Origin of the sequence: Bacillus sp. FSL K6-0138 (assembly GCF_037982765.1) — a bacterium.
Lineage (GTDB): Bacteria > Bacillota > Bacilli > Bacillales > Bacillaceae > Bacillus > Bacillus glycinifermentans.
Genome location: NZ_CP150286.1, coordinates 3,459,013 through 3,516,321, shown reverse-complemented (window position 1 = coordinate 3,516,321; position 57,309 = coordinate 3,459,013). Strand labels below are relative to the sequence as shown.

Genomic DNA, 57,309 nt, shown 5'->3' with positions numbered 1-57,309 from the left:
AAACGGGAGATATATGAAGCGTACGCAGGTGACGGCCCTTATGACCGTTTCCGCCACGTCAATACGTTCGGAGGAAGCCCGGCCGCTTGTGCATTGGCGATCAAAAACCTTTCCATCATGGAGGAAGAGCGCTTAATCGAGCGGTCGCGCGTGCTTGGCGAAAGGCTGCTCAGCGAGCTGAAGGAGATGGAAGACCGTCCGAAAGTCGGGAACGTCCGCGGTAAGGGGCTTCTTGTAGGGGTCGAACTCGTAAAGGATAAACAGACGAAAGAACCGGCCGATTTGGCGGACGTGAACAAAGTGATCGGGGAGTGCAGACAGAAAGGATTGATCGTCAGTAAAAATGCGGATACGGCGGCCGGATACAACAACGTCATCCAGCTTGCGCCCCCTCTCAGTCTGACGGAAGAAGACCTTTCCTTCATCATCGGCGTGCTGAAGGAAAGTCTGTGCCGTTTAGCTTAAAAGACGCGGGCGGCCGTCAGTCGGCCGCCGGCTTATAAAGGCACTTTACGCGTCTATGACGAGGGCGATTTTTCCGAACTGCTCTCCTTTCGTCATCCGGTTAAAGGCATTGCGTGCATCTGACAAAGGATACGTCTTATCGATGATCGGCCGAAGCGAATGGCGCTCCATAAACCGAAGCATCCCGCGGAACTCCTCAAGGCTGCCCATTGAAGTGCCGATGATGCTGAATTGCGGGAAAAAAAGCGAACGCAGCGGAAGTTCAATGCTGTCTCCGGAGCTTGCTCCAAAATTGACGATCCGTCCATTCGGCTTCAGAATGTCAAAGTATTTCGGAAATGTCGCCGGTCCGATGCTATCAAGGACAAAATCGACTTTTTCCCCTTTGAGGCTTTCGTTCCAATCGCTGCTGCTGTCAATCGCGCGATCTGCGCCGTGATTCAGCGCTTCCTTTCTTTTTTCTTCGCTGCGCGACGTGACTGTGACCTGTGCGCCTGCCGCCTTGGCCATGAGCAGAGCGTATGTGGCCACACCGCTTCCGATGCCGGGGATGAAGAGGTGCTCGCCTTTTTTCAGCCGGCCTTTTGTGAAAAGAGCCCTGTAGGCGGTCAGCGCTGACAAAGGCAAGACTCCGGCTTCTTCCCAGGTAAGATAGGCCGGTTTTGGAAGGACGTTTTTTGCAGAGACAATTACATATTCTGCAAAGGTTCCGTCAGAAGGCCCGCCGAGAATGTCGGGAACTTGCGGGACGGAATCCGTGAATTCCCAAGTGATGCTCGGATTGATGATAACCTCAGCGCCTGCTGCGAGACCTGATACACCCTCGCCGGTTTCTTCGACTATGCCCGCCCCGTCAGATCCGGGAATGAAAGGCGCATCGCCTTCCTTTCGCGAGCGGAAGAGAAAAATGTCGCGGTGATTGAGTCCTGCCGCTTTCACCTTGATTTTTACTTCCCCGTATCCGGGGGATTGAACGGCTGCGTCTGTCATTTTCAATCCCGCAAGACCGTCCGTACCGCTATGGATGATCGCTTTCACGAAAATACCCCTTTCTTTTCTCAAATGATGGTAACATTATGGCTTGGCAAAGGATGAATGTAAAATGTTCTGCCTGGGGAACGATTAAACATAACAAGGGGATTGCAATAGAGGGGAATTTCCTTTAGTGTAATACAGGATGCAAACGAAGAAGGAGATGGAACATGAGTTTTCACGATCAGCAAATTTTACCGGCGATTCGCAATATGAAGCAGTTTGACATTTTCCTGGACAGCCCGTTTTTATACGGCGTTCTTCTTGATATTCACCTTGGACGGCTGGGAGGCGTGATCAGCGCGGCGAGGGCCAGGGGCAAAAATATGTTTGTTCACGTTGATTTAATCCAAGGGATTAAGCATGACGAATACGGAGCTGAATTTATTTGCCAGGAGATGAAGCCGGCCGGCATTTTATCAACGAGATCAAGCGTGATCGCCAAGGCGAAACAAAAGAAGGTGTATGCGATTCAGCGGATGTTTTTAATCGATACGAGCGCCATGGACAAAAGTATTGAACTGGTCAAAAAACACCGGCCTGATTTTATTGAAGTCCTCCCGGGGGTCGTGCCTGAATTGATCAGGGAAGTAAAAGAAAAAACAGGAATCCCGATATTCGCGGGCGGCTTCATCCGCTCCGAGAATGACGTGAAAAACGCCTTGGAGGCTGGGGCGTCCGCTGTAACAACGTCCGATACAGAGCTGTGGAAAAAGTATTGGATCTGAGCGAAAATAATGAAAAAATATTGACAACGCTTTCATTATACGATACGATCGTACCAAGTTGATACATTGTGACGGAGACCCGGAGACCACAGCAGTTCTTTACCTTATGTAAAGAAGTTTTGCTGTGTTTTTTTATGGTCTTTTAGACACAGTGAAAACTTATATTTATAAAGACTGATTTTCTTAGGAGGGGTAGCCTTGACAGCATTTTGGGGGGAAGTTATCGGAACGATGCTGCTCATCGTCTTTGGCGCAGGAGTTTGCGCCGGCGTAAATTTAAAAAAATCACTTTCTCATCAATCGGGATGGATCGTCATCGCATTTGGCTGGGGGCTTGGCGTGGCCATGGCCGCATATGCCGTCGGCAATATCAGCGGAGCCCATTTAAATCCGGCCCTAACATTGGGACTGGCGTTTGTCGGCGATTTCCCTTGGGAGCAAGTGCCTGCCTATATTTGCGGACAAATGCTTGGCGCTTTTTTAGGAGCCGTTCTCATTTTTCTTCATTATTTGCCGCATTGGAAAGAAACAGATGACCAGGGAGCGAAGCTTGGGGTGTTTTCGACAGGGCCGGCCATTCCAAATACATTTGCCAACCTGTTCAGTGAAACATTCGGTACATTTATTCTCGTACTCAGTATTTTGACTATTGGCGCAAATAAATTCACCGAAGGGCTGAACCCGCTGATCGTCGGTTTTTTGATCGTGGCAATCGGCCTGTCGCTCGGAGGAACGACAGGGTATGCGATTAACCCGGCGCGTGATTTGGGTCCGAGAATCGCCCATTTTGTCCTTCCTATACCGGGAAAAGGAGGCTCCAACTGGCGCTACGCATGGGTGCCAGTCTTCGGACCGATTCTCGGAGGATCGTTCGCCGGCGTTTTTTACAATGCCGTGTTTAAAGGGCACATGACAAACACATTTTGGATTGTAAGCGCTGCAGTAGCTGTGGTATTGTTAGGTTTCTATATATATTCGAAAAAGCAAACGGCAGAGAAATCATTTAATTTGTAACTTAAGGAGCAATAAGGGGGAGCTAAAATGGAAAAGTATATTTTATCTCTTGATCAAGGTACGACAAGTACAAGAGCGATAATTTTCAACAAAGAAGGAAAGATTGTGCATACCGCGCAAAAGGAATTCAATCAATATTTCCCGAATCCCGGCTGGGTTGAACACAATGCAAACGAAATCTGGGGGTCCGTTTTGGCCGTCATTGCTTCAGCGCTTTCTGAATCAGGAATTCAAGCCGGACAAATCGCCGGCATCGGCATCACAAACCAGCGGGAGACAACGGTTGTCTGGGATAAGCATACAGGTCAGCCCGTTTACAATGCGATCGTCTGGCAATCGCGGCAATCAGCAGACATTTGCGAGGAATTAAGAAACAAAGGATATGAAGACAAGATCAGGGAAAAAACGGGTCTGTTGATCGACCCTTATTTTTCAGGCACAAAGGTCAAATGGATTTTGGATCATGTAGAAGGAGCGCGGGAAAAAGCAGAAAACGGCGACCTGCTCTTTGGAACGATCGATTCATGGCTGATCTGGAAGATGTCGGGCGGCAAAGCTCATGTGACCGATTATTCAAATGCTTCAAGAACGCTGATGTTCAACATTTACGATTTGAAGTGGGATGATGAACTGCTAGACATTCTCGGCGTTCCGAAATCGATGCTTCCCGAAGTCAAGCCGTCTTCCCATGTGTACGCCGAAACCGTCGATTACCATTTCTTCGGGAAGAACATTCCGATTGCAGGGGCGGCAGGCGATCAGCAGTCCGCGCTGTTCGGGCAGGCCTGCTTTGAAGAAGGCATGGTCAAAAACACATACGGAACCGGCTGCTTTATGCTCATGAACACCGGCGAAAAAGCGATTAAGTCAGAGCACGGCCTGCTGACGACGATCGCCTGGGGCATTGACGGAAAGGTTGAATACGCCCTTGAAGGAAGCGTATTTGTCGCAGGCTCCGCCATCCAGTGGCTTCGCGATGGGCTGAGAATGTTTAAAGATGCGAAAGAAAGTGAAACATATGCTGTAAAAGCACAATCTGCTGATGGTGTATATGTAGTTCCGGCATTCGTCGGCTTAGGTACGCCGTACTGGGACAGCGACGTTCGCGGCGCAGTCTTCGGTTTAACCCGCGGCACGACGAAAGAGCACTTTATCAGAGCGACGCTCGAATCCCTCGCATATCAGACGAAAGATGTGCTCGATGCCATGGTGGAAGACTCGGGAATTTCGGTCAAAACGCTGCGGGTAGACGGCGGCGCCGTGAAAAACAACTTCCTGATGGAATTCCAGGGAGACATTCTTGATGTACCGGTCGAACGTCCGGAAATCAATGAAACGACAGCCCTCGGATCAGCTTATCTGGCGGGGCTTGCCGTCGGCTTCTGGGATGACCGTTCAGAGATTGAAGACCAGTGGAAGCTGGATAAACGATTTGAACCGAAAATGGAGGAAGAAGAGCGCGAAAGCCTTTACAGCGGCTGGAAAAAAGCAGTTAAAGCAGCTAGGGCTTTCAAATAAGCAGCGAGTATGTTACAATGAATGCAAGTTAATAGAAACGGTTGGAGAAGAGGAGAGACCACAGGCACCAAAGCAGTTGTATTGCTTTGGATGTTTGTGGTCTCTTTTTCTATTATTTGCCGTGACAACAAGGGAGGACTTTTAATGGATACAGTATTTTCAAGCCGCAAGCGGGATGACATCCTACAGCATATGACAAAAGAGAAGTATGATGTGTTTATTATCGGCGGAGGGATTACGGGTGCCGGCACGGCGCTTGACGCCGCATCGCGCGGGATGAAGACCGCTCTTTGCGAAATGCAGGATTTTGCCGCGGGAACATCAAGCCGTTCAACAAAGCTTGTTCACGGAGGGCTCCGCTATTTAAAGCAGTTTGAAGTGAAAATGGTCGCCGAAGTCGGGAAGGAACGGGCGATCGTCTACGAAAACGGTCCGCATGTGACAACGCCTGAATGGATGCTTTTGCCGATGCACAAAGGAGGCACTTTCGGCAAATTCACGACTTCAATCGGCCTCAGGGTGTACGACTTTTTGGCAGGAGTCAAAAAAGCCGAGCGGAGAAGCATGCTGACTGCAAGAGAAACGCTTGAAAAAGAGCCGCTCGTGAAAAAAGACGGCTTAAAAGGCGGAGGCTATTATGTCGAATACCGGACAGACGATGCCAGACTGACGATCGAAGTGCTGAAAGAAGCGGTTAAATTCGGGGCGGAAGCTGTCAACTATGCAAAGGTAAAAGAATTTATCTACGAAAACGGAAAGGTTGCCGGCGTCGTGATCGAAGACGTCTTTACGAAGAAAACGTACCGCGTCTATGCAAAAAAAATCGTTAATGCGACAGGCCCGTGGGTCGACAGCCTGAGAGAAAAAGACCGCTCAAAAGAAGGCAAGCACCTTCAGCATACAAAAGGCGTTCATCTTGTATTCGATCAGTCGGTCTTTCCGCTGAAGCAGGCCGTCTACTTCGATACGCCGGACGGCCGCATGGTGTTTGCCATTCCGAGGGACGGCAAGGCATACGTCGGAACAACCGACACCGTCTATAACAAAAACCTTGAACATCCGAGAATGACGACCGAAGACAGGGACTACGTCATAGACGCGATCAACTATATGTTCCCTGACCTGAACATTACCGCCAAAGACGTGGAGTCAAGCTGGGCCGGGCTCAGACCTTTGATTCACGAAGAAGGAAAAGATCCGTCTGAGATTTCCCGGAAAGATGAAATATGGACATCTGACTCAGGCTTGATCACGATTGCAGGAGGAAAGCTGACAGGCTACAGAAAAATGGCTGAACATATCGTTGACCTTGTCAGAACCCGGTTAAAAGAAGAAGGAGACAAAGACTTCGGACCTTGCAAAACAAAAACGATGCCGATTTCCGGAGGGCATATCGGCGGTTCCCAAAACCTTGAAGCCTTTATCGAGGAGAAGGCGAAAGAAGGAGCTGCACCGGGCTTAACAGAGCAAACGGCAAGACACCTTGCAGCAAGATATGGATCGAATGCGGACCGGCTGTTTGAACGGGTTCAAAAGCTGAAAGATGAAGCTGTCAAGCGCGGCATTCCCGTTCACGTACTGGCGGAAATCGATTACGCGATCGATGAAGAAATGGCCGCGGTTCCGGCGGATTTCTTCGTTCGCAGAACGGGCGCACTGTTTTTTGACATCAATTGGGTCCGCACCTATAAAGAAGGACTTACGGATTATATGAGCGATAAGCTGAACTGGGACGAAGACACGAAAGAAAAGCATCTGAAAACGCTGGATGAGCTTCTTCATGACGCGGTCGTTCCGCTGGAAAGCAAATAACCCTGTCAAGTACAAATGACACGGTCCGGCATGTTGAAAAAACGGGCCGGAATATCCGAAATGGCGCTGCCTTTATAAAGGCAGCACCATTTTTTATGTTGCGCCAACTTATTTTGGACAAAGACGCCGTTTATCGATAATATAAAAGCAGAACAGCTGCTACATAAGCTAGAAAATTGGGAGGTCTGACATGAGCTGGAAAACAAGCTATGAACGCTGGAAAAACACTGAAAATTTAGATCCTGAATTAAAATCCCTCCTTCTCAAAGCGGAAGGAAATGAGAAAGAACTAGAGGATTGCTTTTATAAAAAGCTTGAATTTGGAACGGCGGGAATGCGCGGAGAAATCGGACCCGGTCCAAACCGGATGAACGTCTACACGGTCCGCAAAGCATCGGCCGGCCTTGCATCGTATATAGCCGCAAACGGGGAAGAAGCAAAGAAGCGGGGAGTCGTCATCGCTTACGATTCGCGCCACAAGTCGCCTGAATTTGCGCTGGAAGCGGCAAAAACGCTCGCCGCAAACGGAGTGCAAACGTATCTGTTTGACGAGCTTCGCCCGACGCCTGAGCTTTCATTCGCTGTAAGACATCTTCACGCGTATGCTGGCATCGTGATTACAGCGAGCCACAATCCGCCGGAATACAACGGTTACAAAGTATACGGAGACGATGGTGCACAGCTTCCTCCCGCCGCAGCGGACAAGCTTATCGAGCAAGTCAATGCGATTGAAAACGAATTAGAGATTCCAGAGGGTAATGAGAAAGCTTTAAAAGAAAAAGGCCTTATCAGCATCATCGGAGAAGACATCGACAAGGCATATCTTGACAAGCTGACATCGATTTCCGTCAACCCGGACCTTGCGAAGGAAACGGATGTAAAGGTCATTTTTACGCCGCTTCACGGAACGGCCAACAAATCTGTCAGACGGGGACTTAAAGCCCTCGGCTATGAACACGTGACAGTCGTGCCCGAGCAGGAACTTCCAGATCCCGATTTTTCTACGGTTTCTTCACCGAATCCGGAAGAGCACGCCGCTTTTGAATATGCGATCAAACTGGGGGAAAAAGAGGGTGCCGATATACTGATCGGAACAGACCCTGATGCGGACAGGCTCGGTGTCGCCGTAAAGGATCACGAAGGCCGATATGTCGTCCTGACAGGCAACCAGACCGGAGCGCTCCTGCTTCATTATTTGCTTTCTCAAAAACAGCATAAAGGAATCCTGCCTGAAAACGGAGTCGTCTTGAAAACGATCGTGACAAGCGAAATGGGCCGCGACATCGCTTCTTCGTTCGGACTTGATACGGTCGACACGCTCACAGGCTTTAAATTCATCGGAGAAAAAATCAAGCAGTATCAAGCAACCGGCGAATATACCTTCCAATTTGGCTATGAAGAAAGCTACGGCTATTTGATCGGCGACTTTGCAAGGGATAAGGATGCTGTTCAGGCCGCCCTTCTTGCCGTCGAAGTATGCGCCTTCTATAAAAAGCAAGGCAAATCCCTTTACGACGGATTGCTTGAGCTGTTTAAAACGTTTGGCTATTACCGCGAAGGATTGAAATCCCTCACCTTAAAAGGGAAGGAAGGGGCCGAGCAAATTGCGGCGATTCTGAGCACGTTCAGACAGCAGCCGCCGCTTTCAATTGCCGGAAAAGACGTTGTATCTGCAGAAGACTATCTTGTCGGCAAACGGACGCTGTTTAAAGAAAACAAGGAAGAGGCGATCGATCTTCCAAAATCGAATGTGATGAAATATTTCCTCGAAGACGGCTCATGGTTCTGCCTCCGTCCGTCAGGAACCGAACCTAAAGTGAAATTTTACTTCGCCGTCAAGGGAGAAACAAGCAAAGACAGCGAAGCGCGTTTGAATACCCTGACTGACGAAGTCATGAAACAGATCGACTCGATCGTTAAAGCAAATGCATAAAAGTTGAAAGGCCGCCGCACACGCAGGCGGCTTTTTTTGTTTGAGTTGATTTGCGAATCCTTCTGATGTAATATATATTTAACGTAATGTAATGTATATATTGCATAATTCGTTTTCGGAAAGGAGACGGTTGTCATGAAATTTTTGAAAAGCGGAGATGAATACGTTGAAAAGAAAATGAACCAATTTTTTAACGAATCCGGTATGCTGGTCGCCTCTTTATTGCTTTTAGATGTGATCGTCAGAGGCATCATATTGGATAGAGAACCGTCAGAATACGTTGTGAGCGGAATCGGCTTTGGACTGTACGCTTGCTGGATCATTTTCCGGTATCTGTTTTCCGGCCTGGAATACCCGGACATTGCCAGCAAACAGGCTTATCGCAAAAAAAGAAAAGAAATGCTGGCGGTCAGCATGACGTCAGGTTTCATTTTTCTGTGTTTAACGATTGCGTTCACGGGAATACCCGGCCATGCGAAAGAATGGCTTGATCTTGTGATGATGGTCTTTCTGTTTGTTTTATTCTATTTTCTGGTCAATGTCATCTCTTTACGTATGTCTTTCAAGAAAAATAAAGATCTTTTGGATGACTGACGAAAGCTCTAGTTAAAACAGATACATCGCGGGAAGCAGGTGAGCAAATGGTAAACCGGGTCAAATTGGCCCGGATCGAAAAGTCATTCACACAAGCCCAGTTGGCAGAACGGGTTGATGTGACGCGGCAAACGATCGGGCTGATTGAAAAAGGAAAATACAATCCGACGCTTCAGCTATGCATCGCAATCGCAAAAGCGCTGGATAAAACGTTGGATGATTTATTTTGGGAGGAGGATAAAAGATGAGGAAGTGGTTTGCATCAGCGGATGAATACGTTGAAATTAAAAAACTTCAGTGAAGCAGGCATATTGACCGCTGCCCTGCTTATGGCAGACATCGTCATCAGGGGCGCCGTTCTGCACAGGTATTTGGCAATAAATTGTAAGGTCCTGCTGCTTTAAGCATTTATATATGCTTTTCCGTTGTTTGTTGTCAGGGATGGAGTATTTGAGGAAAGCCTGTCGCAAAAAAAGAAAACAAGTTCGGCAGCAAGGTCTGGGCCGTGATCGTTCTGCTTGCCGGCGTCATGTTCACCGGTCTGCCGAATAGCGCCGGGGAATGGGAAAAATGATTCTGTTCGGCCTGCTTGTCGTATTATTCTGTTGCTAATGTCCTTCAAAAGAAACAAAAACATCTTTGACGATAAACCTTTCAGCCAAAAGTCTTAGAAAAAATCAGGCGAATCAATCAGACTATTCCCTTCTAATGAAAGAAGCCGTTTTTAAAAAAGCGCGTGTATAATGAAGAATAACGAAGGGGCATGAAAGGCGGATGAACGGTTGAAAGAAGACACCCGTTTCGAAAAGTTGAAAACATTGAAAGAAATAGCAGAGACATTGAATGAAGGAAATGACCTGAAAGAAACGCTTGATGCCGTTTTGAAAAAACTGCTTCGTTTAACGGGCCTTCAAACGGCATGGATTTTCCTGATTGATGCGAAGGGCGGATTCGAGCTGACGGCCTCTGCTTTTTTGCCTGAAGCCCTGATGTACGATGAGAAGCGTTTAATGTGTGAAGGGGACTGCTACTGTCTTTACCAATACAGACAGGGAAGACTGGATAGAGCGACAAATATGATCCATTGCAAGCGGATCGATACGGCGATTGACATGAAAACGGGAGACCCCGAAGGCATTACCCAGCATGCGACGGTGCCCCTCACAGATCAAAACAAGCGCTTCGGGCTGCTGAATGTTGCGGCTCCGGGGAAGATTCATTTTGATAAAGAGGAGCTCGCTCTCCTGGAAGCTGTCGCCCTTCAGATCGGCACGGCGGTCAAGCGGATGAAGCTTGCCGAAAATGAACAAAGAAACGCGCTTCTGACAGAGCGGAACAGGCTTGCGCAGGACCTGCACGATTCGGTTAACCAAATGCTCTTTTCGGTAAGCCTTACGGCAAAAGCGGCCGGGGAGATGACGGACGATTCCGAGCTTCGCGAAATGCTTGAATTTATTCAAAGCCTCTCACATGAAGCGCTTCATGAGATGAGGGCGCTAATCTGGCAGCTTAGGCCGCAGGGGCTTGAAGAGGGGGTGGCGGCGGCCATTGAAAAATACGCCGAAGTCATCGGGCTCAATGTGAAGCTGACGCAAAGCGGGGTGCTCCGTCTTTCACAATCAGAGGAAGAATTGATTTGGCGCTTGAGCCAGGAAGCCCTCGCCAATTGTAAAAAACACGCCGAAGCCGAGCTGACGGAGGTGAGAATCAGCCGTTCTTCGTCATCCATCATGCTCGAAATCGAGGATGACGGAAAAGGGTTTAAATATGACCCGGATTCAAACATCCCGACGCTCGGCTTAAAGGGGATGAAAGAGCGGACAGAGCAGGCGGGCGGTTCGTTTTCGATCAGCTCGGAAATGAATAAAGGAACGAAAATCACGATTATTCTGCCCTGCAACGGGAAGGGGGAAGCCGAATGGAGAAAGTGAAAATCGTCATTGCCGATGACCATCATATCGTCAGAAAAGGTTTGCTGTTCTTTTTCAAAACGAAAAACGACCTGGCTGTCATCGGGGAAGCGTCGACAGGCAGAGAAGTATTGGACATCTTGGAAGAAAAGCGGGCGGACATCGTTTTAATGGATCTTTCCATGCCTGATATGGACGGCATCGAAGCGACAAAACGGATAAAAACGCTCTATCCTACCGTCAAAGTCATCGCTTTGACAAGCTATGCCGATCAGTCGCACGTCATTCCCGCCATCCAGGCAGGCGCTGAAGCATATCAGCTCAAAGACACGGAGCCTGATGAACTTGTCGAAACGATCCGGTCCGTTCACGCCGGACGCCATACACTGGATCCGAAAATCATGTCCCACGTATTCCGTCACATGGCACAGGCCGACGAAAAAGAAAAAATACACCAATTAACAAATAGAGAAAAAGACGTTTTATTTGAAATTGCCAAAGGTAAGAGCAACAAAGAAATTGGCGCAGCGCTTTTCATAACCGAAAAAACGGTGAAAACACACGTATCCAATCTGTTGTCAAAGCTTGGCCTGTCAGATCGTACGCAGGCAGCGCTGTTTGTCGTGAAACATAACATAGATCCAAAAACCGGGAGATGAAAATATGAACATAACCGTACTCAGCGGAACCGCAAGAAAAAAAGGAAGAACGAAAATCGCCGCTTCGTATATCGCCGATGCGTATCAGGCCCTTCTCATCGATTTAAGCGAATTCAGCCTGCCGATCCTTCAATGGAGAAGATGACCAGTTTCAGCTCGAAAATGTCCAAACGTTAAGAACGTCTGTTAAAGAAGCAGACGCTGTCGTTTTATTATCCCCTGAATATCACAGCGGCATGAGCGGAGCTTTGAAAAATGCGCTAGACTTTTTAAGCAGCGAACAATTCGCAAGCAAGCCGGTTGCGATTTTTGCGTGCGCCGGAGGCGGAAAAGGCGGGATTAACGCGTTGGCCAATATGCGCATCGTGGCGCGGGGTGTCTACGCAAACGTGATTCCCAATCAGCTTGTGCTCGATCCGGTTCATATAGACGATGAAAACAACACGGTCACAGAAGACGCAAAAGCGAAAATTAAAGATGTGATGGAAGAACTTCTAAAGTTCGCGAAATTTCAAAAAGCCTGACGCACAGGTGCGCCGGGCTTTTTTAGGTGAAAACAAGCACGCCGCTGTCTTCGCCGTGTCCGGAAAATGAGGCGTGGTCAATATACTGGAGCAGGTCATACAGCCTTTTCTCGACAATCGCATCGTCTCTTTCAAAATTGTAGGCATGCAGAAAATGTTCAATCCGCTTTGACAGTAAATCATCTTCCGTGCGGACCATGAGAATGAGAAGATTATCCCATTGTGACCGGTGTGTATAGTACAAAGCTTTATCATAATCAGCGTAATTCAATTCGCCACTCTCCCTTCTTTCTTTAGGAGTCTTGATTATTTTATGTACGGGGGATGTTTTTTTCTCTGGGCAAAAGTTGGTCTGCCTGATGCGGCAGCCTAGAAATATGAGGATTGCATAACGCAAAAATTCGAAAACTGTCTGCATGGCGCATCGTTTTCTGGTCATGATAAAACATGAGTACAATGACAATCGGAGAGGTAAACATGAAAAAACTTTTATGCGCGGTTTTTTTCAGCATCATCTTCATCGCGTCTTTCACGGCAAAAGGCTATAATGCCGCAGAAGAGCACGATTCTGTTGAAAGATGGGAACGAATCGCCTGGAGCGCGCTGGAGGAAAAGTATAAAGGCGCTTCTCTGAAGGATTATGAATATATAGGGCGGACAGAAATCAATGATGAAGAGACAAAAGACGTATTCCGGGTAACCGTCAATCGGAAAGGCAAATCGTTCCCCGCTCATGCCGAGGTATATTTCCATCCGGTCACCAACGCGATCATCAGCGTTCAGATTTTTCCTTTATAAAAAAAACGAAGGGCGGATGCCCTTCGATTAACTCAACAATTTACGTATATTGTCCTGATTAAAGATAACATCCTGGAGCGTATATTGATCCAACACGGCCAAATATGCGGAAAGCGCTTTGTTTAAGACGTGTTTCAACCCGCAGTTCGGCGACAGAATGCAGTTGTTTGTTTCTTTGTCAAAACACTCCACAAGATTAAAATCGTCTTCCGTTTTCCGGATGACTTCTCCGATATTGATCTGTTCAGGAGCCTTTCCGAGCCGGATCCCGCCGTTGCGGCCGCGGATCGTTTCAACATAGCCAAGCTTGCCGAGATCGTAAATCACCTTCATCAGGTGGTTTTTTGATATGGAGTAGGTATCGGCGATGTCTTTTATATTGACAAGCTTGTTTGAGTTTCTGGTTGCAAGAAAAATCAGCACCCTTAAAGAGTAATCGGTATAATTTGTTAATTTCATCGCATTTACCTCAATCAAACAAGTTTCCATTATCTTATCACATTTTCATTCGTTTATGATTGGTCTTAGTCAATTTGTTACAAAATTATAAAACATTCTTCTTAAATATTGCTTTAATCCTAATTGATGCCTAAGATAAAGATGTATCAAAAATACATCTTTAATTAAGAATAAGCAAATGATTTTCCTTAAAGATGACCGCATTGCACCTTTAAAGATGTATTTGAAATACATTTTTAAAGTGATCTGGAGAGGAGCAAACGATATGCTATCTGAGAAAACCATGCAAATTGTGAAATCGACCGCACCTGTATTAAAGGAAAGAGGAACTGAAATCACCGTTTGTTTTTACGAGAGAATGTTCAACGCGCATCCCGAATTGAAAAATATCTTTAACATGTCCCGCCAGAAAACGGGAGGACAGCCGAAAGCTTTGGCATTTACGGTGCTGCAGGCTGCCGAGAACATCGACCGGCTTGAGGCGCTGCTTCCGGTAGTCGAACAAATCGGCCACAAGCATAAAAGCCTGCAAGTAAAACCTGAGCATTACCCAATCGTCGGCAAGCACTTGCTGGAAGCGATTGGAATCGTCCTCGGGGAAGCTGCGACTCCGGAGATTCTCCAAGCCTGGGCAGAGGCTTATGAAGAAATCGCACGGGTGTTTATCGAAATCGAAAAACAAATGTACGAGAAAGCCAAAAAGGCAGGAAGCTGGGAGGGTTTCAAACCGTTCGTCGTCGTTGAGAAACGCCGGGAATCTGAAACGATCACTTCTTTTTATGTGAAACCGGCCGACGGATCGGACTTGCCTCCGTTCACTCCAGGCCAGTATGTATCAGTCCGCATCAAAATTCCCGGAGAGCAGTACTTCTTGACCCGGCAGTACAGCTTGTCAGATGTGTGGAATAAAGATTATTACCGGATATCGGTCAAATTGGAAGCCGAAGAAGGCAAGCCGAAAGGAAGAGTGTCAAGCTATTTGCATGAAGAAATGGAGGTTGGCGGCTCTCTTGAATTGAGTGCTCCGGCAGGAGACTTCGCCCTTTCCGAAGAATCGGACAAGCCGGTTTATTTCATCAGCGCCGGGTCGGGAATTACGCCGGTTATGAGCATGGCAAAAACGCTTGCCGCAAAAGACAGCGGACGCCGGATCACATTCGTTCACGCCGCAAAATCAGAAACGCACCACGCGTTCAAAGAAGAAGCCGAAAAACTCGTCAGCGGAAATCAGGATAACAGGCTGCTGTTTGTTTACAGCCGCGGAACTGAAGCCGCATCAGACCGCGTGATCAACGGCCGGCTTGATGAGGACCTTTTAAAATCGATCGTGAAAGATCAGGACGGCGAATTTTATGTATGCGGACCGCCTTCTTTCATGAAAAGCGTCATCAGCGGATTGCAAAAACTTGGAGTTCCGACGGAAAACATCCGCTACGAAAGCTTTGCTTCATCGCTTGATATGCAAATCGCTAATTAAAACAAAGGCAGCTGTCACTTTGACGGCTGCCTTAAAACATATTCCCGCACATTTCATCTTTTGACGCCCCCCCTCATACAATAAAGATAAGTCCAACCGGGGGGGATTCATTATTGAGCGTGCGGGAGCAGAAAGAACTGGAGCGGGCGATTGAAGAAATTACGGAGATCGCGAAAGGATTCGGCCTTGATTTTTATCCGATGAGATATGAAATATGCCCGGCTGAAATCATCTATACATTCGGCGCCTACGGGATGCCGACGAGATACAGCCATTGGAGCTTCGGCAAGCAGTTTCACAAAATGAAGCTTCATTACGATTTTGGTTTGAGCAAAATATATGAGCTTGTCATCAATTCAGATCCCTGTTATGCTTTTTTGCTTGACAGCAATTCGCTTGTCCAAAATAAACTGATTGTCGCTCACGTACTTGCCCACTGTGATTTCTTTAAAAACAACTGCAGGTTTCAAAATACAAAGCGCGATATGGTCGAAAGCATGGCTGCAACGGCGGAGCGGATCAAGCATTATGAGACGATCCACGGCGCAAAGGAAGTCGAAGCTTTTCTCGACGCGGTTTTAGCGATTGAAGAGCATATTGACCCGTCATTGGTGCGCCCGAAGCTTTCGTGGAGCATCGATGATGAAGACGACGAGGAAGAAGAAAGATCCTCATCGCCGTATGATGATCTGTGGGAATTGGACCGGAAAGAGCCGAAGCAGAACAAGAAAAAAGCGAAAAAGAAATTTCCGCCGAAATCCGAAAAAGACATTTTGCTGTTTATTGAAGAACATTCACGGGAACTTGAGCCATGGCAGCGGGATATTTTGACGATGATGAGGGAGGAAATGCTGTACTTCTGGCCGCAGCTCGAAACAAAAATTATGAACGAAGGATGGGCGTCCTACTGGCACCAGCGGATCATGCGCGAGCTTGACCTAACCTCAAGCGAGGCGCTTGAGTTTGCCAAGCTGAATGCCGACGTCGTCCAGCCGTCCAAAACCGGCATTAATCCATACTATCTCGGGCTGAAAATATTCGAAGACATTGAAGAACGGTACAACAACCCGACGGAAGAAATGAAGAAGATGGGGGTTCAGCCGGACTCGGGAAGAGAGAAAATCTTTGAAGTCAGAGAAATCGAATCAGATATTTCGTTTATCCGCAATTATTTGACGAAGGATCTCGTCAGGCGGGAAGACCTTTATCTGTTTCAAAAACAGGGAAGGGATTATAAAATCGTCGACAAGGACTGGAAGTCGGTGCGCGACCAGCTTGTCAGCATGCGGGTAAACGGAGGCTTTCCTTATCTGACCGTTGAAGACGGGGATTATATGAAAAATTACGAGCTGTATATTAAGCATTGGTATGAGGGGATCGAGCTGGATTTAAAATACCTTGAAAAAGTCCTTCCTTATCTCCATCAGCTCTGGGGAAGAAGCGTCCACGTCGAAACCGTGCTCGAGGATAAGCCCGTCATGTTTTCATATGACGGAAAGGCGGTTCACCGCAGATATTTGTAGGCGAAAAAAGAGGGGAAGCCCCCTCTTTTTTTATTTTCTGTTTTTTAGGATCTTGAAGATGTTTTTTGCTTGGTCTGTATTATCCAAGAGGCCTGTAAACTGCTCTTTTCCCGGGCCGAACGCATAGACCGGCACTTCCTCGCCCGTGTGGTCGCCCGTTGTCCAGCCTGTATGCGAACGGCTGTCAAAAATGGTTTTAATCGCTTTTTCAACGGCGTCCGCTTTTTTTGTCCCGGCCGCTTTTTCAACGCTGTTGATTTCATCCTTCGTTAAGGCGAAGCCAATCCGGTTTTTTAGTACGCTTGAAACCGATTTGCCGCTTGCGATTTCATTCGCCATGAAGGCAGGGGTCTTTTTGGCTGCCAAAATCGGCTGAGGGAACCAGTTTTTCTGTCCGTCCGTTCCGACCGTCATTCCGCCAGTGGAATGATCAGCAGTTGCGATGACGAGCGTATGCTTGTCCTTTTTGGCAAAATCGACGGCAGCTTTAAACGCTTTTTCAAAATCTCTCATTTCGCTCATTGCGCCGACAATATCGTTGTCATGGCCCGCCCAGTCAATTTGGCTTCCCTCAACCATGAGGAAAAATCCTTTTTTATTTTGATTGAGCCTTTCGATGGCGGACTTGGTCATGTCTTGAAGAGACGGTGTTTCCGCGCTTCGGTCTATCGCCTTGTCAAGCCCGCCGTCCGCGAACAGACCGAGAACCTGCTCGTTTTTGTCCTTGAGCAGCTGTTTTTTATTTGTCACATAGCTGTATCCGTCTTTTTGAAAGGCCTTTGTCAAATCGCGGTCTTTCCGTACGAAATTCGTTTTGCCCCCGCCGAGGAGAACGTCAATCCTGTGCTTTCCTTTGATTTTGCCGTTGAAATAGTCATCTGCGATCTGGTCCATGTTTTTCCGCGATTCGTTGTGCGCCCCGTAAGCGGCCGGGGTGGGGTGGGTAATCTCTGATGTTGCAACAAGCCCTGTTGACATTCCTTTCGCTTTTGCTTCTTCGAGGACGGTTTTGACCGGCTTTTTATGTTTATCGACGGCGATCGCGTTATTATACGTTTTCACGCCTGAAGACATGGCCGTGGCGGCTGCCGCCGAATCGGTGATGTTGTATTCCGGGTCATCGGGATACGTCATTTGCAATCCGGTGAGGTATTTGTCAAATTCAGTCGGTGTGCCCTGTTCTTTGTTTTTAAATGAACGGTAGGCGGAAGTGTAGGAAACGCCCATCCCGTCGCCGATCAAGAAGATCACGTTTTTAATGTCAGGCTCCTTTTTTTTCGTCTGCTTTGCATATGCTTCGTCTGTTCCATTAAGTCCCGTGCCGATAACAGTTCCGATTGCCAAAGCCGAAATCCCGGCAAACGCAAAAATTTTGGACTTTAATCCCATTTGATATTTCCCCCTTATCGCATCAGCTTCATGTTTTATCGTAAAGGAACGATGTTTGCCGGGTTTTAACGGAACATAAAGATGATGTAAAAAAATTGTAAAATGGCAGATGCCGAGATTGGCAAACATTCACAAAACAGATCGAAATCCCTCGGAAAAAATAGTTGCAAACGATTGCTTTTATGTTAATATCAAGAAAAAGTGGGTGTTCTTGGTGATCTCGGCGAAAAAAGAATTGCGATATTATCTGCAACAAGACAAGAAGGCTTTAGGCATCTCAAACCGAAAACGGCCCAAACGGTTTGGCGATTACATATGGAAATATCAAATATGCCTGCGAAAGCATGAATACTACACGAATACGGGCTCAAGAATATGGAAGCATGTTTACAGGTACCTTCATAAGAAAAAAGGATTAAAACTCGGCTTCGACATCCCCGTGAACGTGTTTGGGCCCGGATTAAGAATCAACCATTTTGGCTTAATCGTAGTGAACAGCAATGCCAAAATCGGCGCAAATTGCGACATTCACCAAGGAGTCAACATCGGACAGAACCATGGCCAATATGATGTTCCCACAATAGGCGATCATGTATGGATCGGTCCGGGTGCGAAGCTGTTCGGCAAGATACAGATCGCAAACGGCGTCACGATCGGAGCCAACGCCATCGTCAATAAGTCGTTTACTGAAGAAAATATTACAATAGCCGGTGTGCCTGCTAAAAAGATTAAAGAGGGCAGTACTGTGAAAGATGAGCCTAACTGCCCGCAAAAAGGAGAACCTGTCCATCTGTAAACGCCGGTTCTTTCTTTTTGCCTCACAACTCCATGACTGAATTCTTCATAAATGCAATGATTTAACCATTTTGGCTTTGTCGTATTCCGGTTACGTTTGAAACACAAATGAAATATTTAATACCCTTAAAAACTTTTTTTAAAAACGAATATTTAAGCAATTTGATGCAGGAAGTCAAGACTATTTCTATTGGAATGTCCTCCTTATAATAGAAACAGAGGAAGGCTGAAGCGTCAGCCGTTTCGATGATTCTATCAGAAACTATTATTTTAAAATAATTCGTGAAAATCTGCTTATGGGAGGACAACATGAAGAAACAGGTTTTAACAGCAACAACGGCGATTGTTTTGGGAAGTTCATTGTTTGCAGGTGCGGCATCCGCACAGACGGTAAAGGTGAAAAAAGGCGATACATTATGGGGATATTCAAAAAAGTATGGAACAACAGTCAGCAAGATCAAAAAGGAAAATAAACTGACGTCAGATACCATTTACATAGGCCAAACGCTGTCCATCAATGGAAGCAGCAAACAATCAAAAGTATCCAGCTCTTCTTCAGCGACGCACAAAGTCGTCAGAGGAGACAGCCTTTGGAAAATTTCAAGGACCTATAACATGACCGTTAGTGAATTAAAAAAGCTGAACGGCTTAAAAACAGATCTCATCCGGATCGGACAAGTCCTGAAAGTAAAAGGGACAAGCAGCGTAAAATCGACATCCGGCAGCACAGCAAGCAAGAAGACAACATCCAGCAATAAAACAGTACAAAGCTCATCTAAGCTTAATACATCAAAGCTTGTCTCAGATGCACGCGCTCTGATCGGAACTCCTTATAAATGGGGCGGCACGACTCCTTCAGGCTTTGACTGCAGCGGATTTATCTGGTACCTGTTGAACAAGCAAACAAATGTGGCGAGAACGAGCACAGCCGGATACTGGAGCTCTATGACAAAAGTATCAAGCCCTGCGGTCGGCGATTTTGTCTTCTTTACGACCTATCAGGCAGGACCGTCACATATGGGTGTTTACATCGGAAGCAACAAATTCATTCATGCAAGCTCAGACGGCGTGATGATCAGCGATATGACATCAAGCTATTGGAAGCCGCGCTACCTTGGCGCAAAACGCTTCTAATCGCCCCTTTAGAAAACCCGTTCCCAGCTGAACGGGTTTTTTTGCGTCTCAAAACCGAAACTGTGACAAGAACGCCAGAAAGCTCTGTACTTTCTCATTGTCAATCAGGCTGACCGCATATCCTCCTGCAACCGGAAGCTGCATAAAGTCGCACGGAACCTCTATTAATCTTCCTTCCATCAGTTCGCGACGCACGGTCGATAACGGCAAAAATGAAATCCCGAGTCCTTCCGAAATCAATCGTTTCGTAATATGCGTCTGGGAAACGAGCATCGTTCTGACAAACGGAAATTTGAGCCTCAGCTGGCGGACCAAATCATCCCAATATTCGGGGTGGTTGTGGGTAAGCAGCAAATATTGTTCAAGCAGTTCCTCGACATCAAGCGGAGGAGCGCTTTCAGGTTCGCGCCCGTCGTGAGGGGCGACGAGAATAACAGGATCGCTGTACATCGAATAACAGGTCAGGTTTGACGATTGCACTTTTAAACAGCTTAATCCGACATCTGCTTCACCGGCTAATATTAAAGGCGCGATTTCCGCCGACTCGGCGATTTTGATTTTCATTTCCGAGTCTGGGTGCAATGACGTATATTTCTTCAGGATGAATGGCAGGATGGTATCGGCGATGAGCGGCGAGACTGCCAGGTTCAATGTTTGCAAGTATCCTTGCCTGATTCTGTGAAGCTCGGCCATGCTGGATTCGTAATCTTCCAAAAGCCGCAGGGCAAAAGGGAGATATGCTCTGCCTTCTTTCGTTAAGTGAATGCTTCTTCCTTTTCTGACGAATAATTGGCAGCCGAGCTCTTCTTCAAGCAGTTTGATTTGAACAGTGACAGTCGGCTGGGATATGAATAGCGTTTCTGCTGTCTTTCTGAAATTTTCGTATTTTGCAGCTGTAACGAAGGTGTGAAGCCATTTGAAATCCATATCGTTCCTCCTGATTAATTTTATTAATCAAAGACATCAATATAATTCAATATTTTTTAAATATTATATCAACTATAATGAAAATGACAAAGGAAAAAGGAGGAATCTCAGTTGGTATATCATGGATTAAAAGGGATTGCATGTGTTGAAACATCGATCAGTCATATTGACGGTGAAAAAGGAAAACTCATCTACAGGGGATACAACGCAGAACAACTGGCACTCACCTCAACTTTTGAAGAAGTCGCATATTTGATCCTTCACGGAACGCTCCCACAAGAAGAACACCTCAGACAATTCAACGAAATGCTTGCTTCTTACCGCCCATTGCCGGAATCGGCCGAACGATTGATAAGGAGCCTGCCGGCGCAAATGGACGATATGGCGGTCCTGCGTACGGTCATCTCTTCATTCGGAGAAAAAACGTATACATTCCGCCCGACAATGGAAGAGGCCGTTCGGCTGATCGCCGCCGCTCCATCTATCATCGCTTGCAGAAAACGTTTAATGGACGGACACGAGCCCGTACAGCCGCTTAGCGAACTGGGCTTCGTAGAAAACTATTTTTATATGCTGAAAGGGACACGCCCGACAGAAGCGCAAAAAAAGGCGCTTGAAACGTATATGATTCTCGCGATGGAACACGGCATGAACGCGTCAACTTTTTCGGCAAGGGTGACGGTATCGACGGAATCCGATCTTGTTTCAGCCGTGACGTCCGCGCTCGGCACGATGAAAGGGCCTCTGCACGGCGGAGCTCCGTCAGCCGTCACGGAAATGCTCGAGGACATTCGGGAAAAGGAAAATGCCGAAAGCTATTTAAGAGAAAAGCTTGAAAAAGGCGAAAGGCTGATGGGATTTGGGCATCGCGTGTATAAGACGCACGATCCGCGGGCGAAGGCCTTGAGGGTGAAGGCTGAGGAAATTGCCGGAGGCGACCGGGATATCGATCTGGCGCTTCATGTCGAAAACACCGCCATCCGCCTGCTGGAAGAATATAAACCGGGCCGGAAGCTTTATACGAACGTAGAGTTTTATGCGGCAGCCGTCATGAAAGCGATCGATTTTGACGCATCATTGTTCACACCTACATTTTCGGCAGCTAGAATGGTCGGATGGTGTGCGCACGTGTTAGAACAGTCTGAAAATAATACGATTTTCAGGCCGTCCGCTAAATATATCGGAGAAATGGCCGTTCCGTTGACACAATAAAAACGAAACAAGCTGACGCTGATGTTCAAGCGGCGTCAGCCCGTTTCGTTTTTTGCTCTTTTGTTTTACGTCAAGAAGCCTCATGACGCGCCAAGCATTTTCAGCGGTGCCTGAATCCCATGGGTGTTCCCTCAGACTGCTTGTATGACCCCACATACCAACTCTCCGCAAATTTTTCGCCTTCTGCAGCCCAGTAGCGGCCGCCGTCAAGCGATTCTGAAGCTGACGGTGACCGGACATTCAAATATAAAGAAATGAGACAAATTTGCTGTTTTCTAAGTCATGGGCGGTTTTAGAGCCGAATCAGGACGGTGCGAAAGAAAGGCAATGGGAAGTTCCATTGTGATTATTCTGTGAACATTTTGATTTGCCATTGCCGTTTTAAACATGCTGATCACGATTCCAGTTTGCAAGCTTCCGCGGCGATTCGCTCGAACGACTGGATAAACGGCTTGATTTCCGCTTCGTCAAGGACGACGAGCAGCCTCGTGAGCGCGTCGCGGAACTGTCTGCTTGCTTTCTCAAGGGCGGCAGCTCCTTTCTCGGTAAGCTTCAGAATCGTAACACGCCTGTCGCGCGGATCGTTCAAGCGTTCGACGAACCCGTTGTGAACAAGCCGGTCAATGCTGACCGTGATGGCGCTTGGCTTTACTTCCATTCGGTCAGCCAGAAGAGAGGACGTCATTCTTTCCTCATCGGCGATTTGTTTTAAAATGAAACATTGCTGCCCCGTCAAACCGTCTTCCAGCTTTGCAGTAAACCAGGTAAACAGCTTTTTATTCGTCGCGGCCAATGCCTTATGAAACCTCTCGGTGTAGTCGGTCCATTCTTTCGATGTATGGGAGATTGTCATTGTTGATTCACCTTCTCATTTTATTCCTCTTGTTAAAATTACTGTTTATTAACATTTAAATAAGTTAAATAAATGATAAACGAGAACGTCTGACACTGTCAAGGACAGCCCGTTTTATATGCAGTCTTCGCTGCGAGATTGGTGAATGTTTTGTGAAAACTAGCAAATGTATCGATATATAGGATTTGGATCTGTAAAACACTATTTCAAAAATTTAGATTGGTAGATTATTTTACGTATTTTTTCCTATAATACCAACTATGTGATAGAGTATAAAAAATATTTTTAAAATTTTGTTTTCTTTTTTCGTTTTTCCTATATAATAAGAACAGAAAGTGCGTAGTATTTTCGGATAATATTAACTGAAAATTCAGAATAAATTGATTTTTAGGGGGTGGTGCTTTAGCAATTCATGAGCTAAAACCGCAAACTCAGGTAAATTCATAATTCCATGGGAGTGAAGTCATAATGAAAGACGGACTATTCAGAAAAAAAAGGATTGACAGCTTAATTGCTGCGACAAAAGGGGAAAAATCTCTAAGGAGGGATCTCGGCTCCTTTGACTTAACGATGCTTGGAATCGGGGCGATTATCGGTACGGGCATTTTCGTATTGACGGGTACGGGCGCTTTGACCGCGGGACCGGGGCTTGTGCTTTCATTCGTTATCGCTGCATTCGCGTGTTTGTTTGCCGCTTTGGCGTATGCCGAATTCGCTTCAACCGTACCGGTCTCAGGATCGGTTTATACCTACACGTATGCGACGCTTGGGGAATTGATGGCGTTTATCATCGGCTGGGATTTAATTCTTGAGTATTCATTGGCTGTTAGTACGGTGTCTGCCGGGTGGTCCGGTTATTTTCAATCGTTTTTGAACGGGCTCGGCATTCAGCTTCCAGTTGAATTGACAGCCGCTCCGGGCGCAATAAAAGGAACTGCAACCTATTTTAACCTGCCTGCATTTTTAATTGTCATCTTAATTACTTTTTTACTGTATCTTGGAATCCGTGAATCCAAACGGGTGAACAATATTATGGTCGTGATAAAAATCCTCGTCGTATTCGTATTTATCGCGGCTGCTGTCATGTATGTAAAGCCGGCCAACTGGCAGCCGTTTATGCCGTTTGGTTTTACGGGCGTATTCAACGCTGCGGCGCTTGTTTTCTTTGCCTTCATCGGATTTGATGCCGTGGCTTCCGCCGCTGAAGAAACGAAAAATCCGTCGCGCAATCTGCCGCGCGGGATCGTGTATTCGCTGCTTGTTTGTACCTTCTTATATGTCGTCGTATCCGCAATCATGACAGGCGTCGTTCCGTTCATGCAGTTTAAAGGCATCGACCATCCGGTTTCGCTTGTCCTGCAAGTCACAGGCCAGAACTGGGCGGCGGGCATTATTGACGTAGGGGCCATCCTCGGGATGACAACCGTCATGCTGGTCATGCTTTATGGACAAACCCGCGTCATGTTTGCGATGTCCCGCGACGGTTTGGTTCCCCCGGCGCTGTCCAAAGTCCATCCGAAGCATAAGACGCCGTATATCAACACATGGTTCTTCGGTATTCTTTCCGCTTTAATGGGAGGATTCGTTCCTTTGGATGAGCTTGCAAAACTCGTCAATATCGGAACGCTGTCTGCGTTCATCCTGATTTCCATTGCCGTCATCGTGATGAGGAAGACACAGCCTGACCTGCCGAGGGCATTCAGATGTCCGGCAGTACCGCTTGTTCCGATTTTAGCCGTGCTGTTCTGCGGTTTTCTCATTCTGAACCTTGGCGGAGAAACGATCATGCGTTTTCTGATCTGGCTGGTAATCGGTCTTGCCGTCTACTTCCTGTATTCGAGAAAGCATTCAAAACTCGGACAAACGGAAAATGAGTCTTAAAAAGGATATGAAAAGAAGCAGCTGACAAGGCTGCTTCTTTTTGTCTATTCGGAAAAGTGGAAATACGGCAGAAAGCTTTAAAAAAAGCCGCAAAATAAGAGATAATAGAATCGAAACGGAAAGGAAGTGAATGAATGAGCGACCGAAATTTATCAGTGAAATGGGCATCCAAAATCGGATTTGTCCTCGCCGCCGCAGGGTCTGCCATCGGCCTTGGCGCTATTTGGAAGTTCCCTTATGTCGCAGGAACGAACGGAGGAGGCGCATTTTTTCTTGTCTTTGTTCTTTTTACGATCCTATTGGGATATCCCCTGTTATTGGGAGAATTTATTTTAGGCCGAAAAGCCCGGTCTGATGCCATCGGTACATATAAAACAATCGCGCCCGGCACGGCCTGGGTTGTAACGGGATGGGTCGGAATCGCCGCATGTTTTCTCGTGCTCACATTTTACAGCGTGATCGGCGGATGGATTTTGCTTTATATCTTGAAAGCCGTGACAGGTTCTTTATCAGGACTTACACAGCCTGAGTACGGGGAGCTTTTCGGCTCGATCATTCAGGATCCGCTGCAGACTCTGGCGGCGCAGCTCGCGTTTATCGTGATGACGATCATCGTCGTAGCCAAAGGGGTGCAAAAAGGAATCGAACGGGTCAGTTCCATCATGATGCCGCTCTTATTCGTTTTATTTATCACGCTCGTCGTGCGGGCGCTGACGCTCGATCATGCGATGGACGGCGTTCGCTTTCTGCTCGTACCCGACTTTGGCAGCCTCACGCCTCAAGCGATTCTTTTTGCGCTTGGACAAGCTTTTTTTACGCTGACCCTCGGCGTGTCAGTGATGGTGACGTACAGTGCGTATTTGTCAAAAACGCAAAATTTGCCGAAATCGGCATTGTCGATTGTGATCATGAACCTCGCCGTGACGCTCCTTGCCGGTCTGGCGATCTTTCCGGCTGTTTTTTCATTCGGGCTTAAAGCCGATGAAGGGCCGACGCTATTGTTTGCGGTGCTTCCGGCCGTATTCGACCGGCTGCCGTTCGGAATGCTGTTTTTCGTCGGATTTTTGATCGCGTTTTTATTTGCCGCGCTGACGTCTGCTTTTTCAATGATTGAAATCATCGTCGCGGCGATCACGAAAGGCGATGATACGGGAAGGCGAAAATGGACATGGTCGATCGGCCTTATGATATTCATCGTCGGCATTCCGGCATGTCTCTCTTACGGTGTGCTCGATCAGCCGCTGATTTTCGGCAAAACGTTTTTCGATGCGGCGGATTATGTCGTCAGCAATATCCTCCTGCCTCTGGGAGCGCTCTTAATGTCGCTTTTCATTCCTTTAAAATTGTCAAAAACGGATTTATACGATGAAATGAAAAGCGGAGCAAAAGCGGGGAAAGGGTTTTTTCTCGTCTGGTATTATCTCCTCCGTTTTCTCGTTCCGCTTGCTATTGTGCTTGTCTTTTTGAATTTAATCGGAGTGTTTACATTTTAATTGACGTGGAGATGAGGGAATATGATGAAACATATTCAAAGGATGTTTCCAAGCGAAGACGGCAACAGAGAAGCCCGGTATGAACTGCTTGGCCTGTTTGAAACAGTGCTTGCCGGAATGGACAAGAGAAAAGATCCAAAACGGCTCATACTCGGAAAAGAGGAACATGTGTCGGCCGATTATTATCAACGCATCATCAATCAGGCCGCACTCCCTGAAAAAGGACTCGGCGCAAAAAAAAGCGTTGAACAGCTGTTAAACCTGCTGGAAGGGCACCGCTTTTTAAACCGTCAATATGTTGCAAATGCCACTCCGCTTCCGAATAATGCAAGCCTGGCCGGGAATCTGATGATGGCGCTTTTAAACGGAAACAATTTATGGGATGTCGACGGCACGGCAGCTGCCAAAACGGAAGTGGAGATCACGGCGATGCTGTCTGACATCGTCGGCTATGACAGGCAAAAAAGCACCGGATTTACAACATGGGGCGGACAGGGAGCCGTCTTTCAATCGCTCAGGCTTGCGATCGCGAATGCCTGTCCTGAGGCAAACGAAAAAGGAACTCCGTCCCATTTGTACGCGTTTTGTTCAGAGCTTTCGCATTTCAGCCTCTATAAATCGATGCAGGCCGCAGGGATCGGGACAGATCATTTGATCCGGATAAAAGCGAATGACGACCATTCGATGAACCTTGCCGATCTGCGCGAAAAAATGGAGACGGTCATCGAAAGCGGCGGCCTTCCGGTTTATGTGCTCGCAACGCTCGGAACGACTGACACATTCGGGATTGACGATCTGGCGGGCATCAGGCGCACGGCGGAGGAAGTCGCAGCCAAAAACGGGCTGCCTCAAATATACATACATGCCGATACGGCGATGGGCGGAATGTACAGTTTTTTTAACGAATACCATTTTGAAGAAAATCCGCTCGGGTTTGAGGAAGAAGTACTCGGCGTGCTGGCGTTCTACCAGTCTCATTTTCGGAACCTCAGCCTTGCGGACAGCCTCGTGTTCGATTTTCATAAGCTCGGCCAAACACCGTATGCGACAAGCCTATTTTTAGTCAAAGACAGAACGGCATTGCGAGCGGTCGACCTTGATCCGGATGAAACGCCGTATGTCGGGAACAGAGGCTTTGGCAGCTATCATACAAGCTATACCCTTGAATGTTCGCGAATGGGAAGCAGCATTCCGATCTATGCGTCTTTGCTTGCCTTCGGCATCGAGGGCTATCAGGAGCTGTTGGCGAACTACATCAGGGTAAATGCGGCGTTTCGCAGGAAGCTGACAGAAGCGTTTCCGAACGCGGCCGTCACAAATGGGATTTCGCCGGTGACAACCTTCAGGTTTTACCCGGGAGTTGTCCGCTATCAAGATGAAATAAGCGGAAACATAACAGAAGAAGAGGTTCTGGAGATTAATCGGTATAATGAAAAAATCGCCGAAACATTGGGGCGCTTCCGCAGCGAAACTTATTTCGGCAGCACGAAAAAACAGCGGTATGTGTATCCGGCTGACAGCCGGTCGCCTGTACCGCTCTATGTGCAAAAATTTTACAGCGTTTCCCCCTATACGACGGTGGAATCGGTTGATGAGTATATCGATTTTTTAAAAGCCCGCATTGAGCCGCTTGATGTCATGATAGGGTGAACTTCGAAAAGCTATGGAAGTTTTTCCATAGCTTTTTCATGCATTTATCGCTTTTTCATAACCGGCACCCATATCTCGCTTTTGAAGGACGGCGAATCGGTATCTTTGCTTTCATTCCAAAGGATTTCCGGACCTCCCGTCTGTTCGTAGTTCGATGAAGGAAACCATTCGGAATAAATCCGCCCCCATACATCCTGCAAGGTGTCCGGAAATGGCCCGTTTACCTCGAATACGGCCCATGTTAAGGCAGGAACCTCAAGCTGTTCAAAGTGATCAGGGCATTTTTTCGTCGTGGCCGCGCCAATATAGTGATCAAGTTCTCCTCTCTCTTCCATCCGGCCTTCGGAAAAATTCGCAGACGCTTGAAGCAGTCCGATTGGCTCCACATTAGACAGCCCTTTTAGCTGAGCGATCGACTCCTTATTCAACGTTTTCCACATAGCGGCGATTTCCGGATTGATTCCGCGGAATACGATCGGGACTCTTTTTCGTATACCGACTATTCGAAACGCACCTTTTTCTTCAATTCGATAGTTCATTTCGCTTCCTCCTTTAATGGTTAGCTGGAAGGTCATTTTAGGAAACGCTTTAAGCGTATGTGCGCCGCGTCTGGCTTCCGTCGGAGTAAGGCCGTGGAATTTTTGAAATGCCCGGGTAAAAGCGTCAGGGGAATCGTATCCGTATTTCACGGCGATGTCGATCACTTTGGCGCCGCTGTCTTTCAATTCAAATGCTGAAAGAGAAAGCCGTCTGCGGCGGATATATTCAGAAAGCGGAATGCCTGCAATAAAGGAAAACATTCGTTTGAAATGGTATTCAGAGCAGAAAGCAAGCCTTGCTGCTTCTTTATAGTCAATGTCGTTCGTCAAGTTTTCTTCAATGTACGTCATTGCTTCGTTGAAGTGCTTAAGTGTATCCATCGTATGACCTCCTCATGTCTTACAATAGCAGAATCCCGGATGTGCCCATCCGACATTTCGTGCACGATCATGCAGGGTGTTTTTAGCGCCACGCTTTTTTCAGTTTCTTGATTCCGATTGCGATGTCTTCTTCGGAGAGTCCGCCGAATCCGAGAAGGACGGATGCCGATTCAGGAGGCTTCTCATAAGAAGCTGATACGGGATACACTTTCACCCCTTCTTCAAAAGCTTTCGAAATGAGCGATTCTTCGCTTACTGCACTGTTTGCTTCGAGAATGATGTGAAGGCCTGCATTTTCCCCTTTGATTGAGACGCTCTCCCCTAATTCCCGCTGGACAGCATCAAGGAGCGCTTTTCGTTTTTTCCGATAAAGCGTTCTCATTCGATTGAGATGTCTCTGCCAATCGCCGCTTTTCATAAATTGAGCGGCCGCATGCTGAACATGGAGGGAGACGGTTTGCTTATACAGCGATGCAAGCCTAAGTCCATCTTTGAGAAGCGGGGCAGGGAGAACCATGTAGCTGACCCTGAGCGACGGAATGAGCGATTTCGAAAAGGTGCCCATGTAAATGACGCGGCTGTTTTGATCAAGGCCCTGAAGAGAAGGGATCGGCTGTCCGGCATAGCGAAATTCGCCGTCATAATCGTCTTCAATAATATAAGCGCCGTTTAGAGCCGCCCAGTCAAGCAGCTCCAGTCTCCGGCCGACCGGCATGATCATCCCGAGCGGAAACTGATGCGACGGCGTGACATACGCGAGCTTCAAATCGTGCTGCCGAAGTTCTTCAACGGACAACCCTTTGTTATCTACTGAAATTGGGATCACTCGTAAACCGCCGGTTTTCAAAACCGTTTTTGACCGGTGAAAGCCGGGATTTTCAAATCCGACAGCCGCACCTTCTCCAAACAGCTTGCATAAAAGCTGAAGCAAAATGGGGGTACCTGCTCCGACGATGACTTGTTCAGGCGTTGAGACAACGCCGCGCGACTCTCTGAGATAAGAGGAAATCATCGATCGCAGCGCAATGTCCCCGGCTGCAGGTCCGCTTTGAAAAAGGGAAAAATCATCAACCGCTTTGGCGAGCGTTTTTTTCCATGCCGAAACGGGGAAATTCCTGAGATCGACATGGCCGTGGTGAAAATCGATGATGGGCCGGGAAGGAGAAGCTTCGTCTTTCGCGGCTGTTTCAGGCGGGGGAGGAGGGGCCGTCCTATGGAAGCGCCCTTCAACCTCAGCCGCGTACCAGCCTTTTCTCGGCATGCTGATCAGATAGCCTTCGGCCGTCAGCTGTTCGTATGCATGCTCAACCGTTGTTTGGCTGACATTTACATGCTTGGATAGCGCCCGTTTTGAAGGCAGCTTTGTTCCTGCTTTCAGGCGCCCTGAAAGAATTTCGCGTTTGAAAAACGAGTAAAGCTGCTGATAAAGCGGTTTACCCTTTTCGGGCTGTAAAAACGGCGTGATGTCCATATTGTCACCCTCTCTCACGAAAAAACTGGCATGCTTTATTTTATCAAAACTGACTATTTTAATCATGTCATATATTGGGGTAAAGTAAATGGAAAAGGGAAAGGAGTGTTGATGTTGATTTACCATAAAGAGATACAATCTGAAAAAGAGCTGCTTGAGGTTTATCCGATTATGAAACAGCTTCGGCCCCATCTCGATGAAACCGCGTTTCTGACGCTTGTCAGCAAAGCGCGGGCTTCTGAAAACTACAAGCTTTTCGCGCTCTACAGCGATGACATGCCCGTAGCTTTGGCAGGTTTTCTGCCGAGAGTGTCTTTGAGCCAGGGTGTGCATGTATGGGTAGCCGATTTGATAACGTGTGAAAAGCACCGCTCAAAAGGATATGGAAAACAGCTTTTACAGATTGTTGAAAAATGGGCAAGGGAACACGGCTGCTGCTCTGTCGCTCTGTCGTCGGGAACAGCACGGAAGAGGGCGCACCGGTTTTATGAGGAAAAGATGGACTACAAAAAGGCGAGCTATCTGTACCGCAAGACGCTTGCATAAAAAAATCCCCGATCAACGTCGGGGATTTTTTTCGTTTAAAAGCCAAGCTGCAGATTCATATCGATCGATACGATGGTCCATACGCAAATAAGGATGAACAAATTGAGTATGACGCCGAGAAGCCCTAAACCCGTTCGGCCTTTTTTGATGAACAGCTCGATGACTCCGAGCGGAACGGCCGCCATTGCAAAAGGAAGCATTTTATAGGAGTACGAGAGCGTGTCGCTCAAGATCGCCAAATTTAAAATGAAAAGGGAAAGAATCGCCGTTGCGACAGATACCCATCCAAATACGTTATGTTCCTTAAAGATTCTTACCAATTCCATAGTTCCACCTCGCCTACTTTAGCTGCTTTGACAGGGCCTTTTTCAATCAGCCGTTCGATTTCTTTTGACGGACCGGTCACGACTGCCCCATACACATGAATGCCGTTTTGGTTTACATAATCAAGCCGTTTTGCAAGTTTTAAATCTTTTCTTCCTGATATGGTTTCGGCCCATTTATGATGGCGCGCCATATAGGAAAGCGCTGATTTAAATTGCTCATCCTCATTTTGATCAGGATGCTGGAATTTAAAGATCCGGCCCGAGTCCTTCCCGGGAAAACCGATCGGTTCGGCGTACGGGTGATCTTTCAAATCGTCTTCCGTTTCGATGGCATTCCAAAGAACGCGAATATCGTATCCTTTTAACTTGTCATACAGCTCACTGGTCGGATAGGATCTTTCGAAAGAAAGGAAGGCTTCGGTGACGCTTCCGCCGGGCAATTGCTTAAGGATCGATTTGGCTTTTGCCACTGATTTTTCTTTTATGCCGGCTGGATAGACAAAATACCGCTCCTCATTTGAAAGTTCCTGGTTGTATTGTTGGACCTGCGGAGGCTTCAGCTGGTCAAAGAACATATCCACTTCTTCATTTCCAACGATTTTCGTTACGTTTCCTATCTGTTTTTTTAGCGGGAACTGTGCTTTCATTCCGAACAGTTTGACCTTGTTTACGAGCGCATCTGTATCAACCTGAATATTCGGCTGGGTGACGGCCACGGTCATTGATGCGGTCTGCACCAGCTCATTCCCTTTGCTGTCATGTCCGCCCAAGCCGTAGTATAAATAGCTGCCGAGCGTGCAGAGCGGCAGGATAATCAGCGTTGAAATGACGGCAAGCGTGGAAATTCGCAAATACGATTTGTTTTTTCCGTATCTCAAAATGGCTTTTTGTTTTTCCGGACTGATGGAAAGATCCCAGTTTTCATCTTTCATTTCCTGATCAAGCATTTCCTGATATGCTTCAAGCTTTTCCAGCTCTTCTTCCACCTGCAGCATTTCCGCTTCGGAAAGCTCGCCGTTTTTATATTGTTCCCAACGTTTTTTGAAATCTTCATTCATCGTTAACACCTCTGTTGTAAAGTGCTTTCAGCCTCTGTCTGGCGCGAAATAAAACACTCTTAAAATTAGCCTCCGAGATATTCATCAAGCTTGACGCTTCCTTGTAGTTCAGCTCTTTCAAATAATACAGCGTCAGCGCTTCCCTGTAGTTGTCGGGCAGCTGGTTCATATATAACGTCAACACTTCCTTGATTTCGACCTGGTGGGCCGGACTTTGGACCGCGGTTTGAAAAAGGCTTCCGATCAGATCGTCAGAAATCGTCACTTCCTTTTTATGCTTTCTGACATAATCGATAAAAGCATTGCGCGCCACCTGAAAAAGCCATGGCTTCACTTTGCTGTGGTCGTAAGAGTGGATGTGTATATAGGCTCTCATAAAGGTTTCCTGAAGCAAATCCTCTGCCAGATGCTTATCTTTCGTCATGGAGAGCAGAAACCTGTAAACATCATTCATGTACATTTGGTAAATTTCGTCGATAGTCACTGCCTTTTCTCCCCTCTATGTTATAAACGCATAAGAAAGGTTTGAAGTTGCACTTATTATGTCCACGGCTGTCATTTCCTCCAATTTCTTACCCTTTAAAAATCATCGCTATCCTATATAGTAACCAAAAATCATCCGGAAAGATAGAGAGAAGACGTTTTCGTTCATAAGCTCCCGGAAAAACAAAACAGGGGGATTTCCGGCACGTGGACGGACGATCGGCAGCTTGATCTGCCTGAAGCGGGGCCGGTAAGCCGAATCCGCCTGACGCTTAATGGATGAAACAGAAATTAAATTCCGAATTCATGGCTCAGCTATAAAAAGATCCTTGAATGCCCCGGTTTTTAAATGAAAAATCATTTTTTAGTACCAGGTAATAAAAAATATTGTTATAATAAAGAAAGGAAAACCTCATTTGACTACTACATAAAGGAAGTGCCATATGTATCAATTTATCGGTTATGCTGCAAAAGCGATTCTTTCTTTACGCGGCGGAATTAAAGTATACAATAAGGAAAATCTTCCTGAAGATAAGGGTTTCGTAATTGCCTGTACACATTCCGGATGGGTGGATGTTGTCACATTGGGCGTCGGCATTTTGCCTCTTGAAATTCACTACATGGCGAAAAAAGAGCTTTTTGAAAATAAATTAACCGGTTCTTTCCTTTCCAGCATCAACGCTTTTCCTGTCGACCGGGAAAATCCGGGACCGAGCAGCATCAAAACGCCGATCAAGCTCCTGAAGGAAGGAAAAATCGTCGGCATCTTTCCGAGCGGAACGAGAACGTCTGAAGACGTCCCTTTAAAAAGGGGAGCGGTAACGATCGCCCAGATGGGAAAAGCGCCGATTGTTCCGGCCGCATACAGCGGTCCTTCCAACGGAAAAGAGCTTTTCAAGAAAGGCAAAATGAAATTGATCATCGGCGAACCGCTCAATCAGGAAGATTTCGCCCAATATTCGTCAAAAGAAAAGCTCGCTAAAATGACTGAAGCTTTAAATGCCAGCATTAAGTCGCTTGAGAAAGAGCTGAAGCAGTTATAGAAAAACGGAAAAAACAGCTTCTAAGCGGAAACGCACCTCTGACATTCGGGAGGTGTCTTCCAGTCTAAAGAGGCTGTTTTTTTGCTGCTGTTATATCGCATCTTTTAAAAACTGAAGCAGCTCCCGCCAAAATGTTTCCGATGCCGCAGCATCTGCTTCAGTTTCTCCGCCGTACACGATGCTCCCGCTGTTTCTCGCCGTTGCTGGAAAATACGGGGGTCTGATGTGATGGCCCGCGTGTTTAAAGCATACATGCTTAAAAGAATGCGAAAAGCGATGCTTTTTCAAGCGTTCGGCAACCATCCCGCTCATGTGCGCCGACGGCCAAACCAAATCATCTGTGCTCGATGTTAAAAGGATTGGCCCATTGATATGTTCTGCTTTTATAATCGAAGGATCATCTTCGCGTACTTGATAGAGCGCATGTTTATAAAAATCGAGATAGGATTGCGGCTGCCTCTTTATTTTTTGTTTGAGCCATTTGGACAGCATCGAAAGGCTGAAAAACGGGAGGGCGGTATAGGGCAGCGGAGATCCCGCGACACTCCATGAAGATGTCTGGCGCAGGCGCTTCAGTCCCACTCCTTGAAAAACGATTCCCCCGCCCACGTGTGAGACGACAAAACGGATGTCCGGAAAATGAGAACCGATCAATAGGGCGAGCTCTCCGCCTTTAGACCGACCGAATATACCGATCTTCTCATGGTTTAGTCCGTCTTGCTCCAAAAGCCAGGCAATGGCTTTCTGAAAATACTCCAGCGGGATGTCAACGAGCTTTTTCGGAAGGCGCCCGTACCGAAAATAGGGGAGTGCCAATGCGGCGTACCCGTAATTGGACAGCATCCCTGCAGTTGTTTCATCAAGTCCGCCGTCAGATCCGCCCAATACGATGATGACAGGGGGACGTTCGGCAGCGGGGGGACGGAAAAGGGTTCCGGCTAACCCGTCTGCCTCCACTTCTTCTCTTATGACCGATTCCGAAATCATCAATCGTTTGATTTTTTTCTTTAAGATAAGGCTGCCGTTTTGTTTCACTTCGATGTCAAAAACAGAGGGGCGAACTGTTTTTTTCTGAAACGAACGGGAAGAGCCCCCGGCTTTCATTGACCAAAAAAGTCCCATTTGATCACAAACGCGGTAAGTGCCTTCCAAAGGAGATGCCATTGCGGAATCGACTTCTCCGGATTCGTCGGCTTGAAAAACCGCCCGGGATCTCCATATGACGCCTGCTTCATCGCTAACCAGGGCAGTGATTTCAGCTTTATCCCCCGGAGTCAAACCGTTTAATTTTATTTTGATTTTTTCATCCCATAGCGATGTTGAAGGGATATCTATAACTGGCTCCCGGCTCATTAAGACAGCTCCTTTTTTTCAAGCTTAGCCCGGAATAAACCGACGCACTCATGAATAAAAGCATCCGTGTTTTCATCCGGTGATTTGTGAAATTCAGGAAATTGGCGAAACAAAATATACTGGTTCAACAATCCAAAAAACATTCTTGCCAGAAGGTGAAAGTTCCCGCTTGAAATGCTGCCCCGGTCATGCAGCTCCGAAAAATAGGACGCCAAAAAGTCATGTAATTCGCGGGGAATTTCTGCGATTAATTCAGAAACTTCCGGATCTTGCTTTGCTTCATTGACATACAGCCAAAACACGCTGTCCTTTTCCAGATTTTCTTCAAGGTACGCTTTGGCGATCAATATCAGGTCATCCTGCAGTTTACCGGACAGCTTACTTTGAATTGCGCTCGTAAAATCGCCTGAGGAGACATGCTGAATGACGCTTTCACGAAACAGATTTCTTTTATTACCGAAATGTCTAAAGAGGGTAAGGTGATTGACGCCGGCTTGTTGTGCAATGTCTCTCGTGGACGCCGCCGCATAGCCTTTTTCTTTAAAAAGGGTAAGTGCAGCCTGAATTAAACGTTCTCTTGTCAATTGTTTTGTCATTTGTTTCTCCTTTGTGTAACCACTTGATTACATTTTATACGTAATCCGAAATGTAATCAAGTGGTTACATTGACTTTCATAAAAAGAGGATGCAGCTCATACTGCATCCTCTTTCCATCAGGTTATCATCACGCTTCTTCAAGCAATTGTTCAGCGGCCCTTTTTACTTCAACATATGAGACGTGGTGGCCGTCGACTTCATTAATGATAAATTCAAATCCTTGATCAATGATCATATCGCCTTTTTGAACTTCGTATTTCTGCGTCAGGAACCACCCGCCGATCGTGTCAACTTCTTCATTGTCCAGCTGAATGCCGAGCAGATCGTTGACCTGGTTGATCAGCACTTTTCCGTCAAGAATGTAGTGGTCCTCGTCAAGCTTGCGGATTTCGTTAATTTCGTCAATATCGAATTCGTCGCGGATTTCGCCGACGATTTCTTCAATGATGTCTTCAACTGTGACAAGACCGGCAGTACCGCCGTATTCATCCGCTAGAATCGCCATGTGGACGCGCTCTTTCTGCATTTTGAGAAGCAGATCGTGAATCGGGACGGTCTCGATCACGTGAATGATCGGATTGATAAACCGCTCGATTGTGTCTTCTTTTGAGCATTCCCCGCTGATGCAGGCTGTCAGAATTTCTTTGACGTTGACGACGCCGATGATATTGTCCTTATCGCCGTCTTCCACGGGATAGCGCGTATACCCTTCGGCTTTTGTCACGTCGATCATGTCTTTGATTTTCATGTCATGCGGAAAGCTGACGACTTCCGTTCTCGGAATCATGATTTCCTTGGCAAGACGGTCATCAAATTCAAAAATTTTGTTCACATATTTGAATTCTGACTGATTGATTTCGCCGCTTTTATAGCTTTCCGACAGGATGATCCGCAGCTCTTCTTCAGAGTGTGCCATTTCGTTTTCAGATACCGCTTCGAGTCCAAACGCTTTTGTTAACAGTCTCGCCGATCCGTTCAGCGCCCAAATGAATGGGAACATGACACGGTAAAACAAAATGAGCGGCTTTGCGAAAAGGAAGGAGATTGTTTCCGCCTTTTGAATCGCAAGCGTCTTTGGAGCGAGTTCCCCGACGACAACGTGGAGGAACGTAATGAAGCTGAATGCGATCACGACCGCAACGATATGCGAAGCCGAGCTTGGGATGTTCCACTTCACAAAGAGCGGTTCAAGCAGCCGGGCGACGGTCGGCTCCCCGAGCCATCCAAGTCCGAGAGCCGTCAAGGTGATGCCGAGCTGGCATGCTGATAAATACTCATCCAAATGGGTGACGACTTTTTTTACAGAAATCGCCGTTTTGTTCCCTTCGGCTATCAGCTGATCGATCCGCGAGGTTCTGATTCTGATAATCGCAAACTCCGACGCTACGAAAAATGCTGTCAAAGCAATTAAAACAGCAACAAAAATCAAATTAACTATATCCAATTAGGACCTTCACTCTAACGTGAGAATGAAGGTAACACCTCCTGTTTAGTAAAAGATTAACTAAAGCAGCAGCATCAATGACTGGATAACCGCCAGTTTCTCGGAAGAAAGCCGGCTTTTTAAAGCAGCCCGTTCATCGGGGTTCAGCCGGTTCAGCCGGTTGACGATCACAGAGATCGTATCGTTGACATGGTCGATTTCCGATGTCAGGCTTCCGATTTCATCGTCAGAGGATGAAGAGGGAAACTGCTTTTCCAGCCGCAGTTTGATGTCGGACAGGGCCAATCTTTGCTGCTTACAGTCCGTAATAAACTTCAGCCGTTTGAGAGCGGCTTCATCATAATAGCGGTAGTTCGAACATGACCTGGCAGGCGTCAAAAGCCCAAGATTTGTGTAATAATCGACAGTGCGCTTTGTTACGCCTGCTGCAGCTGCTAACTCGCCGATGCGATATTTCTCTGCCCCATCTGCATCCCTCCTCAACCATCACGTTATAGTTATTTAAAAACATTTTAATATATTAGAAGCTGTTTATACAAGTTAATTGATGAAAAAGAGGCGCAAAATCCCGCCATTTTTCTAAATATTCATGAAAATATTGTCAGATTTAAAGTTTAGACATTTGACTGACCGTTTTTTAATAAAGTAAGATAATAGTATATATTGGCTTGGAGGTGGTATGATGGGGCCCTCTGTATAGTCATGAACACAGAACAAACATCAACCTTATTACGGGAATTTGAATTCAGCAGGAGGTGACTCCTTATCCTTTAAGAAGGATAGGGTTAAATGGACGATATCGTTAGTCTGATGATCATTGGCGTTCTGATTGCTTTAACTGCTTTTTTCGTCGCATCAGAATTCGCAATTGTTAGAGTAAGAAACTCGCGCATCGATCAGCTTATAACGGAAGGAAACAAAAGGGCAGTTCGCGCAAAGCAAGTGATATCGGATTTAGATGAATACCTGTCAGCCTGCCAGCTTGGAATTACGATAACGGCGTTAGGTTTGGGCTGGATGGGGGAACCGACGGTCAGAAAGGTTCTGCATCCGCTCTTTGAAAGCCTTCACGTGTCAGATTCCATCTCACATGCGCTGTCGGTTGTCATTGCTTTTTGCGTTATTACATTCCTGAACGTTGTGGTTGGAGAACTGGCCCCAAAAACCATCGCGATACAAAAAGCGGAGCAAATAACGCTTTGGCTTGCGGGACCGCTGCATTTTTTCCATGTTGTCATGTTTCCGTTCATCTGGATTTTAAATGCTTCAGCCAGAGTGCTGACCGGTTTATTCGGTTTGCGGCCCGCTTCTGAAAAGGGCGATTCCCATTCAGAGGAAGAACTGCGCATCTTGTTATCGGAAAGCTATAAAAGCGGAGAAATCAATCCGTCTGAATATAAATACGTCAATAAAATCTTCGAATTCGACAACCGGATTGCGAAAGAAATCATGGTGCCCCGCACCGAAATCGCCTACGTCTCGGCCGATATGCCGATCGATGAGGCGCTTCAGCTCATGCTGAAAGAAAAATATACGCGCTGGCCGGTCTATAAGGGCGATAAGGACCACGTCATCGGCATGGTAAATACGAAACAGCTGTTTACGGATATGCTGTATATGACGGAGGAGGAAAAAAAGCGGCTTTCGCTTGAATCATACGTCCGCCCCGTCATTGAAGTTATTGAGACCGTGCCCGTCCAAAAGCTTCTGATCAAAATGCAGCGTGACCGGATCCACATGGCGATCCTGACGGATGAATACGGAGGAACGTCCGGGCTTGTCACGACAGAGGATATTCTCGAGGAAATTGTCGGAGATATCAGGGACGAGTTTGACGAAGACGAAACACCGCTCATTCAAAAAATTTCCGATCATGAATATATCATGGACGGAAAAGTGAGGATCGATCAGGTAAATGAGCTGTTTGATGATGCGATCGAAGAAGAGGAGGTCGACACCGTCGGCGGACTCGTTCTGAAAGAAAATATCGACATCGCCGAAGGCCAGGCGGTTCATGTCGGTTCTTATACGATTAAGGTCCTCGAGATGGAGGGACGGCTGATTAAGCACGTTGAAATCAAACAGGAGCAAACGACAGAGCATGTCGAGCTCGCGCCGGCCGACCCTGTGATGATAAACGAAGTTACCTTGAGCGAAAAATAAGCTCAAGGTTTTTTGCGTTTTTTTAAGAAAAAAGACCCGTCTGAAATAGAAAAAATGTCATTTGAACAAGAACGTTCGTTCGTATATAATGGGAACAAACGTTCTGTTTGGAGGGAGATGCCTTGCTATGGTATGAGACCATTTCCAAGGATGAGAAGAAAACATACATCAAGAGAATCGAATTTCATTTGCGGAACTGGAAAAATTACAAAGCCGCCGTTGTCAATTTGGAGAGGAGGATGGAGAAGGAGGATACAGGCAGCTTTGTCAAAGAGACGGAAGCCCATTATCAACTGGACGCCGAAAAAAGGCTTTATCAATTTTTGCTGGAGTCCATGGAAACGGCTTTGGCTGAATTGGATGAGATGGAGCGGACGCTTGTTGAATACCGCTATATCCGCAATTGGAGCATGGGAAAATGCGCGATGGAAATCGGATATAGCGAAAAAACGTTGTTTTTATTGAAAAAAGCGTTATTGGACAAGCTTCTCGTCAGCCTGGCTGCGATCACGAACATATAGCGACTTGTTTTAAACAAGTCCTTTTTTTATGCTTTCAGCTTTTCTACAGCTTCTTGACCGGATCATGACGCGGTTCATGAGCGTTTTCCTTATAAGATGAATGTAACCTTTTGAAACAGGGGGGATTTTAAAACATGTAGCGGAAGAAGAAAGGTAGGGGAAAGAGCTTGGAATTTTCTGATGTGGCATTTGTACCGTTGATTACAGGGCTGGTTCATACGGTCAGTCTGCTCGGCATTCAGAAACGATTTCTCCCCGTCTTTGCGATTGTTTTCGGAATTTGCATTTCGCTCTTTTTGACCGCGGGAAACTGGAAGGAAGACATGGCGGTCGGAATCTGCCTCGGGTTGTCATCAATCGGTTTTTATTCAGGTTCAAAAAACGTTTTAACAACGAATAAGGAGGAATTCGAACATGAAGATTTATTTAGATCCGGGACACGGCGGAAGTGACCCGGGAGCTACGGGAAACGGTTTATCGGAAAAAAATGTCACATTGGCCATCGCTTTAAAGATCAATGACATCCTTTTGCAGGAATACAGCAATGCAGAGACGAGGCTCAGCAGGACGGCAGACAAAACGGTCTCGCTTCAGAAGCGTACCGATGACGCCAATTCGTGGGGAGCTGATTTGTTTGTTTCCATTCATATCAACGCTTTTGACGGCACGGCATACGGTTATGAGGACTACATTTACAGCGGCTTATCCGACGAGTCCGCCACCGCTCTTTACCAAAGAATCATTCACGAAGAAGTCATTAAACAAAACGGTTTGCGGGACAGAGGGATGAAAAAAGCGAATTTTCATGTGCTCAGGGAAACGGTGATGCATGCGATTTTGACGGAAAACGGTTTTATCGATCACCCGGACGATGCAGCGAAGATGAAGAGCGCGGCTTGGATCGAACAGACGGCAAGAGGACATGTTAACGGAATTGCCAAATGCCTCGGTCTCGAAAAAAACAGCGCCACATTATATAAAGTGGCGATTGACGGGGGACAGATCGGGGCTTATCAACAAAAAGACGACGTGCTGAAAGTGATTTCTTCAAATTGGGAGGCATTTCAGACGGCAACAATTGAAAAAGGATAGATGAGGAGAAAGAATCCATTTTGAGTTTTCAAAATGGATTCTTTTTCATGATTTGAGCCCGGCATCTCCCGCCCGGCTCAAGTCTCCCTGCTTGTGTGCGGCCTTCTTTGATATGTTTTAAAAGCGCAACGATCAGAAAGCTGACAATCACAAGCAACAGCCAGGAACTGACTTTTCCGAGGTGCACCATCTCCCATTGCCTGTGCTGGTTCGGATATTGCCAGGCGCCGAAAAACGTAGCGATATTTTCGGCCACCCAAATGAAAAAGCCGATCAATGCGAATGACAGCGGCAAAGGCATCGCATATGTGCGGTGATTGACCGTAAAATATACAAATGTACGATAAAAGATAAGCAATGTAGCGATTTTTAAAATCCAGCGGAAATCGTAAATAAAATGGTCCGTATAAAAATTAAAATAGATAGCGGTGCTGAGGACAAACACGCTCCAAGTAGGAGGCCAATTCGTCAGTTTTAACCTGAGCCTTCTCCACGCCTGGCACATATAGCTTGCGACGCTGGCGTACATGAAGCCGCTGTACAAAGGAACCCCAAACCATTTCGTCACCGCCTCTTCGGGATAGCTCCACGATCCCATATGTACTTTGTATAACTCCAAAGCGAGTCCGATCAAATGAAACACGCAGATCACTTTCACTTCATCCAACGATTCGTACTTGAATGCGATCATGAGAATTTGCGTCAGCAAACAAATCAACAGAATCGCATCATAGCGGGAGATGAAAGGCACTTCAACAACCTTTGTTACGGCGAGGGCAAGAAAAATAACGACCGGAAACAGGCACGATTTTGCCTGTTCAAAACCAAACGAGAACAATTGCTTCATCAAAACACCCTATCATCTCATTTTTTTGTTAAAGAAGGCTTCCAGCCCAAAAGCCCCCGATGCAGCATAACATGGTTAATAGTATGTAAGCCGCACCCGCCTTCAGCCGTTTTTCCGCCAGAAGCTGAACGGCTTCGACGCTGAAGGTTGAAAACGTGGTAAACCCTCCGAAAAAACCGGTTCCTATTATAATAGAAAGCATTTGATTTTGCATGTCGAAGCTCGTGAAGATGCCGAGCATAAAAGAACCGAGAATGTTGATCAGCATAATGCTGACCGGAAACGGCGCGCCCTGCAGCTTCGAGCTGAGGAGATTCCCCAGCCAAAACCTTAGAACGGAACCGAGGCCTCCTGCGATCATAAAACCCGCTGTCATCATGATTCATACCGCTCCTTGTTCTGGCCGATCCGCGTCCCGAACACAATCCCTATAAAAGCGAGACAGAGTCCCGAGAGAAGGGAAGCCGCCAAATAGACCACCCCGATATGAGGCGAAGAGGAGTGAAGGATCAGCGCCGTTTCCTTTGAAAACGCGGACATTGTTGTATAGCCTCCGCAAAAACCCGTCCCTAACATGAGCTGAATGAGATTATGTTTAGCCCTTGATGAAAAAAAGCCTGTCAAAAGACCGAGAAGGAGGCTCCCAGAAGCATTTTCTATAAAAGTCGGCCAAGGGAAAAAAGCGCCTCCGATGCTCGTGTTTACCGCATAGCGGAACAGCGAACCGAGTGTTCCCCCAATGAATACAGCAACATATGGTTTCATGCTTTTCCTTCTTTCGCAAAATAATCTGGATAGTCAGTAATGATTCCGTCGATCTTCCAGCCTTGCAGGCGGAGTCCGGTTTTCAGCCCGTTTACCGTCCAGGCGAACACCTTCAGATTATGACTCTGAACGAAGTTAATCAAAAAAGGGCTGAGCATTGTATGTTTCAGGCTGACATAGCGCGCAAATGAAGCAATGTGCCGAAGGCGGCCGTGCGGCAGCATTCCAAATCTCGGCCTCATCAATACGGCGCCCGGTATGGAAGGATACAGGTTGTGCAGCGTCATGATGGCATCGGCGTCAAAGGATTGAACGATCGTATTGTTAGAAAAGCCGTACCGTTCAATCAGCCGGCCGATCGCTTGTTCAACACCGGGCTGTGTTCTGGAGGACTTGATTTCGATGAGCAGCCCTATTTTTTTGTGATATTTGCGAAAAACATCTTCGAGGTCCGGGATTTTTTCGCCTTGAAAGGAAGGGCTGAACCAGCTTCCCGCGTCAAACTTTTTCAGCTCTTTCATCGTAAAATGCCGGACAAAGCCCGTTCCGTTTGTCGTCCGGTCCACTTTGTCATCATGGATGACTGCAAGCTTCCCATCCTTTGTCAATTGTACATCTAGCTCAATAAAGTCGGCCCCCAGCTCCCGCGCTTTTTCAAAAGCGGCAAACGTATTTTCCGGGGCGTAAGCTGAGGCACCGCGATGTCCGATGATGTGCAAACATGTCAGCTCCTCTTATAAAAAAATCTATTCCATAACAAGGATACCCGAATAGATGACGCAAGTAAATCGACTCAAATTCGAATCGAAAAAAATAAGATCTGACGAGAGACGCCGGCATTGAATGCGACAAAATTCGGCAAAAATAGTTCTTAAGGTCCATTTGCGAAAAATTCAGATACTTTATAATGGAGCAAAGGAGGCGAGATGATGGGTAAAGGGAGAATTAGAGTGGAAGAACGGATCAAGGCCGAAATGTTTGAAGCGACTCTCCTGGATCAAACGAAGTCTGCGAAGGAAAAATAGCAGCGTACCCCGAATCATTTGTCTCGTGGAACAACTAAATACAGTCAACCAAAGGCTGCCGAAACGATCGGCAGCCTTTTAAGCGTCTAGCGCCGGCTGTCTGCGGGCGCCAAAGGATATCCTGACACATTTTGCCGCGCAATAAAATGAGAAATTTTTCGAAGCTTTTAGTATAATAAATGCTTGACAGCGATATAAGGAGAGAAAGCGATGTTCACACAGTACATGACAATGGAGTTTGCCGGGCAAATCGGAATCAGCATCGGCTTCCTGCTTTTATTTTTCTTATTGAGAAAAATTTTTACGAAGTATTTGTTTAACCTGATTTTAAAATTAACGCATAAACCGAAAACCGATTTCTTCAATCAAGTGGTGGTCGCATTTGAAAAGCCGGCCAGATGGTTTTTTGCCATTCTCGGTATTTATTTGGCCATTATCTATTCACCGTTTTTCGATGAGCATATGGCGATCGTTCACAAGCTGTACAGAGTTTCCCTCGTCATTCTCGTTGTGACCGGGCTCTACAATTTAACGGCTTCGTCTTCGGTGCTCTTTCACAAAATCAACAAACGGCTGGAGCTTGACATGGACGATATTCTCGCTCCGTTTTTGTCAAAGATTCTCCGCTTTGTCATCGTGGCCCTTGGAATCAGCGTGATTGCCGGAGAGTTCCATTACGATGTGAACGGTTTTGTCGCCGGACTCGGCCTTGGAGGATTCGCGTTTGCCCTTGCCGCGAAAGATACCGTTGGGAACTTTTTCGGAGGAATTGTCATCATCATGGAGAAGCCTTTTACGATAGGAGACTTTATCGAAACGAAAATCGTAATCGGAACGGTCGAAGATATTTCTTTCAGAAGCACGAAGATCCGCACGTCGGGAGAGGCTCTCGTTACGGTGCCAAATTCGGTGCTCGCCAATGAAGCGATCATGAACTGGACGAAAATGAGAAAGCGCCAGATCACATTCTCGCTTCATATCGATCCGTCAACCCCGCGGGAAAAGGTCGAAAGGTGCATCCAACGGTTCAGGGAAATGCTCGAAACGCATGAAGGCGTTCATCCCGAGGTGATTATGGTCAACCTTGATGTATTGCAGGATACGTATTTAAGCATCTTTTTCAACTTTTATACGAATACGACTGTTTGGGCCGAAAATTTAGACATCAGACAGGATATCAACTATCGGATCATCGATATCATGAACGAAGAGCAAGTTGAGTTTGTTTCTCCCGGTCACAGCCTGTTTGAGCTGAAAGATATGAAAGCCGCTCTGGAAAACCAAGCGTGATGAAAAAGGGGGACTGATCATGCACGGAGAAGCCGAAACGTTTATAAAAGCAATCGAAAACGCGCAGTGCATCACCGTTTTAACGGGTGCCGGAATGAGCACTGAATCGGGAATTCCCGATTTTCGTTCAGCCGGCGGGATATGGACGGAAGATATGTCAAGGATGGAAGCGATGAGCCGCGACTATTATGAGCGTTATCCAAAGCTTTTCTGGCCCAAGTTCAAAGAGCTTTTCCAAATGAAGATGACCGGTACGTTTCAGCCGAACGCAGGGCATCTGTATTTAGCCGGCCTTGAGAAGCGGGGGAAAGACGTCAGGGTGTTCACACAGAATATCGACGGGCTTCATATTAAGGCGGGCAGCCGCCGCGTCTACGAGCTTCACGGTTCCATCCAAACGGCTGTATGCCCGAAATGCGGCGCGCGCTACGGACTGGAACACATTCTCAAGGATGATGTGCCGAGATGCAGCCGCATCAACCGGAAGGGCGAGGAGTGCGGGTTTATTTTGAAGACGGATGTCGTGCTGTTCGGTGACGCCGTTCAGCATTTTGACACCCTTTTTGAAAGCCTTGATGAATCCGACCTTCTTCTCGTAATCGGCACCTCGCTTGAAGTGGCGCCTGTCCGGTTTGTACCGGGAGAAGCCCATTTGATCCCGGGGTTAAAGAAAATCATGATCAATCTTGACGACACCCCGTTTGACCATTTGTTCGATGTAGTCATTCACCGCAAAATCGCCGAGTTTGTCAAAGAAATCAGCAGCTGAAAAGGCGTCCCGGAGGGGGCGCCTTTCATATTTGCCGCAGCGTTTTTCCATTGCTGCAATAGCAATCTTGCCGAACCGAGCGGAACGCCGTCTCCAAAACATAAAACGCCTTGCTCCGGTTTGAAGAGCTGTTTTTAATGTTTCCGCGGTTTCTGTCAATGCGCTTGACGGGACGCCAGGAAAGCGGTATTCCCAGAAAGCTTCGATCTGAAGCTGATGAAAGGCAGGAACGTCTTTTTCAGCAGCTATTTGAATTTTCAGGTTCAAGGAGATGTCTCCTCAGCAGCCAAGTTTTTATAATAAATAACTGTTGCATCAAGCCGTCCGTCCGCCGATTCGGCGTAATGAGGGATTCGTCCCGCCTCGGCAAACCCGAGCGATGCGTAAAGAAGGTTGGAAGGATCTCCTTCTCTTGTATCGAGAACGACCAAAGATCTGCCTTCATGCTGTGCCCTTTCCAGGATGTTTTCCATCAATGAACGGGCGATGCCTTGCCGCCTGAAGGAGGGTGACGTCATTAATTTGCAGATTTCGGCTCTATGGCGCCCGTTTTGTTTCATGCATAAATGCAGTTGAACGGTTCCGGCAATCTCGCCGTCCCGTTTGGCAATCAGTAAAATCACGCCGGGCTCCAGCACGTTTTCCCAATATGCTCTTGCTGCCGACAGGTCAAGCGGAGACAGAAACCCGATCGACGCCCCGCCGCCTGTGACTTGGACGAGGAGGTCGGCCAGTTGATCAAGATGGCCTTCAATCGATGTCACGTCTTCAATCTTCATCTGAACACCTCATTTGATATCGATCTATCTTCCCAATATAGTCAAACGGTTTTAAGATGCAACGAGTGTGTCAGATAAACTGACCAAAACCGCTTTGGCAATAAAAAAATCCCCTGTCGTCAGGGGATCAAGCAGATGGGCTATTCGTGAACAGGCGTCATTGACTCATCAAGCGTTGCGAATGAATATCCCATGTTTTTTAGATTGGTGATCAACAGCGGCAGTGAGTGAACAGTTGAAGGAATGTCATGCAATAAGATGACAATCGGTTGTTTCGCGTGCCGGTTTTTGATCATGTTCAGCTGGTTCATGACTTCGGGGACATATCGTTGATTCCTGTATTTCCAGTCAAGGCTGTCAATATTCCAGTCCCAATAAATAAACCCGTTTTTTTTCAGTTTTTCCTTTTGTGCGTCGGTGAGCGACGGTTTGCTGCCATACGGCGTTCTGATCAGCCTGGTTTTCACTCCTGTAATAGACTTCAGCGTTTTTTGAGCCTGCTTCATTTCCAGATTAGGAGAATTGGCGCCTTTATAAAATAGCTTCTGGTTATGTGTAACCCCGTGAAGACCGAGTGCATGGCCCTCTTGCTTCATATTGAGAACGGCCTTCCTGTGAAGCTTCATGTTTGGCTCAAGCATGAAGAATGACGCTTTCACATCGTGTTCGTCCAAAATATCCAGAAGCGTTTGGGTTACGGCTGAAGGTCCATCATCAAAAGTCAAATAAACCGTTTTTTCCTGCTTTTTTTCCGCCGCTTCGTTTTTCTTTTCTGTTTCCTTTTTGCGTTCAGCGATTTCCTGCTTTGTGCTCAGGTGGTCGAGAAGCTTGCCGTGCGTTGCTTTTTTGAGCGGAATGCTGTCCCCTTCATGCCGCATTTGGCTGTTTTCCGACATGGTCAGCTCTTTTTTGCCCGGCGTGCCTGCGGACTTCGACAAATCCCAGACGTAAAGGAGAATCAGGCACAAAATGGCAAAACATGCTGTTTTCGTCAGCAGATAAGCCGCTGAAGGGGCTGCTTTTTTTGAATCCTGGCGCATGTTACTCTCTCCATATCATGTTCTTATTCCGTTGCCATTATGAAATAGATTGCTAGTCTTATAAAATAATGGACCACAATGTTTAAGTATACAGGATTGGAAAGATGTTGGATACCGGGAGCAGCGAAAAAATAATCAAAATTTAAGAGAAAATGTTGAATGGTGGAAGGCAGCGTTCTAAGAATTTTTACACTATTTAGAATGAAACCGGCATGTTAGAATGGAAGGGAGAAAATCGAGAAACCAATTCGATAGCAAGGGGATGGAGAAATGAAAGTTCTTTTTAACGGCCGGCTGATGGATCGGAGCGAATGTGCGGTTGATATTGAAGACAGAGGCTATCAATTCGGGGACGGCGTTTATGAAGTGATCCGCATATATAACGGAACGCTTTATACGCTTGATGAACACGTTGCCCGTTTTTTCAAAAGCGCTGCGGAAATTCGCATTGACCTGCCGTTTTCAGAGGATGAACTGAAAAGTGATCTGAAAGGGCTCATCAAGGCCAACCAGGTTCAAGACGGGGGACTCTATCTTCAGGCGACAAGGGGAACGGCTCCGAGGAAGCACCAATATCCCGCAGGACTCGATCCTCAGGTGACGGCTTATACGTTCCCGATCAAAAAACCGGTTAACGAACAGCAAAACGGCGTTTCCGTCATCACGGAAGAGGATCTGCGCTGGCTGAGGTGCGATATTAAAAGCCTGAATCTCTTATACAACGTTATGATCAAACAAAAAGCGCATGAGGCTTCCTCGTTTGAAGCGATTTTAGTTCGCGACGGACTTGTGACGGAAGGGACCTCTTCAAACGTTTATGCCGTCAAAGATCAGGTGATTTACACACATCCGGCGACAAATCTCATTTTAAACGGCATCACGCGGAGGACGCTGTTGGAGCTGATCCGAAAAAACGGCTGGCAGTATGAAGAAAAAGCGATGTCAAAAGATGAATTGATGAATGCGGATGAAGTGTTTATTTCATCGACGACAGCCGAGGTTATTCCGGTCACCGTCATCGACGGTCAGAATGTCGGAACAGGGGTGCCGGGCCCGCGTACAAAAGAAGTGCAAAAAGCCTTGGAGGAGCACATATTATCAGTAACCGCAGCATTTTCGTAAAAAAGAGCGCCGTCTCCTGTATATGGAAACGGCGCTTTTCTCATTGTTTCCTGAATCCGAACAAAATCGAAAAGAGCGGTGATATATATAGGAAAAAGACAAACGGCAAATAGTCAATGACGCTGACGCCGAGCGCACTGGACATGAACGCGCCGCTGACCCCCCACGGAATCAGGGGATTGACCAGTGTACCGCCGTCTTCAAGCGATCTTGTCAAATGTTTGCGGTCGATTTCGAGCTTATCGTAAAGCGCTTTAAAGGACTGTCCGGGTATTAAAATCGATAAATACTGCTCGCCTGTCAAAAGGTTCATGGCGATGCTTGATGATACCGTTGAAAATACAAGGCGTCCTTTTGAACGAATTCCTTTAATTACGCCTTCGAGAAGGCTCTTAATCAGCCGGGTTTTTTCCATCAGCCCGCCGAGCGCAAACGCGATCATGATCAGGGAGATCGAACCGAGCATTGATTGGAGCCCGCCGCGATTCAGAATGTTTTCGACCGCTTCGTTTCCGGCTGAAAACACCGGGCCTTTTTGCATCGCAGATAAAAATGATGAAATGCCGGCATCAGGCTGTATAAAGGCGGCAAGAACACCCGCTGACAAAATCCCCGCAGCCAGTGCAGGAATGACAGGCATGCGCCTCACCGCCATCACAATGACGACTAAAGGCGATAAAAGGGACCACGCGCTGATTCCTACGGTGTTTTCAATCCCGTTAACAATCGTTTCAATGTTTTCTGTTGATGCTGATGCGATGGTTAAAGACCGCCCCATGAAAAAGAACAGCAGAACGGTGATCAGAAGGGCGGGGATCGTCGTTCCCGTCATATGTCTGATATGCTTGAAAATCGGGATTTCGCCGACGCCGGAGGCAAAATTCGTCGTGTCTGACAACGGCGACATTTTGTCTCCGAAGCACGCGCCGCAAATCACGGCTCCTGCAACCCATGTCAGCGGAAGGCCGGCCGCTGAAGCGACGCCCATTAAAGCGACGCCGATCGTACTCACCGTCGTAAAGCTGGAACCGACGAGGGAACTGATGATCATGCAGCTGAATAAAGCGGTCAACAGCAAAAACTGCGGTTCGATCAAGTTCAGCGCGTAAACCGTAACCGTCGGAATCGCGCCGCTGTACTCCCAAACGCCGATTAAAATGCCGATAAGCGCCAGGACGATAATCGGCTGAACGCCGCTTTTAATACCGGAAACGATGCCGCTTTCGAGCTCCTTCCAGGAAAAACCCTTTAAAACGCTGACAACCCCCAAAAATCCGATACAGATCAATAAAGGCATATGCGGTTCGGCATGAAAAATAAATAAGCATATAAATATAATCGATAAGATGGCCAAAAATAAAAAAGCCGATATAGAAAACGATAAGCGTTTTTCGTTGGACAAATTATACACCTCATTACAAAAATATCATTCTTTAATCCTTTTATGCTTTTGTGCGTAAACGTATTATAACAGAAAGATAGCATGTTTATTTAAATTAAAATATTTCAAACATTTTTCACTGCCTCATTTTGAAAGCGCTGCCTTCTTTAGATATAATAAGCTAAAGGCAGCATCAACGATTGGATGGATGCCTGTACCGAACGACGAAAGGGAGGAAACAAAGGATGTCCTGCTCCGTACAAAAGCACCGCTTTTTAAACGAAGATGCGCTATTGCTTGAAAACGATTATTTGGAAGCATTACTTGTGCCCGGCTTGGGCAGCAATTTGATGTCATTGAAGTGGAAACCTGCGGGAATACATTTGTTAAAAACGCCGGAAACAAAGGGAGAATATGATGAAAATCCATGCTTGTTCGGGATTCCCATCCTTTTTCCGCCGAATCGGATCGATCACGGAAAATTTACATACGAGGGAAAAACGTATTCGCTGCCAATCAATGAAAAACCGCTGCAAAACTATTTGCACGGATTTCTTTATGATAAAAGATGGACGGTGAAAAAAGCGGAGGCAGAAGGAGAGAAGACCATCGCCCAAACGATGCTGAACGCCGATGATCATCCGGAGATCAGGCGCATATTTCCGCATTCGTTTTCGATCACGATGACCTATATATTGGAAGGTCCGGATCTCTCGATAGACGCGTCGGTTGTCAATCACGGGGAAGATCCCATGCCGCTTGGACTCGGTTACCACACTTCTTTTTGCTACCCGTTTAATAAGGAGGGGGATAAAACGCAATGCGTGTTTTCGCTTCCGGCTTCGAAAAAATGGGAATTGTCGGACCGGATGCTTCCGACGGGGGAATTCAGCGTAACGGACGAATTTACAGAAGGCAGATCGGCAGCAGGGGACCGGCTTGACGATATATTGGCAGCCGATCATGACCAAGAAGGAAACAGCACGGCCGAAATCCGCGACCGCCTGGCCGGGATCCGCGTCAGTTATGAGGGTGACAGGCATTTTAAGCATTGGGTCGTCTATAATGGGAAATCGGATCAGGAAGACTTGCTTTGTCTTGAGCCTTATACGTGGGTGACAAACGCTCCGAACCTTGATCTGCCCGCCGATGTCACCGGTTTTCGGGCTTTGGGGCCGAATGAGGAGCTGACGATGAGAAGCAAAATCACGATCGGCGGAATGTAATGTCATTCCGCCTGCATTTTAGTGAAACAGCGTTCGCCTATCAAGCGCAAACTCGGCATGGGCCGCATGCGTTCCCTGTCTCCATGTCAATTGAACGGTGATATCGCGCCCTTTTAGTTCAGCATCCTGTATTCTTTCTAAAAAGGAAACCGATTCTTCCTTTGAACCTCCGTCAGGAAACGTGCCGCCTGAATAATCGACCATCGGCGTTTCGATGTCTGAACAGAGGAAGACTTCATCGTCAAATGTAACAACCAATCTTTCCAAATACGTCTCGCGAAGAGAGGTGCGGCTGCCGGTCCAATATAAATTTCCGCTGAAACCGGGGGCGTCGCCGCTTTTTTTTATCACGGCCTGCCAATTTCCATCCCGGCTGTTTCCGATCCACTTCGGGTACTCCGCGGAGTAAAAAGCGATCAGCTTTGCGCCGGAATAGACGCAGCAAAAGACAAAGAAAACGGCCGCAGCGAACATAACGGGCCGTTTGTATTCCTGTTTCACATAACCACCGCCTAAAAAAGTTCTGCTTTATGATAAAGCAAAACGGTCAAAAATGGCAAATGTTACGGAAACGGATGAGGGTGCGGATTCAGCTCGCCGGGTGTCAGCGCCTCTTTCGTATAGCCTAGTTTCACCGGCACCGTCAGCACCCTTTCAAGTCCCGCCAAGCGGATGAGGCGGTGTCCGAACGTCATCGGCAGCATCCCCGGAATGAGCACTTTCACGCAATACAAACCGTTGCGCTTCGTGATCGGCGATGTTTGATCAACAACAATCACCTCAAGGTTCAGCCGGCGGAATATGTCAAGGAATTCCTCAAGATCCTCTTTGATATCGCGGTTTTTGGCCACTTGGTTAAATGCTTCTTGAAAGGTTTGCGGCCTCTGATGCTGATCCAGCAAAAAACGGAGGCGTTCCTCGGCTTCGGGTAAACCGTACAGCATGCTGTGTTCTTCCATGTTCTGAACTAAAAAAGGGTCCTGCAGCATCTCCTCATATTTGCCCCTTTCGGCTTCAAGCTGCGAATCGTACTTCAGCATCATTCCCGCCAGTTCATGAAGCGCGCTTTTGACGGCTTTTACAGGATTGGGATGTGCGCCAGCCGTGCAAAGAAGATTCAAACCCTCCCTCTTTCTGTTTTTGGCAACCGCCCAAATGCTTGGAATGCCGTGCTCCATCGTCGAATTATAGACATGAAGATCGTATCCGGCCACTGCCCGCACCCGTTCAGCCATGACTCTCAATTCCGTATCTTCACACGAGCGAAGGTCGATCTCACGGAGAGGGAGCCTTGCATACCATGTCAGCAAAAAGGAATCCCGTTCAACGACTTCCAATATGGCATGGAAAATCGCTTCTTCAAGCGTACCGCCCATTGAACATCCGTTTGACGTTTCATAAACGAAGCTGTCGTCCCTGCCGAGACTGTAATAGGCGAGCGACTCCGGAACCAAAATCGGCCGCTTCTCTGAAAATGAATAGCCCCATACCCAATGGAGCGGCCGGTCTTGATCAAATGGCCTGAAGGGGAAATCAGGCTGTTCATATTGCCCTTCATCATGCAGACCGGTCTTTCTCGGATCAAGCGCCTGATCCTTTACATTGCGGTAGCAATCAAACGTCATCGTCCGCTTGCCGCGCGGTTTAATTCCCGAATATCGCTCCAAGCCTTCTAATACCGCAGTTAATTCGCTCTCCTCATAAGAATGTGTCCGCCCTCCGACGCCTTCATTTCCGATCCATAACGGCATGTTGACAATCATATCGGCAAACGGCAAAATGGCGTCATACATTTTGCCGTTGAAGATCCCTGTTCGAGAATCGAGAAATTCGGCTCTCAGCGCGTCCTTTAAATCCTCAGCCGGGCGCGAACGATAGTTGTCCGGATCCGGTTTGGGGGACGGCTGAAGCGAGATGCGGGCATTTTCCGCCGTATCGTCTGGACAGCTTCCGCAGACTTCGCACAGCGGTTCAGGCATGTAAAAGTGGGAGGTCGATTCAAGCGTTAGTAAATTGATCAGCCGTATCTTTTGTTCCAAACCGTCCGGACCGTGTTCCATAAAGGTCTTGATCTCTGTACAGATTAAGCGGGCGATGTGCCGGCATCCTGCTCTGGATGCCCACGGGTTGCGGCGAAAGTCTGTGATAATCTGTTCCATCACCCGCATTTCGTTGCTGTCCGGGCCGGCTATGAACCGTCTCATATCGGCACATGCCGCACAGCCGGAACCTCCTGGATAAACGAGAGGGCCGATGATGCCTTCACCGAATGAAATAAAGCCGCGAAGCCACGGAATGCCGGCCGGCCTTAAGATTTCCTCGGCCTCGCGATATAACGACGGGCGCCAGGTATCATGCACGACAAGAACGAGCCGGGTCTCTTCCGGCACCCCGGCCTCAAAATCCGGCTGGCAGTGTACTTCATATTCCCCGGACAGCCGATCTGACACATCCTCTGCAATCATTCCTTCGCCCACAATCAAAATGGTGTGTTCCATCAGACCTCCTCCTTTTTTACCCGGACAGCAAAAACGCCTGCGAGTGCTTTTTTGAAAAAAGGCTCTATCGGCAAATCGTAAACCGTCAGCTGTAAACCGTTCTGTCCGATAGTGTGCATGGCCGAATGCAGCGTTTTCTGCAAACCTTCATAAACAGGGATGTCGAAGTTCTTCTTGGCTTCTGTTAACATGGCAGCGTCTTCTTCGAGCGGCTGTGTGTCTGTAAGCGCCCGTTCGAGTGCTTTTGTGAGCGCCAGCGTGATGTTTAATCCGGCGCTGTGGTACCAGCGGCCTCCTGTGTTTGCCCATGCAACGGGAAAGCCTGAGATGTCCTGCCCCAAGCCGACCAGCGGTTCATCGTGGATGAGGGACAGCGCGTTGAAATAAAATTCGGCGCGACTATCCTTGACGGCGTTTAAGGATAAAGGAGCGACCGTTTCTTTTCCGGATATTCGGCGCATCTTCAGCTCGTGATCAAGCCATTTCTGCAATCCCCTCAACACGCCTTCGGCTACCGTTTCTCCCGTCCCGACGCCTAGAAAGCCGTCTTCACGGATATAGAAGTCCGCCAGCTTCGCCCCGTACATTTCAATGCCGGTAAGTCCGGCTTCCCGGCGCGCTTCCTCATGCGTAAAACCGGCGCAAACCGTCCCGGCCAAAAGCTCGGCAGGTCCTTCCGACAGCGGGTTTGCGACTTGAACAAAGCATTGTGACAGCGGAAGCTGCTTTAAGTGTTTTTCCTCCCACAGATGAAAAATCCCCGACGTTGCCGATGTCAGCTGATTGAACAATTGAAACAGCCGTCCTTTTTCTTGCGGCTCGTTACTACATTCCCTGACCCTTTCTTCAAGGTCTTGAACCTTTTCGGCCGCGGCGCCGGCGGGTCTGACGAGAGGATGAGGGAGAAACGGGTGCCAAGAGCCCTCAAGCGTCGCAAAATCGAGAACGTAACATTGATTGCGCTTCGTTAAAGAAGCGAGTCCGGCAACCGTTTTAAACAATTCAAACGCAATTACATTCGCCAATATCTCTTTTCCTTCGGTCGAAAAGGGGTCAAGCATGCGGTCTTCATGAAGCGCTGATCGGTGTATCCGCCGCCATGCCGATGCAAAGCATCCATCATCATCCTCATGCACAAAAGGCCCCGCAAGCCCGACCTGTTTTAAACATACCGCCGGAAAAAAAGGTTTCTTTTCTTGCCTGCAAACGGTTTGAAGCGCAATAAACTCCTGTGGATCGTCGATTTCTGCAGCATACGATATCCAATCCGCCGAACGCACGGCTTCCCGCCAATGTAGTCCACCTGTCAGGTCGACTACATCGCCGCCCGTTTTGCTTGCATGCTCTTTGAGCTCCTCTATAGCGGCTTGATGATCAGGACATTCCTCTGTAAAGAGAACGTATATGTTGGCGAAACCGGAATCAGACAATGATCTGACCAATGAAGCGAGAAAAGAGCCCGAGCCCAGCGCCAATATGCCTGCTTTGCGGCACAATTGGAAGCGGTAAGCGCCGGAATCCTCGAAGCTTTCGATAAATTCGATTTGTGAAGCAAACGTTTGTAGGACGTACCCATCTAATTGATGAGGTTGATCCCGGCTGACATCCCGGACAAATCCGTTGGCGCACAGCGTGCTTCCGATTTCAAACACCCTGTCACGGTATGGGGCCGATAGTTCATTCGTCAATTCTTCCAATGTGTGTTCACCGTTGAACATCGGCAGCAATTTGTCGATCCACTGATAGATTGAAGCGCCCTTCATGCGAAACGATCCGGCATTGTTTCTGATATACACGCCGCCCGCCGGATCCGGTAGAAAACATGTATCTTGTTTCACTTTCAGGCGGGCGGAAGCGGTCAGATTTGTCATGTTGCTCCTCCTTATGATGATCTGAAAACAAGGCATACCATTATATGTAATTTTGTTCGTCCATTATGATAAAGGAACCCCTGCGGCATATCGGCAGGGGCAGTCTCCTTCTAATACATGCCACCGTGCCAGCAGCTTCCGCAGCAATGACCGGCGCAGCTCCAACAGCTCGCACAGCTCCAGCAGCTTGAACAGCTCGCACAGCTCCAGCAGCTTGAACAGCTCCAGCAGCTTGAACAGCTCCAACAGCTTGAACAGCTCCAGCAGCTCGAACAACTCCAACAGCTCGCACAGCTTCCGCAGCTCCAGCAACTCGCACAGCTTCCGTGACTCCAGCAGCTTGCACAGTGTTTCGCATTCATATTCTCATGGTGACGTCCAGGATCCAAGGCCGTCATCCCATCCACATGGAAATGATCCATTCCCAATGATTGCAGTTCGTCATGAAAATGTTGCATTGATATAATCCTCCCCATATTAAAAACAGTTTTTCAAAAACATCAGAACACAAAAAAACTAGAAAATGAACGAAATACCCCGGGCACTTTCAAGATCAAACTATGAGACTTGTTAGGTGATTGTTACTGATGTGAAAGCCTATTTTCCTTGATTTGGATTTGGCCGTAGGGCCGCTAAAGATCATGGACAAGAGGACTCCGGTCCGGCGAAGATACAGGGTAGTGTCGGGTGCTCCAAAAGGAAAGGTTCGGGGGGTCTTGTGTAATATGAGGAATGAATAGATTTAATAGTCTCGGAACATACTGGGAGAGTGGGGAGTTTTTCTGCAGTAAATGCCGTCATTAAATCGGGTGTTGATCGCAGTCGTTTTGGGAGGTCGGATTGATAAAAATGAAGATTTTAAGAGAAAGAGGCCGGAAAAACATCCGGCCTCTCTTACTTCACGATCAGCACCGGGATTTCCGACTTGGCGGTAATCTTATCGCTGACGCTTCCGAACAGCAGTTTTTTTAAGCGGTTTTGGTCGCGGCTTCCCGTGATGACGAGATCGGCGCCGATGTGTTCGGCGTGTTTGAGAACGGCATTTGCCGGGTCGCCTTCCAAAATTTCGATTTCCGCGTCAAGCTGATGCTCGTTTAAGATGATTTTTGCCGCTGCGATCGCTTCTTCGGCACTGTCCTCATAAATGACGGGTTCTCCGGCAACGTCTGAATCATGCGGGACAGGGGGAACGCTTGGAATGCCGCCGTAAATGTAAGCCGTGCCTGCGGCCGGCCTTTGTTCGTTTACCATGGTTTGCCTCGGTTCATGGACGTGAGCGACCGTCAGTTCGGCGCCGAGCCTTTTGGAGAGGTCGATCGCTTTTTTAAGCGCTTTTTTACTATCGTTTTTTCCGTCGAACGCGACAATGATCCGGTCAGCCTTGAACACATTGATCATTCCTTTCCAGAATGGATTTACTTACATTTACCCGCTTTCTCAAAAATCTAACGAAATTGCGGGAATATGAATCGAAAGTCTTCCGATTGATGAAAAATCAAATTGACAAATAAAAGGCCGTGCTATAAGATGGAAAATATTAATAAGAATGGAGGGTAACGTCATGATCAGGAAAATCAATGCATCACATAACGGACAACTGAATCGCAGCGTGACGGCTCTATACCTTCCGACTCTTGATTGACTTTTTCCATTTAAACAATAGAGGAAAGGCGCATGTCACGTTCATCTTTCGTACATGCGCCTTTTTTATGTCAAAAAGGCATGCTGCATAACCGGCGTGTCTTTTTTTTCAGAGAAAAAACATTCCGTCTTCCGATCCGGAGCGCGAGTGTTTTTCTATATAGATGAAAAGCCGGCCGAAACAGCCGGGTTTTCGAATATTTCAAAAGGAGGAATGGGTTATGCCACATGTTAGACGCGAGATCAATGACTGTAAGG

At 47.3% G+C, this 57,309-nt stretch carries 58 protein-coding genes and 1 pseudogene (1 of these 59 only partly in view); 32 read left to right on the top strand and 27 right to left on the bottom strand.

Annotated features, from left to right (window positions below; genetic code table 11):
- On the top strand, positions 1-465 hold the end of the coding sequence (locus tag MHB78_RS18610) for an aspartate aminotransferase family protein (protein ID WP_046129698.1). 879 nt of this gene lie to the left of the window's left edge; 465 of the gene's 1,344 nt are visible here — the last part of the coding sequence; the start codon falls outside the window, past its left edge; its stop codon occupies positions 463-465.
- Between the two features lie 45 nt (positions 466-510).
- Here MHB78_RS18610 and MHB78_RS18605 read toward each other — a convergent pair whose 3' ends face one another.
- Entirely contained in the window at positions 511-1,503 is a 993-nt protein-coding gene (locus MHB78_RS18605) for a zinc-binding dehydrogenase (RefSeq protein ID WP_046129699.1), read from the bottom strand.
- Positions 1,504-1,667: 164 nt separating this feature from the next.
- Between MHB78_RS18605 and MHB78_RS18600 the strand changes: the two genes are divergently transcribed.
- The 11 genes and pseudogenes from MHB78_RS18600 to MHB78_RS18550 all read left to right on the top strand — a co-directional run bounded on the left by MHB78_RS18600 (position 1,668) and on the right by MHB78_RS18550 (position 12,189).
- Entirely contained in the window at positions 1,668-2,225 is a 558-nt protein-coding gene (locus tag MHB78_RS18600) for a glycerol-3-phosphate responsive antiterminator (protein ID WP_046129700.1), read from the top strand.
- 198 nt (positions 2,226-2,423) lie between these two features.
- On the top strand, positions 2,424-3,239 hold the full coding sequence (locus tag MHB78_RS18595; RefSeq protein ID WP_046129701.1) for an MIP/aquaporin family protein: 816 nt from the start codon (positions 2,424-2,426) through the stop codon (positions 3,237-3,239).
- Positions 3,240-3,266: 27 nt separating this feature from the next.
- The gene (glpK, locus tag MHB78_RS18590; RefSeq protein ID WP_046129702.1) at positions 3,267-4,757 is read left to right on the top strand and encodes a glycerol kinase GlpK; all 1,491 of its coding nucleotides are present in this window, start codon (positions 3,267-3,269) and stop codon (positions 4,755-4,757) included.
- A 144-nt stretch (positions 4,758-4,901) separates the two neighbouring features.
- Positions 4,902-6,569, top strand: coding sequence for a glycerol-3-phosphate dehydrogenase (gene glpD, locus MHB78_RS18585; protein WP_046129703.1), 1,668 nt, complete (start codon positions 4,902-4,904; stop codon positions 6,567-6,569).
- A 190-nt stretch (positions 6,570-6,759) separates the two neighbouring features.
- A complete protein-coding gene (locus MHB78_RS18580) occupies positions 6,760-8,502 on the top strand; it encodes a phospho-sugar mutase (protein ID WP_046129704.1) in 1,743 nt (580 codons plus the stop codon).
- Positions 8,503-8,637: 135 nt separating this feature from the next.
- On the top strand, positions 8,638-9,096 hold the full coding sequence (locus MHB78_RS18575) for a DUF6773 family protein (RefSeq protein ID WP_046129705.1): 459 nt from the start codon (positions 8,638-8,640) through the stop codon (positions 9,094-9,096).
- A 47-nt stretch (positions 9,097-9,143) separates the two neighbouring features.
- Positions 9,144-9,344 carry a helix-turn-helix transcriptional regulator gene (locus MHB78_RS18570; protein WP_046129706.1) on the top strand — a complete coding sequence of 67 codons (201 nt, stop codon included), beginning with the start codon at positions 9,144-9,146 and terminating at the stop codon, positions 9,342-9,344.
- Positions 9,345-9,353: 9 nt separating this feature from the next.
- Positions 9,354-9,500, top strand: a complete 147-nt coding sequence (locus MHB78_RS18565) for a hypothetical protein (protein ID WP_157759325.1) — start codon at positions 9,354-9,356, stop codon at positions 9,498-9,500.
- A gap of 378 nt (positions 9,501-9,878) precedes the next feature.
- Entirely contained in the window at positions 9,879-11,027 is a 1,149-nt protein-coding gene (locus MHB78_RS18560) for a GAF domain-containing sensor histidine kinase (RefSeq protein WP_046129708.1), read from the top strand.
- Positions 11,015-11,665, top strand: coding sequence for a response regulator transcription factor (locus MHB78_RS18555; RefSeq protein WP_046129709.1), 651 nt, complete (start codon positions 11,015-11,017; stop codon positions 11,663-11,665). The genes MHB78_RS18560 and MHB78_RS18555 overlap by 13 nt, the downstream gene beginning before the upstream one ends.
- 4 nt (positions 11,666-11,669) lie before the next feature.
- Positions 11,670-12,189: pseudogene (locus MHB78_RS18550) on the top strand (NADPH-dependent FMN reductase).
- A gap of 22 nt (positions 12,190-12,211) precedes the next feature.
- Here the strand turns inward: MHB78_RS18550 and MHB78_RS18545 are convergent.
- Complete coding sequence (locus tag MHB78_RS18545; RefSeq protein WP_046129710.1) at positions 12,212-12,460, bottom strand: YhdB family protein; 249 nt, start codon at positions 12,458-12,460, stop codon at positions 12,212-12,214.
- 206 nt (positions 12,461-12,666) lie between these two features.
- Between MHB78_RS18545 and MHB78_RS18540 the strand changes: the two genes are divergently transcribed.
- On the top strand, positions 12,667-12,987 hold the full coding sequence (locus MHB78_RS18540) for a DUF3889 domain-containing protein (protein ID WP_046129711.1): 321 nt from the start codon (positions 12,667-12,669) through the stop codon (positions 12,985-12,987).
- A 27-nt stretch (positions 12,988-13,014) separates the two neighbouring features.
- Here the strand turns inward: MHB78_RS18540 and nsrR are convergent, their stop codons facing one another.
- Positions 13,015-13,446 carry a nitric oxide-sensing transcriptional repressor NsrR gene (gene nsrR / locus MHB78_RS18535; RefSeq protein ID WP_046129766.1) on the bottom strand — a complete coding sequence of 144 codons (432 nt, stop codon included), beginning with the start codon at positions 13,444-13,446 and terminating at the stop codon, positions 13,015-13,017.
- A 265-nt stretch (positions 13,447-13,711) separates the two neighbouring features.
- Here nsrR and hmpA point away from each other — a divergent pair, with 265 nt between their 5' ends.
- The gene (gene hmpA, locus MHB78_RS18530; protein ID WP_046129767.1) at positions 13,712-14,923 is read left to right on the top strand and encodes an NO-inducible flavohemoprotein; all 1,212 of its coding nucleotides are present in this window, start codon (positions 13,712-13,714) and stop codon (positions 14,921-14,923) included.
- A 113-nt stretch (positions 14,924-15,036) separates the two neighbouring features.
- Complete coding sequence (locus MHB78_RS18525) at positions 15,037-16,446, top strand: SpoVR family protein (RefSeq protein ID WP_046129712.1); 1,410 nt, start codon at positions 15,037-15,039, stop codon at positions 16,444-16,446.
- Positions 16,447-16,476: 30 nt separating this feature from the next.
- Here the strand turns inward: MHB78_RS18525 and MHB78_RS18520 are convergent, their stop codons facing one another.
- Positions 16,477-17,835, bottom strand: coding sequence for an alkaline phosphatase (locus MHB78_RS18520; RefSeq protein ID WP_046129768.1), 1,359 nt, complete (start codon positions 17,833-17,835; stop codon positions 16,477-16,479).
- Positions 17,836-18,049: 214 nt separating this feature from the next.
- On the opposite strand from MHB78_RS18520, the gene MHB78_RS18515 reads away from it, so the two are divergent.
- The gene (locus tag MHB78_RS18515) at positions 18,050-18,631 is read left to right on the top strand and encodes a serine acetyltransferase (RefSeq protein ID WP_046129769.1); all 582 of its coding nucleotides are present in this window, start codon (positions 18,050-18,052) and stop codon (positions 18,629-18,631) included.
- A 308-nt stretch (positions 18,632-18,939) separates the two neighbouring features.
- The gene (locus tag MHB78_RS18510; RefSeq protein WP_046129713.1) at positions 18,940-19,764 is read left to right on the top strand and encodes a C40 family peptidase; all 825 of its coding nucleotides are present in this window, start codon (positions 18,940-18,942) and stop codon (positions 19,762-19,764) included.
- A 48-nt stretch (positions 19,765-19,812) separates the two neighbouring features.
- Here the strand turns inward: MHB78_RS18510 and MHB78_RS18505 are convergent, their stop codons facing one another.
- Positions 19,813-20,691 carry a LysR family transcriptional regulator gene (locus tag MHB78_RS18505; RefSeq protein WP_046129714.1) on the bottom strand — a complete coding sequence of 293 codons (879 nt, stop codon included), beginning with the start codon at positions 20,689-20,691 and terminating at the stop codon, positions 19,813-19,815.
- Between the two features lie 111 nt (positions 20,692-20,802).
- On the opposite strand from MHB78_RS18505, the gene MHB78_RS18500 reads away from it, so the two are divergent.
- On the top strand, positions 20,803-21,903 hold the full coding sequence (locus MHB78_RS18500) for a citrate synthase/methylcitrate synthase (protein WP_046129715.1): 1,101 nt from the start codon (positions 20,803-20,805) through the stop codon (positions 21,901-21,903).
- 394 nt (positions 21,904-22,297) lie between these two features.
- Here the strand turns inward: MHB78_RS18500 and MHB78_RS18495 are convergent, their stop codons facing one another.
- Positions 22,298-22,756 (bottom strand): MarR family transcriptional regulator, encoded by a 459-nt coding sequence (locus MHB78_RS18495; protein ID WP_052948501.1) that lies wholly within the window; start codon positions 22,754-22,756, stop codon positions 22,298-22,300.
- 468 nt (positions 22,757-23,224) lie between these two features.
- Between MHB78_RS18495 and MHB78_RS18490 the strand changes: the two genes are divergently transcribed.
- The 3 genes from MHB78_RS18490 to MHB78_RS18480 all read left to right on the top strand — a co-directional run bounded on the left by MHB78_RS18490 (position 23,225) and on the right by MHB78_RS18480 (position 27,780).
- Positions 23,225-24,637: an amino acid permease gene (locus MHB78_RS18490; protein ID WP_046129716.1), complete on the top strand. Its 1,413-nt coding sequence runs from the start codon at positions 23,225-23,227 to the stop codon at positions 24,635-24,637.
- 134 nt (positions 24,638-24,771) lie between these two features.
- Complete coding sequence (locus tag MHB78_RS18485) at positions 24,772-26,130, top strand: sodium-dependent transporter (RefSeq protein WP_046129717.1); 1,359 nt, start codon at positions 24,772-24,774, stop codon at positions 26,128-26,130.
- A 21-nt stretch (positions 26,131-26,151) separates the two neighbouring features.
- Complete coding sequence (locus MHB78_RS18480; protein WP_082094048.1) at positions 26,152-27,780, top strand: pyridoxal-dependent decarboxylase; 1,629 nt, start codon at positions 26,152-26,154, stop codon at positions 27,778-27,780.
- Positions 27,781-27,824: 44 nt separating this feature from the next.
- Here the strand turns inward: MHB78_RS18480 and MHB78_RS18475 are convergent, their stop codons facing one another.
- Positions 27,825-28,700, bottom strand: coding sequence for an AraC family transcriptional regulator (locus MHB78_RS18475; RefSeq protein ID WP_046129718.1), 876 nt, complete (start codon positions 28,698-28,700; stop codon positions 27,825-27,827).
- Between the two features lie 82 nt (positions 28,701-28,782).
- On the bottom strand, positions 28,783-30,171 hold the full coding sequence (locus MHB78_RS18470; protein WP_046129719.1) for a PLP-dependent aminotransferase family protein: 1,389 nt from the start codon (positions 30,169-30,171) through the stop codon (positions 28,783-28,785).
- Between the two features lie 111 nt (positions 30,172-30,282).
- On the opposite strand from MHB78_RS18470, the gene MHB78_RS18465 reads away from it, so the two are divergent.
- Positions 30,283-30,717: a GNAT family N-acetyltransferase gene (locus MHB78_RS18465; protein WP_046129772.1), complete on the top strand. Its 435-nt coding sequence runs from the start codon at positions 30,283-30,285 to the stop codon at positions 30,715-30,717.
- 35 nt (positions 30,718-30,752) lie between these two features.
- Here MHB78_RS18465 and MHB78_RS18460 read toward each other — a convergent pair whose 3' ends face one another.
- The 3 genes from MHB78_RS18460 to sigM are packed head-to-tail and all read right to left on the bottom strand — an operon-like array spanning position 30,753 to position 32,585.
- Positions 30,753-31,043 (bottom strand): anti-sigma factor, encoded by a 291-nt coding sequence (locus MHB78_RS18460; RefSeq protein ID WP_340033078.1) that lies wholly within the window; start codon positions 31,041-31,043, stop codon positions 30,753-30,755.
- The gene (locus tag MHB78_RS18455; RefSeq protein WP_046129721.1) at positions 31,031-32,101 is read right to left on the bottom strand and encodes an anti-sigma factor; all 1,071 of its coding nucleotides are present in this window, start codon (positions 32,099-32,101) and stop codon (positions 31,031-31,033) included. Before MHB78_RS18455 ends, MHB78_RS18460 begins: the two co-directional genes overlap by 13 nt.
- Complete coding sequence (gene sigM / locus MHB78_RS18450; RefSeq protein WP_006636629.1) at positions 32,094-32,585, bottom strand: RNA polymerase sigma factor SigM; 492 nt, start codon at positions 32,583-32,585, stop codon at positions 32,094-32,096. Before sigM ends, MHB78_RS18455 begins: the two co-directional genes overlap by 8 nt.
- A 442-nt stretch (positions 32,586-33,027) precedes the next feature.
- On the opposite strand from sigM, the gene MHB78_RS18445 reads away from it, so the two are divergent.
- Positions 33,028-33,627 (top strand): 1-acylglycerol-3-phosphate O-acyltransferase, encoded by a 600-nt coding sequence (locus MHB78_RS18445; RefSeq protein ID WP_046129722.1) that lies wholly within the window; start codon positions 33,028-33,030, stop codon positions 33,625-33,627.
- Between the two features lie 90 nt (positions 33,628-33,717).
- Here the strand turns inward: MHB78_RS18445 and MHB78_RS18440 are convergent, their stop codons facing one another.
- The 4 genes from MHB78_RS18440 to MHB78_RS18425 form a co-directional block, all read right to left on the bottom strand.
- The gene (locus tag MHB78_RS18440) at positions 33,718-34,980 is read right to left on the bottom strand and encodes an acyl-CoA thioester hydrolase/BAAT C-terminal domain-containing protein (protein WP_046129723.1); all 1,263 of its coding nucleotides are present in this window, start codon (positions 34,978-34,980) and stop codon (positions 33,718-33,720) included.
- Positions 34,980-35,576, bottom strand: a complete 597-nt coding sequence (locus tag MHB78_RS18435; RefSeq protein WP_046129724.1) for a TetR/AcrR family transcriptional regulator — start codon at positions 35,574-35,576, stop codon at positions 34,980-34,982. Before MHB78_RS18435 ends, MHB78_RS18440 begins: the two co-directional genes overlap by 1 nt.
- A 128-nt stretch (positions 35,577-35,704) precedes the next feature.
- Complete coding sequence (locus MHB78_RS18430; RefSeq protein WP_046129725.1) at positions 35,705-37,021, bottom strand: hemolysin family protein; 1,317 nt, start codon at positions 37,019-37,021, stop codon at positions 35,705-35,707.
- Positions 37,022-37,081: 60 nt separating this feature from the next.
- Positions 37,082-37,504: a MerR family transcriptional regulator gene (locus tag MHB78_RS18425; RefSeq protein WP_046129726.1), complete on the bottom strand. Its 423-nt coding sequence runs from the start codon at positions 37,502-37,504 to the stop codon at positions 37,082-37,084.
- Positions 37,505-37,810: 306 nt separating this feature from the next.
- Between MHB78_RS18425 and MHB78_RS18420 the strand changes: the two genes are divergently transcribed.
- From MHB78_RS18420 to MHB78_RS18405, 4 genes are all read left to right on the top strand, one after another.
- Positions 37,811-39,184 carry a hemolysin family protein gene (locus tag MHB78_RS18420; protein WP_046129727.1) on the top strand — a complete coding sequence of 458 codons (1,374 nt, stop codon included), beginning with the start codon at positions 37,811-37,813 and terminating at the stop codon, positions 39,182-39,184.
- A gap of 122 nt (positions 39,185-39,306) precedes the next feature.
- Positions 39,307-39,705: a hypothetical protein gene (locus tag MHB78_RS18415; RefSeq protein WP_046129728.1), complete on the top strand. Its 399-nt coding sequence runs from the start codon at positions 39,307-39,309 to the stop codon at positions 39,703-39,705.
- A 167-nt stretch (positions 39,706-39,872) separates the two neighbouring features.
- Positions 39,873-40,157, top strand: a complete 285-nt coding sequence (locus MHB78_RS18410; RefSeq protein ID WP_046129729.1) for a hypothetical protein — start codon at positions 39,873-39,875, stop codon at positions 40,155-40,157.
- Positions 40,120-40,797 (top strand): N-acetylmuramoyl-L-alanine amidase, encoded by a 678-nt coding sequence (locus MHB78_RS18405; RefSeq protein WP_046129730.1) that lies wholly within the window; start codon positions 40,120-40,122, stop codon positions 40,795-40,797. The genes MHB78_RS18410 and MHB78_RS18405 overlap by 38 nt, the downstream gene beginning before the upstream one ends.
- A gap of 28 nt (positions 40,798-40,825) precedes the next feature.
- Here MHB78_RS18405 and MHB78_RS18400 read toward each other — a convergent pair whose 3' ends face one another.
- From MHB78_RS18400 to MHB78_RS18385, 4 genes are read right to left on the bottom strand one after another with little or no spacing between them, the layout of a single operon-like run.
- Positions 40,826-41,644 carry a DUF817 domain-containing protein gene (locus tag MHB78_RS18400; protein ID WP_046129731.1) on the bottom strand — a complete coding sequence of 273 codons (819 nt, stop codon included), beginning with the start codon at positions 41,642-41,644 and terminating at the stop codon, positions 40,826-40,828.
- Positions 41,645-41,672: 28 nt separating this feature from the next.
- Positions 41,673-42,023, bottom strand: a complete 351-nt coding sequence (gene crcB, locus MHB78_RS18395) for a fluoride efflux transporter CrcB (protein WP_046129732.1) — start codon at positions 42,021-42,023, stop codon at positions 41,673-41,675.
- On the bottom strand, positions 42,020-42,409 hold the full coding sequence (locus MHB78_RS18390; protein ID WP_046129733.1) for a CrcB family protein: 390 nt from the start codon (positions 42,407-42,409) through the stop codon (positions 42,020-42,022). The genes crcB and MHB78_RS18390 overlap by 4 nt, the downstream gene beginning before the upstream one ends.
- Positions 42,406-43,128, bottom strand: coding sequence for a glycerophosphodiester phosphodiesterase family protein (locus MHB78_RS18385; protein ID WP_046129734.1), 723 nt, complete (start codon positions 43,126-43,128; stop codon positions 42,406-42,408). The genes MHB78_RS18390 and MHB78_RS18385 overlap by 4 nt, the downstream gene beginning before the upstream one ends.
- A gap of 210 nt (positions 43,129-43,338) precedes the next feature.
- On the opposite strand from MHB78_RS18385, the gene MHB78_RS18380 reads away from it, so the two are divergent.
- The 3 genes from MHB78_RS18380 (at position 43,339) to MHB78_RS18370 (ending at position 45,493) form a co-directional block, all read left to right on the top strand.
- A complete protein-coding gene (locus MHB78_RS18380; RefSeq protein WP_128748384.1) occupies positions 43,339-43,434 on the top strand; it encodes a YhdX family protein in 96 nt (31 codons plus the stop codon).
- A 210-nt stretch (positions 43,435-43,644) separates the two neighbouring features.
- A complete protein-coding gene (locus MHB78_RS18375) occupies positions 43,645-44,724 on the top strand; it encodes a mechanosensitive ion channel family protein (protein WP_046129735.1) in 1,080 nt (359 codons plus the stop codon).
- 19 nt (positions 44,725-44,743) lie between these two features.
- Complete coding sequence (locus MHB78_RS18370; RefSeq protein ID WP_046129736.1) at positions 44,744-45,493, top strand: NAD-dependent protein deacylase; 750 nt, start codon at positions 44,744-44,746, stop codon at positions 45,491-45,493.
- A gap of 263 nt (positions 45,494-45,756) precedes the next feature.
- Here MHB78_RS18370 and MHB78_RS18365 read toward each other — a convergent pair whose 3' ends face one another.
- Entirely contained in the window at positions 45,757-46,272 is a 516-nt protein-coding gene (locus MHB78_RS18365; protein WP_046129737.1) for a GNAT family N-acetyltransferase, read from the bottom strand.
- 140 nt (positions 46,273-46,412) lie between these two features.
- A complete protein-coding gene (locus MHB78_RS18360) occupies positions 46,413-47,312 on the bottom strand; it encodes a polysaccharide deacetylase family protein (protein WP_046129738.1) in 900 nt (299 codons plus the stop codon).
- 270 nt (positions 47,313-47,582) lie between these two features.
- Between MHB78_RS18360 and dat the strand changes: the two genes are divergently transcribed.
- Positions 47,583-48,434, top strand: coding sequence for a D-amino-acid transaminase (dat, locus tag MHB78_RS18355; protein WP_046129739.1), 852 nt, complete (start codon positions 47,583-47,585; stop codon positions 48,432-48,434).
- Between the two features lie 40 nt (positions 48,435-48,474).
- Here the strand turns inward: dat and nhaC are convergent, their stop codons facing one another.
- A complete protein-coding gene (gene nhaC, locus MHB78_RS18350) occupies positions 48,475-49,836 on the bottom strand; it encodes a Na+/H+ antiporter NhaC (protein ID WP_046129740.1) in 1,362 nt (453 codons plus the stop codon).
- A gap of 224 nt (positions 49,837-50,060) precedes the next feature.
- Here nhaC and MHB78_RS18345 point away from each other — a divergent pair, with 224 nt between their 5' ends.
- A complete protein-coding gene (locus MHB78_RS18345; protein WP_046129741.1) occupies positions 50,061-51,041 on the top strand; it encodes an aldose 1-epimerase in 981 nt (326 codons plus the stop codon).
- A gap of 18 nt (positions 51,042-51,059) precedes the next feature.
- Here the strand turns inward: MHB78_RS18345 and MHB78_RS18340 are convergent, their stop codons facing one another.
- The 5 genes from MHB78_RS18340 to MHB78_RS18320 form a co-directional block, all read right to left on the bottom strand.
- On the bottom strand, positions 51,060-51,542 hold the full coding sequence (locus MHB78_RS18340; RefSeq protein ID WP_046129742.1) for a DUF4944 domain-containing protein: 483 nt from the start codon (positions 51,540-51,542) through the stop codon (positions 51,060-51,062).
- Positions 51,543-51,604: 62 nt separating this feature from the next.
- Positions 51,605-53,539, bottom strand: coding sequence for a TOMM precursor leader peptide-binding protein (locus MHB78_RS18335; RefSeq protein ID WP_046129743.1), 1,935 nt, complete (start codon positions 53,537-53,539; stop codon positions 51,605-51,607).
- Positions 53,539-55,410, bottom strand: a complete 1,872-nt coding sequence (locus MHB78_RS18330) for a putative thiazole-containing bacteriocin maturation protein (RefSeq protein ID WP_046129744.1) — start codon at positions 55,408-55,410, stop codon at positions 53,539-53,541. Before MHB78_RS18330 ends, MHB78_RS18335 begins: the two co-directional genes overlap by 1 nt.
- 63 nt (positions 55,411-55,473) lie before the next feature.
- Positions 55,474-55,722, bottom strand: coding sequence for a hypothetical protein (locus MHB78_RS18325; RefSeq protein ID WP_046129745.1), 249 nt, complete (start codon positions 55,720-55,722; stop codon positions 55,474-55,476).
- A gap of 582 nt (positions 55,723-56,304) precedes the next feature.
- Positions 56,305-56,799 carry a universal stress protein gene (locus MHB78_RS18320; protein ID WP_046129746.1) on the bottom strand — a complete coding sequence of 165 codons (495 nt, stop codon included), beginning with the start codon at positions 56,797-56,799 and terminating at the stop codon, positions 56,305-56,307.
- Between the last annotated feature and the right edge of the window lie 510 nt (positions 56,800-57,309).

Excerpts from the sequence above, each read along its gene's own strand:
- MHB78_RS18475 (WP_046129718.1), bottom strand. The coding sequence starts at position 28,700 with ATGGATACACTTAAGCACTTCAACGAAGCAATGACGTACATTGAAGAA.
- MHB78_RS18570 (WP_046129706.1), top strand. The coding sequence starts at position 9,144 with ATGGTAAACCGGGTCAAATTGGCCCGGATCGAAAAGTCATTCACACAA.
- MHB78_RS18470 (WP_046129719.1), bottom strand. The coding sequence starts at position 30,171 with ATGGACATCACGCCGTTTTTACAGCCCGAAAAGGGTAAACCGCTTTAT.
- MHB78_RS18380 (WP_128748384.1), top strand. The coding sequence starts at position 43,339 with ATGGGTAAAGGGAGAATTAGAGTGGAAGAACGGATCAAGGCCGAAATG.
- MHB78_RS18400 (WP_046129731.1), bottom strand. The coding sequence starts at position 41,644 with ATGAAGCAATTGTTCTCGTTTGGTTTTGAACAGGCAAAATCGTGCCTG.
- MHB78_RS18540 (WP_046129711.1), top strand. The coding sequence starts at position 12,667 with ATGAAAAAACTTTTATGCGCGGTTTTTTTCAGCATCATCTTCATCGCG.
- MHB78_RS18520 (WP_046129768.1), bottom strand. The coding sequence starts at position 17,835 with ATGGGATTAAAGTCCAAAATTTTTGCGTTTGCCGGGATTTCGGCTTTG.
- MHB78_RS18440 (WP_046129723.1), bottom strand. The coding sequence starts at position 34,980 with ATGAGCCGGGAGCCAGTTATAGATATCCCTTCAACATCGCTATGGGAT.
- MHB78_RS18485 (WP_046129717.1), top strand. The coding sequence starts at position 24,772 with ATGAGCGACCGAAATTTATCAGTGAAATGGGCATCCAAAATCGGATTT.
- MHB78_RS18555 (WP_046129709.1), top strand. The coding sequence starts at position 11,015 with ATGGAGAAAGTGAAAATCGTCATTGCCGATGACCATCATATCGTCAGA.
- MHB78_RS18600 (WP_046129700.1), top strand. The coding sequence starts at position 1,668 with ATGAGTTTTCACGATCAGCAAATTTTACCGGCGATTCGCAATATGAAG.
- MHB78_RS18435 (WP_046129724.1), bottom strand. The coding sequence starts at position 35,576 with ATGACAAAACAATTGACAAGAGAACGTTTAATTCAGGCTGCACTTACC.
- MHB78_RS18490 (WP_046129716.1), top strand. The coding sequence starts at position 23,225 with ATGAAAGACGGACTATTCAGAAAAAAAAGGATTGACAGCTTAATTGCT.
- MHB78_RS18495 (WP_052948501.1), bottom strand. The coding sequence starts at position 22,756 with ATGACAATCTCCCATACATCGAAAGAATGGACCGACTACACCGAGAGG.
- MHB78_RS18405 (WP_046129730.1), top strand. The coding sequence starts at position 40,120 with ATGAAGATTTATTTAGATCCGGGACACGGCGGAAGTGACCCGGGAGCT.
- MHB78_RS18445 (WP_046129722.1), top strand. The coding sequence starts at position 33,028 with ATGTATCAATTTATCGGTTATGCTGCAAAAGCGATTCTTTCTTTACGC.
- dat (WP_046129739.1), top strand. The coding sequence starts at position 47,583 with ATGAAAGTTCTTTTTAACGGCCGGCTGATGGATCGGAGCGAATGTGCG.
- crcB (WP_046129732.1), bottom strand. The coding sequence starts at position 42,023 with ATGATGACAGCGGGTTTTATGATCGCAGGAGGCCTCGGTTCCGTTCTA.
- MHB78_RS18335 (WP_046129743.1), bottom strand. The coding sequence starts at position 53,539 with ATGGAACACACCATTTTGATTGTGGGCGAAGGAATGATTGCAGAGGAT.
- MHB78_RS18375 (WP_046129735.1), top strand. The coding sequence starts at position 43,645 with ATGTTCACACAGTACATGACAATGGAGTTTGCCGGGCAAATCGGAATC.
- MHB78_RS18345 (WP_046129741.1), top strand. The coding sequence starts at position 50,061 with ATGTCCTGCTCCGTACAAAAGCACCGCTTTTTAAACGAAGATGCGCTA.
- nsrR (WP_046129766.1), bottom strand. The coding sequence starts at position 13,446 with ATGAAATTAACAAATTATACCGATTACTCTTTAAGGGTGCTGATTTTT.
- MHB78_RS18370 (WP_046129736.1), top strand. The coding sequence starts at position 44,744 with ATGCACGGAGAAGCCGAAACGTTTATAAAAGCAATCGAAAACGCGCAG.
- glpK (WP_046129702.1), top strand. The coding sequence starts at position 3,267 with ATGGAAAAGTATATTTTATCTCTTGATCAAGGTACGACAAGTACAAGA.
- MHB78_RS18365 (WP_046129737.1), bottom strand. The coding sequence starts at position 46,272 with ATGAAGATTGAAGACGTGACATCGATTGAAGGCCATCTTGATCAACTG.
- MHB78_RS18390 (WP_046129733.1), bottom strand. The coding sequence starts at position 42,409 with ATGAAACCATATGTTGCTGTATTCATTGGGGGAACACTCGGTTCGCTG.
- glpD (WP_046129703.1), top strand. The coding sequence starts at position 4,902 with ATGGATACAGTATTTTCAAGCCGCAAGCGGGATGACATCCTACAGCAT.
- MHB78_RS18360 (WP_046129738.1), bottom strand. The coding sequence starts at position 47,312 with ATGCGCCAGGATTCAAAAAAAGCAGCCCCTTCAGCGGCTTATCTGCTG.
- MHB78_RS18330 (WP_046129744.1), bottom strand. The coding sequence starts at position 55,410 with ATGACAAATCTGACCGCTTCCGCCCGCCTGAAAGTGAAACAAGATACA.
- MHB78_RS18480 (WP_082094048.1), top strand. The coding sequence starts at position 26,152 with ATGATGAAACATATTCAAAGGATGTTTCCAAGCGAAGACGGCAACAGA.
- MHB78_RS18505 (WP_046129714.1), bottom strand. The coding sequence starts at position 20,691 with ATGGATTTCAAATGGCTTCACACCTTCGTTACAGCTGCAAAATACGAA.
- MHB78_RS18420 (WP_046129727.1), top strand. The coding sequence starts at position 37,811 with ATGGACGATATCGTTAGTCTGATGATCATTGGCGTTCTGATTGCTTTA.
- hmpA (WP_046129767.1), top strand. The coding sequence starts at position 13,712 with ATGCTATCTGAGAAAACCATGCAAATTGTGAAATCGACCGCACCTGTA.
- MHB78_RS18465 (WP_046129772.1), top strand. The coding sequence starts at position 30,283 with ATGTTGATTTACCATAAAGAGATACAATCTGAAAAAGAGCTGCTTGAG.
- MHB78_RS18575 (WP_046129705.1), top strand. The coding sequence starts at position 8,638 with ATGAAATTTTTGAAAAGCGGAGATGAATACGTTGAAAAGAAAATGAAC.
- MHB78_RS18510 (WP_046129713.1), top strand. The coding sequence starts at position 18,940 with ATGAAGAAACAGGTTTTAACAGCAACAACGGCGATTGTTTTGGGAAGT.
- MHB78_RS18580 (WP_046129704.1), top strand. The coding sequence starts at position 6,760 with ATGAGCTGGAAAACAAGCTATGAACGCTGGAAAAACACTGAAAATTTA.
- MHB78_RS18460 (WP_340033078.1), bottom strand. The coding sequence starts at position 31,043 with ATGGAATTGGTAAGAATCTTTAAGGAACATAACGTATTTGGATGGGTA.
- MHB78_RS18455 (WP_046129721.1), bottom strand. The coding sequence starts at position 32,101 with ATGAATGAAGATTTCAAAAAACGTTGGGAACAATATAAAAACGGCGAG.